Annotated in this window: 45 protein-coding genes and 1 pseudogene (1 of these 46 only partly in view); 22 read left to right on the plus strand and 24 right to left on the minus strand. The window is 70.1% G+C overall.

All coding sequences use genetic code 11. The annotated features are described in order from the left end of the window. Positions 1 to 160: 160 nt before the first annotated feature. The 5 genes from fliG to ACXJKQ_RS10950 all read right to left on the minus strand — a co-directional run bounded on the left by fliG (position 161) and on the right by ACXJKQ_RS10950 (position 5,843). Positions 161 to 1,207, minus strand: a complete 1,047-nt coding sequence (fliG, locus tag ACXJKQ_RS10930) for a flagellar motor switch protein FliG (protein ID WP_457105851.1) — start codon at positions 1,205 to 1,207, stop codon at positions 161 to 163. Between the two features lie 37 nt (positions 1,208 to 1,244). Then, positions 1,245 to 2,876 (minus strand): flagellar basal-body MS-ring/collar protein FliF, encoded by a 1,632-nt coding sequence (fliF, locus tag ACXJKQ_RS10935; protein ID WP_457105775.1) that lies wholly within the window; start codon positions 2,874 to 2,876, stop codon positions 1,245 to 1,247. Between the two features lie 221 nt (positions 2,877 to 3,097). Continuing rightward, positions 3,098 to 3,373, minus strand: a complete 276-nt coding sequence (sciP, locus tag ACXJKQ_RS10940) for a CtrA inhibitor SciP (RefSeq protein WP_007569077.1) — start codon at positions 3,371 to 3,373, stop codon at positions 3,098 to 3,100. Positions 3,374 to 3,464: 91 nt separating this feature from the next. Further along, complete coding sequence (locus tag ACXJKQ_RS10945) at positions 3,465 to 4,148, minus strand: flagellar hook assembly protein FlgD (protein ID WP_457105776.1); 684 nt, start codon at positions 4,146 to 4,148, stop codon at positions 3,465 to 3,467. 192 nt (positions 4,149 to 4,340) lie between these two features. Continuing rightward, positions 4,341 to 5,843, minus strand: coding sequence for a flagellar hook-length control protein FliK (locus ACXJKQ_RS10950; RefSeq protein WP_457105777.1), 1,503 nt, complete (start codon positions 5,841 to 5,843; stop codon positions 4,341 to 4,343). Between the two features lie 345 nt (positions 5,844 to 6,188). Between ACXJKQ_RS10950 and mnmA the strand changes: the two genes are divergently transcribed. The 4 genes from mnmA (at position 6,189) to ACXJKQ_RS10970 (ending at position 10,473) form a co-directional block, all read left to right on the plus strand. Then, on the plus strand, positions 6,189 to 7,343 hold the full coding sequence (gene mnmA / locus ACXJKQ_RS10955) for a tRNA 2-thiouridine(34) synthase MnmA (protein ID WP_457105778.1): 1,155 nt from the start codon (positions 6,189 to 6,191) through the stop codon (positions 7,341 to 7,343). Positions 7,344 to 7,368: 25 nt separating this feature from the next. Beyond that, entirely contained in the window at positions 7,369 to 8,022 is a 654-nt protein-coding gene (locus tag ACXJKQ_RS10960; RefSeq protein ID WP_457105779.1) for a class I SAM-dependent methyltransferase, read from the plus strand. Further along, positions 8,019 to 8,801, plus strand: coding sequence for a TVP38/TMEM64 family protein (locus tag ACXJKQ_RS10965; protein ID WP_457105780.1), 783 nt, complete (start codon positions 8,019 to 8,021; stop codon positions 8,799 to 8,801). Before ACXJKQ_RS10960 ends, ACXJKQ_RS10965 begins: the two co-directional genes overlap by 4 nt. Positions 8,802 to 8,997: 196 nt before the next feature. Continuing rightward, a complete protein-coding gene (locus ACXJKQ_RS10970) occupies positions 8,998 to 10,473 on the plus strand; it encodes an ATP-binding protein (RefSeq protein ID WP_457105781.1) in 1,476 nt (491 codons plus the stop codon). Between the two features lie 4 nt (positions 10,474 to 10,477). Here the strand turns inward: ACXJKQ_RS10970 and bioB are convergent, their stop codons facing one another. Together bioB and ACXJKQ_RS10980 are read right to left on the minus strand one after the other, a co-directional pair. Beyond that, positions 10,478 to 11,479: a biotin synthase BioB gene (gene bioB / locus ACXJKQ_RS10975; RefSeq protein WP_457105782.1), complete on the minus strand. Its 1,002-nt coding sequence runs from the start codon at positions 11,477 to 11,479 to the stop codon at positions 10,478 to 10,480. Positions 11,480 to 11,555: 76 nt separating this feature from the next. Continuing rightward, the gene (locus ACXJKQ_RS10980; protein WP_457105783.1) at positions 11,556 to 12,440 is read right to left on the minus strand and encodes a fumarylacetoacetate hydrolase family protein; all 885 of its coding nucleotides are present in this window, start codon (positions 12,438 to 12,440) and stop codon (positions 11,556 to 11,558) included. Positions 12,441 to 12,853: 413 nt separating this feature from the next. Here ACXJKQ_RS10980 and ACXJKQ_RS10985 point away from each other — a divergent pair, with 413 nt between their 5' ends. After that, positions 12,854 to 14,167, plus strand: a complete 1,314-nt coding sequence (locus ACXJKQ_RS10985; protein ID WP_457105784.1) for an OmpP1/FadL family transporter — start codon at positions 12,854 to 12,856, stop codon at positions 14,165 to 14,167. A 99-nt stretch (positions 14,168 to 14,266) separates the two neighbouring features. Here the strand turns inward: ACXJKQ_RS10985 and ACXJKQ_RS10990 are convergent, their stop codons facing one another. Next, positions 14,267 to 16,024 (minus strand): PHA/PHB synthase family protein, encoded by a 1,758-nt coding sequence (locus tag ACXJKQ_RS10990; protein ID WP_457105852.1) that lies wholly within the window; start codon positions 16,022 to 16,024, stop codon positions 14,267 to 14,269. Between the two features lie 226 nt (positions 16,025 to 16,250). Between ACXJKQ_RS10990 and ACXJKQ_RS10995 the strand changes: the two genes are divergently transcribed. The 4 genes from ACXJKQ_RS10995 (at position 16,251) to ACXJKQ_RS11010 (ending at position 18,908) form a co-directional block, all read left to right on the plus strand. Next, positions 16,251 to 16,652 carry a hypothetical protein gene (locus ACXJKQ_RS10995; RefSeq protein ID WP_457105853.1) on the plus strand — a complete coding sequence of 134 codons (402 nt, stop codon included), beginning with the start codon at positions 16,251 to 16,253 and terminating at the stop codon, positions 16,650 to 16,652. 111 nt (positions 16,653 to 16,763) lie between these two features. Beyond that, positions 16,764 to 17,981 (plus strand): LL-diaminopimelate aminotransferase, encoded by a 1,218-nt coding sequence (locus ACXJKQ_RS11000; RefSeq protein ID WP_457105854.1) that lies wholly within the window; start codon positions 16,764 to 16,766, stop codon positions 17,979 to 17,981. A gap of 238 nt (positions 17,982 to 18,219) precedes the next feature. Beyond that, complete coding sequence (locus tag ACXJKQ_RS11005) at positions 18,220 to 18,432, plus strand: hypothetical protein (protein ID WP_457105785.1); 213 nt, start codon at positions 18,220 to 18,222, stop codon at positions 18,430 to 18,432. A 116-nt stretch (positions 18,433 to 18,548) separates the two neighbouring features. Next, positions 18,549 to 18,908, plus strand: coding sequence for a hypothetical protein (locus ACXJKQ_RS11010; RefSeq protein WP_457105786.1), 360 nt, complete (start codon positions 18,549 to 18,551; stop codon positions 18,906 to 18,908). Positions 18,909 to 18,930: 22 nt separating this feature from the next. On the opposite strand, the gene ACXJKQ_RS11015 is transcribed toward ACXJKQ_RS11010, so the two are convergent. Further along, positions 18,931 to 19,269: a DUF3140 domain-containing protein gene (locus ACXJKQ_RS11015; protein ID WP_457105787.1), complete on the minus strand. Its 339-nt coding sequence runs from the start codon at positions 19,267 to 19,269 to the stop codon at positions 18,931 to 18,933. Between the two features lie 197 nt (positions 19,270 to 19,466). On the opposite strand from ACXJKQ_RS11015, the gene prfB reads away from it, so the two are divergent. Next, positions 19,467 to 20,595, plus strand: a protein-coding gene (prfB, locus tag ACXJKQ_RS11020) for a peptide chain release factor 2 (RefSeq protein WP_457105788.1) whose coding sequence is annotated in 2 segments (ribosomal slippage) — positions 19,467 to 19,535 and positions 19,537 to 20,595 — 1,128 coding nt in all. Because the reading frame shifts where the segments join, the coding sequence is not laid out codon by codon here. A gap of 170 nt (positions 20,596 to 20,765) precedes the next feature. Here the strand turns inward: prfB and ACXJKQ_RS11025 are convergent. From ACXJKQ_RS11025 to ACXJKQ_RS11050, 6 genes are all read right to left on the minus strand, one after another. Beyond that, on the minus strand, positions 20,766 to 22,367 hold the full coding sequence (locus ACXJKQ_RS11025) for a gamma-glutamyltransferase family protein (RefSeq protein ID WP_457105789.1): 1,602 nt from the start codon (positions 22,365 to 22,367) through the stop codon (positions 20,766 to 20,768). A 233-nt stretch (positions 22,368 to 22,600) separates the two neighbouring features. Beyond that, positions 22,601 to 23,524, minus strand: a complete 924-nt coding sequence (locus ACXJKQ_RS11030) for an ABC transporter ATP-binding protein (protein ID WP_457105790.1) — start codon at positions 23,522 to 23,524, stop codon at positions 22,601 to 22,603. Then, positions 23,521 to 24,537, minus strand: a complete 1,017-nt coding sequence (locus ACXJKQ_RS11035; protein WP_457105791.1) for an ABC transporter ATP-binding protein — start codon at positions 24,535 to 24,537, stop codon at positions 23,521 to 23,523. The genes ACXJKQ_RS11030 and ACXJKQ_RS11035 overlap by 4 nt, the downstream gene beginning before the upstream one ends. After that, positions 24,534 to 25,448, minus strand: coding sequence for an ABC transporter permease (locus tag ACXJKQ_RS11040; protein WP_457105792.1), 915 nt, complete (start codon positions 25,446 to 25,448; stop codon positions 24,534 to 24,536). The genes ACXJKQ_RS11035 and ACXJKQ_RS11040 overlap by 4 nt, the downstream gene beginning before the upstream one ends. Before the next feature lie 286 nt (positions 25,449 to 25,734). Further along, positions 25,735 to 26,679, minus strand: a complete 945-nt coding sequence (locus ACXJKQ_RS11045) for an ABC transporter permease (protein ID WP_457105793.1) — start codon at positions 26,677 to 26,679, stop codon at positions 25,735 to 25,737. A 13-nt stretch (positions 26,680 to 26,692) separates the two neighbouring features. Continuing rightward, positions 26,693 to 28,180, minus strand: a complete 1,488-nt coding sequence (locus tag ACXJKQ_RS11050; RefSeq protein WP_457105794.1) for an ABC transporter substrate-binding protein — start codon at positions 28,178 to 28,180, stop codon at positions 26,693 to 26,695. Between the two features lie 501 nt (positions 28,181 to 28,681). Between ACXJKQ_RS11050 and ACXJKQ_RS11055 the strand changes: the two genes are divergently transcribed. The 8 genes and pseudogenes from ACXJKQ_RS11055 (at position 28,682) to tcuC (ending at position 38,663) form a co-directional block, all read left to right on the plus strand. After that, positions 28,682 to 29,053, plus strand: coding sequence for a hypothetical protein (locus tag ACXJKQ_RS11055; protein WP_457105795.1), 372 nt, complete (start codon positions 28,682 to 28,684; stop codon positions 29,051 to 29,053). A gap of 67 nt (positions 29,054 to 29,120) precedes the next feature. After that, the gene (locus ACXJKQ_RS11060; protein ID WP_457105796.1) at positions 29,121 to 29,729 is read left to right on the plus strand and encodes a HupE/UreJ family protein; all 609 of its coding nucleotides are present in this window, start codon (positions 29,121 to 29,123) and stop codon (positions 29,727 to 29,729) included. A 62-nt stretch (positions 29,730 to 29,791) separates the two neighbouring features. Then, positions 29,792 to 30,115: pseudogene (locus ACXJKQ_RS11065) on the plus strand (winged helix-turn-helix domain-containing protein). A 122-nt stretch (positions 30,116 to 30,237) separates the two neighbouring features. Then, complete coding sequence (locus ACXJKQ_RS11070; RefSeq protein ID WP_457105797.1) at positions 30,238 to 30,927, plus strand: metal ABC transporter permease; 690 nt, start codon at positions 30,238 to 30,240, stop codon at positions 30,925 to 30,927. 417 nt (positions 30,928 to 31,344) lie between these two features. After that, a complete protein-coding gene (locus ACXJKQ_RS11075) occupies positions 31,345 to 32,997 on the plus strand; it encodes a porin (RefSeq protein WP_457105798.1) in 1,653 nt (550 codons plus the stop codon). A 1,015-nt stretch (positions 32,998 to 34,012) separates the two neighbouring features. Further along, positions 34,013 to 35,623 carry a porin gene (locus ACXJKQ_RS11080; protein WP_457105799.1) on the plus strand — a complete coding sequence of 537 codons (1,611 nt, stop codon included), beginning with the start codon at positions 34,013 to 34,015 and terminating at the stop codon, positions 35,621 to 35,623. A 325-nt stretch (positions 35,624 to 35,948) separates the two neighbouring features. Next, positions 35,949 to 37,331 (plus strand): 2-hydroxycarboxylate transporter family protein, encoded by a 1,383-nt coding sequence (locus ACXJKQ_RS11085; protein WP_457105800.1) that lies wholly within the window; start codon positions 35,949 to 35,951, stop codon positions 37,329 to 37,331. A 24-nt stretch (positions 37,332 to 37,355) separates the two neighbouring features. After that, positions 37,356 to 38,663 (plus strand): tricarballylate/proton symporter TcuC, encoded by a 1,308-nt coding sequence (gene tcuC, locus ACXJKQ_RS11090; RefSeq protein ID WP_457105801.1) that lies wholly within the window; start codon positions 37,356 to 37,358, stop codon positions 38,661 to 38,663. A gap of 13 nt (positions 38,664 to 38,676) precedes the next feature. On the opposite strand, the gene ACXJKQ_RS11095 is transcribed toward tcuC, so the two are convergent. Further along, positions 38,677 to 39,330, minus strand: a complete 654-nt coding sequence (locus ACXJKQ_RS11095; protein WP_457105802.1) for a GntR family transcriptional regulator — start codon at positions 39,328 to 39,330, stop codon at positions 38,677 to 38,679. A gap of 116 nt (positions 39,331 to 39,446) precedes the next feature. Between ACXJKQ_RS11095 and tcuA the strand changes: the two genes are divergently transcribed. Together tcuA and addB are read left to right on the plus strand one after the other, a co-directional pair. Next, positions 39,447 to 40,943 (plus strand): FAD-dependent tricarballylate dehydrogenase TcuA, encoded by a 1,497-nt coding sequence (gene tcuA / locus ACXJKQ_RS11100; protein ID WP_457105803.1) that lies wholly within the window; start codon positions 39,447 to 39,449, stop codon positions 40,941 to 40,943. 152 nt (positions 40,944 to 41,095) lie between these two features. Next, a complete protein-coding gene (addB, locus tag ACXJKQ_RS11105; protein ID WP_457105804.1) occupies positions 41,096 to 44,260 on the plus strand; it encodes a double-strand break repair protein AddB in 3,165 nt (1,054 codons plus the stop codon). Positions 44,261 to 44,403: 143 nt separating this feature from the next. On the opposite strand, the gene ACXJKQ_RS11110 is transcribed toward addB, so the two are convergent. From ACXJKQ_RS11110 to ACXJKQ_RS11120, 3 genes are all read right to left on the minus strand, one after another. Further along, positions 44,404 to 45,633 carry an acyl-CoA dehydrogenase gene (locus tag ACXJKQ_RS11110; protein ID WP_457105805.1) on the minus strand — a complete coding sequence of 410 codons (1,230 nt, stop codon included), beginning with the start codon at positions 45,631 to 45,633 and terminating at the stop codon, positions 44,404 to 44,406. 110 nt (positions 45,634 to 45,743) lie between these two features. Beyond that, complete coding sequence (locus ACXJKQ_RS11115; RefSeq protein ID WP_457105806.1) at positions 45,744 to 46,673, minus strand: AEC family transporter; 930 nt, start codon at positions 46,671 to 46,673, stop codon at positions 45,744 to 45,746. Positions 46,674 to 46,791: 118 nt separating this feature from the next. Beyond that, entirely contained in the window at positions 46,792 to 47,256 is a 465-nt protein-coding gene (locus ACXJKQ_RS11120) for a hypothetical protein (RefSeq protein WP_457105807.1), read from the minus strand. Positions 47,257 to 47,661: 405 nt separating this feature from the next. Here ACXJKQ_RS11120 and ACXJKQ_RS11125 point away from each other — a divergent pair, with 405 nt between their 5' ends. Then, positions 47,662 to 49,329, plus strand: coding sequence for a methyl-accepting chemotaxis protein (locus tag ACXJKQ_RS11125; protein WP_457105808.1), 1,668 nt, complete (start codon positions 47,662 to 47,664; stop codon positions 49,327 to 49,329). Positions 49,330 to 49,350: 21 nt separating this feature from the next. On the opposite strand, the gene ACXJKQ_RS11130 is transcribed toward ACXJKQ_RS11125, so the two are convergent. Next, positions 49,351 to 50,556: a trans-sulfuration enzyme family protein gene (locus ACXJKQ_RS11130; RefSeq protein ID WP_457105809.1), complete on the minus strand. Its 1,206-nt coding sequence runs from the start codon at positions 50,554 to 50,556 to the stop codon at positions 49,351 to 49,353. Between the two features lie 84 nt (positions 50,557 to 50,640). On the opposite strand from ACXJKQ_RS11130, the gene ACXJKQ_RS11135 reads away from it, so the two are divergent. Then, positions 50,641 to 51,159, plus strand: coding sequence for a TspO/MBR family protein (locus ACXJKQ_RS11135; RefSeq protein WP_457105810.1), 519 nt, complete (start codon positions 50,641 to 50,643; stop codon positions 51,157 to 51,159). 130 nt (positions 51,160 to 51,289) lie between these two features. On the opposite strand, the gene ACXJKQ_RS11140 is transcribed toward ACXJKQ_RS11135, so the two are convergent. The 4 genes from ACXJKQ_RS11140 to ACXJKQ_RS11155 all read right to left on the minus strand — a co-directional run. Next, entirely contained in the window at positions 51,290 to 51,817 is a 528-nt protein-coding gene (locus ACXJKQ_RS11140) for a phosphate-starvation-inducible PsiE family protein (protein WP_457105855.1), read from the minus strand. A 122-nt stretch (positions 51,818 to 51,939) separates the two neighbouring features. Further along, a complete protein-coding gene (locus ACXJKQ_RS11145) occupies positions 51,940 to 52,497 on the minus strand; it encodes a DUF4337 domain-containing protein (RefSeq protein ID WP_457105811.1) in 558 nt (185 codons plus the stop codon). An 84-nt stretch (positions 52,498 to 52,581) separates the two neighbouring features. Beyond that, on the minus strand, positions 52,582 to 55,719 hold the full coding sequence (locus ACXJKQ_RS11150; RefSeq protein WP_457105812.1) for an efflux RND transporter permease subunit: 3,138 nt from the start codon (positions 55,717 to 55,719) through the stop codon (positions 52,582 to 52,584). Positions 55,720 to 55,728: 9 nt separating this feature from the next. Further along, positions 55,729 to 56,979, minus strand: the 3' portion of a protein-coding gene (locus tag ACXJKQ_RS11155) for an efflux RND transporter periplasmic adaptor subunit (protein ID WP_457105813.1). It continues 33 nt past the right edge of the window; only the last 1,251 of its 1,284 coding nucleotides appear in the window; the start codon falls outside the window, past its right edge — the gene reads right to left on this strand; the stop codon is at positions 55,729 to 55,731.

Genomic DNA, 56,979 nt, shown 5'->3' on the forward strand with positions numbered 1-56,979 from the left:
GCCCTCCTGCTGGCCGCGCCCTCCTGCTGGCCGCGGGCATGCGCCTCCGCCTCGGCCCGGGCGGCGGCGTCGGCGGCGCGCTGCGCTTCCGCGCTCGGGCGGGCGCTGCGGAAGTCGGTCTCGAACAGGAACGGCTTGGCGCTCCGGGCGGCCTGGGCGCTCAATAGACCAGCTCCTCCTCGGCGCTATTCTTGGCGATCATGATCTCGCCTTTCTCGGCGAGGTCCTTGGCGATCTCGGTCATCTTCGCCTGCGCCTCGTCGACCTCCTTCAGGCGGACCGGCCCGAGCGAGGCCATCTCGTCCGTGAGGTTCTTGGCGGCGCGGGTCGACATCTGCTTCATGAAGAAGCCGCGGGTCGGCTCGTTGGCGCCCTTCAAGGCCCGGCACAGGGTGTCGCTGTCGATCTTGCGCATCAGGGTCTGGACGCTGCCCGGATCGAGCTTCAGCAGGTCCTCGAAGGTGAACATCAGCTCGCGGATGCGCTTGGCCGAGCCGCGGTTCGCCTGATCGAGTGCGGCGAGGAAGCGGCCTTCGGTCTGCCGGTCGAAGGCGTTGAACACGTCGGCCATCATCTCGTGGGCGTCGCGGCGCTGCGTCTGCGCGATGGTGGAGACGAATTCGACCCGCAGGGTCTCCTCGATGTGGCGCAGGGCCTCCTTCTGGACCGTCTCCATGCGCAGCATCCGGTTGAGGCAGTCGATGGCGAAGTCCTCGGGCAGGATGGTGAGCACCTTGGCGGCGTAGTCGGCCCGCACCCGCGAGAGCACCACCGCAACCGTCTGCGGGTACTCGTTGCGCAGGAACGAGGCGAGGATCTCGGGGTCGACCTGGGCGATCGAGGCCCAGACGCGCTTGCCGGACGCACCCTTGATCTCCGCCATGATCAGCGAGACCTGGTCGCTCGGGAAGATCTTCAGGAGCAGCGCCTCGGTGCGCTCGAAGTTCGACGAGATGCCGCCGCTGTTGCCGAGCTTCGTCACGAACTCGATGATCAGCCTCTCCACGGTCTGCGCCTCCAGCGTGCCGAGCTGGACCATCGCGTGGCTGACCTTCTTGATCTCCTCCTCTTCCAGCATCTGCCAGATCGGCGCGCCTTCCTCCTCGCCGAGCATCAGGAGGAGCGCGGCGGCGCGCTGCGGCCCGGGCATCGACGAGAGGGATTCGCCGCCCGCACCCGCGAGGGTGTTCACCAGTCCTGCCGCCATACCTGCTGCCATCGGCCGATCCTCGACGCCCTACGCTTCACTCTTCCTGGATCCAGGTGCGCAGCACCTCGACCGTCTCGGCAGGGCTCGCCCGAACCATGTCGACCACCCGCTGGACCGTCTCGGCCTGGACCTGGCCGTTGATCTTGGCGAACTCCATCAGCCGCGCGGTCGGGTTGTCGCGGTCCATGACCGAAATCGCCCCGCCCGGCCCGGCAATGATGGCGGCGTCGCCGGGCAGGCCCATCCCGGGGCCGGCCAGCGACGGTGCGTCCGCGACCGGGGCGAGCACCTGCCGCACGAGCGGGCGCACGACCGTCAGCAGGACGATGAGGGTGAGCAGCGCCAGGACGGCGAGTTCGGCCATGCGCAGGACATCGTCCTTGGTGGGCGCGAGCAGTGACTGGAGCAGCGTGGGCTCGGTGAATTGCGGCACGCTCGGCGCTTCGGCGAAACGCAGGTTCACCACCTCGATCTGGTCGCCCCGGGCCTTGTCGAATCCGACCGCCCCGCGGACCAGGGCCGTGATCCGCTCGATCTCGGCGGGCGAGCGCGGGCTGTAGGCTTGCTTGCCGTCGGGCGCGGTGGCGTACACCCCGTCGAGCACCACGGCGACCGACAGGCGCTTGATCCGGCCGCCCTCGGCGACCTCGGTCTTGGTCACCCGGGAGATCTCGTAGTTCGTGGTCTCCTCGTTCTTGTTCGTCGCGTCCTTCGGGGCAGGCGCCTTGTCGGCGCCACTGGCGCCCGGCAGCTCGTTGCCGACGCTGACCTGGCCGTCGGCATTGCCGGTGAGCGCCGATTCGGTGCGGGTCTGGGCGGAGCGCACCACGCGGCTCTCGGGGTCGAAGGTCTCGGAGCGGCTCTCGACCCGGTTGAGGTCGAGTTCGGCGTTGACCTGGACCCGCGCCCGGCCGGGGCCGACGATGCCGGCGACCACGTCCTCGATCTGGCCGCGCAGGCGCCGCTCCAGGGTGATCTGCCGATCCTCGAAACCGGTGGCGATATCGGCGCTGGCATCGCGGGCGCCGTCCGCCAGCAGCCGGCCGCGCTCGTCGACGATAGAAACGCGCTCGGGCTTGAGGCCTTCCACGGCGGAGGCCGCCAGGTGGCGGATCGCCCGAACCTGCCCGGCGTCGAGGTCGCCCATCAGCTTCAGCACGATCGCCGCGCTCGGGCTCTCGCGGTCACGCTCGAACAGCCGGCGCTCCGGTAGGACGAGGTGGACCCGCGCCGCCTGGACCCGGCCGATCGCCCGGATCGAGCGGGCGAGTTCGCCTTCCAGGGCGCGCAGGTGGTTCACGTTCTGGACGAAGTTGGTGGACGAGAACGCATCGCCCTTGTCGAAGATCTCGTAGCCGACGCCGCCCTGGGTCGGCAGGCCCTTGCCGGCGAGGTCCATGCGCAGCTTGGCGAGGTCGGGCCGCGGCGCCAGGATCGTCTGCCCGGCGTCGCCCCGGGTCTCGTAGCGGATACCGCGACTGTCGAGTTCCCGGACCACGGCCGCCGAATCCTGTATCGACATGTCGGAGAACAGCACCCCCATGTCGGGGCGCGAGACGCGCAGGATGATGAAGGCGAAGAAGCCGATGAGCGTCAGCGTCACCGCCGCCATGGCGGCGATTCGGGCCGGTCCGAACTTCGTGACGAGATCGAGGACCGGCTTCACGGGCGGATTCGCTGCACTCTAACGCTGGCGGACCCCGGCGGCCCGCTCGGCAGAAATTGCCCAGGTCGTGGTTAGCGGGGCGTTAATGCCCGGCCGCATCGCGGACCGTGAGCGGGTTCGGAACATCGAAAAGCCGCGCCCGGGCGATTCCGGACGCGGCTTCGGCAGGTTTCGGGATCGGCCGGCGGGGACGGGGAGAGCCCATGCCCGCGGCCGCAGTCTCAGTGCCGGTAGTGCTGAATCCGCGTCGTCCGCAGGCCGGCGAGGCCGTGCTGGTCGATGGAGAACTGCCAGCTCAGGAATTCCTCAGTGGTCAGCGTGTACCGCTTGCACGCCTCCTCAAGGCTGAGGAGGCCGCCGCGCACCGCGGCCACGACCTCGGCCTTGCGCCGGATCACCCAGCGACGGGTGCTCGGGGGCGGAAGGTCCGCGATCGTCAGGGGGCTGCCGTCGGGCCCGATCACGTACTTCACTCTCGGGCGGCTCGGTTCGGTCATGATACGCTCTACACTCGACTGACCTGTCGAGCATTGAAGGTACTTGCGCCCGCTTAAGAGATGTTGAAGCGAGTCACTCGGATGTGATTCGTTAAGTGCCACTTGTGGACAACCCGATGGTCTGCACGCTGGACAGCGGCACTTTCTGCGAGCCGATCATGAGCACCGGCGTCGTTCCGCTGAGATCGACCTCGTCAACGGTGCCGGTCAGGCTCGTATCGACCGAGACGTTGGCGCCCGTGGCGTCGGTCGCCGAGACCTTGATCGTGTAGTTGCCGTTCGCCGCGCTGAGGCCCGCCGAGGTCTTGCCGTTCCACGTGTAGGTCTGGTTGCCGGCTGTCAGCGCGGTGGTCTGCGTCGCGACGACGTTGTTCTTCGAATCCAGGATGGTGATCACCGCCTTCGAGGCGGCCCGGGCCGGTGTGAGCGACCAGGAGGCCGCGCCGTTGGACAGCTGCGAGGCGCTACCGTCCGCCGTCACGGTCTTGCCGATGTAGCTCGTGGCCGATGCCGAACTCGCCGATTGGGACGCGCTCAGGATGCTGTCGAGGCGGTCGTTGGATTTGAGCTGCTGCTCGACGCCCGCGAACTGGACCAGCTGCTGCGTGAACTGGTTGGTGTCCATCGGGTCGAGGGGGTTCTGGTTCTTGAGCTGCGTGGTGAGCAGCGTCAGGAACTGGGTGAAGTTGCCCGCGATCTCGGTCGCGTTGCCGCTGCTGCCCGACGCGCCCGTCTTGGACGTCGTGCTGGTCAGGCTGGATATGCCGCTCGTCATATGGGTCTCTCCCGTGCCGCGTCGGGGCTCAGGGCCTGGACGGGTGATGTCTCGGTGTCGGTCCGCGCCGCTCGTGCCGCGCGCCGCCTAGTCCTTAGACGCAGTCACTTGGTTCCTGCGCATGAGCCCTAGGCCTTTGTTGAGGCATCGGTTTTTCCAAACTTCGCTGACTCCCTCGTTTGGACCGATGCGTTAGATTCTCATGTCGACGCCGCCGTAGCCGCGCAGGAAGCGGGTCGGGGCGACCTCCTGCGAGGCTTCCGCCTGATCCCGGGTCCAACTCGACCCGCTGCGGGGGGCATCACCCTGCTGGCCGTCGCCTCCGCCGCTCCGGGCGTCGCCGTCGCCGCGCAGCGACAGGTTGAGGCCGCCGCCCGAGGTATCCAGGCCGGCCTGGGACAGGGCCTGCTGCAGCTGGCCGGCGTCGCGCTGGAGCAGCGCGAGGGTCTCGGGGCGGTCGACCACGAGGTGGGTCATCACCCGGCCATGCGCCTTGTCGATCTCCAGTTTGACGTCGATGCGCCCGAGTTCGGCCGGATCGAGCCGGATCTGGAATTCGTTGGATCCCCGCAGGGATCGCAGCCCGATGGTCATCGGGACCTGACCGAGGGGAATGGGCGGATCGGCCTGGACGGGGGACGCGGGCTGGGCCGGGGCGGCCGTGCCCTGCGCGGCGTTCGTGGCGCCGGCTGCCGGGCTGGCGGCAGCGGTCGGCGCCGGACCGCCCTGGGCCGCGGGGAGTGTGCCCTGCGGCGGGTTCGCGCCCTGGCCCGCATCGGCCAGGGCGGTGAGGAAGTCCGGTCCAACGGTTCCGGGCGCCGCGGCCGCGGGGTCGCCGGTTCCGGCCGTCAGGCCGTCCGCGGAGGCGCTGCCCTTGATGGCGCTGCCCGTGCCGGTTCCGGCCGGTGAGTCCGCGGCCGCGGACGCACCCGAGGCGATCCCCGCGATGCCCGATACTGCTCTGCCCGAACGGGGACCGGCTGGAGCCACCGTGCCCGGCAGGGTCGTCGCCCCCGCGGCTCCGGGGATCGCGCCGGGAGGGACCGCGGCACCGTCCTTCGCCGCCGCAGCGCCGGCGTCCGCCTCGCTCTTGGGGGCCTCCGCCACAGCGCCGCGCTGGGCCAACGTGGCGATGAGGGCCAGGAGCGAGGCGGCGGGGCCAGCGCCTGTGGCCTGCGCGGCGACCTCGGTGGTCCCGGCGGTCTGCGAGGGCGTCGGCGCGTCGGCGGGCACCGTGTTGGGGCCAGTGGCCGTGGAGACCGCGGCTTCCGCATCCTGAGTGGTCGGGGTCCGCTCGGAGCCCTGCTGTGCATGGGCGGGCGTCCGATCGGTCTCGGAAGCCTTCGCCGTGCCCGATGTCGGGGTCTGCCCGCGCGGAGCTGCCGCGGGGCGGGAGTCGTCCCTCTGCGATGCCGGCGCCGCGGGAGCCGGTGGGCGCGTCTGATCAGCGAGGCCGGCCTTCCGGTCGGCGGCCCGGGCGTCGGCCTGCAACGCGGAGTCCCGTGCGCGGTCGCCGGCCGCACGCACGGTGTCGGCCTGCTCGCGCTGGGACGCCTGACGGGTGCGGACCGAGTCGGCGAGGTCGCGCTGGCCGGCTGTGCGGGCGCGCGCCGTCGCTGCGTCCTCCCGGGACTGCGCGGCGTTCAGGGCGGCGCCGAAGCGGTCCTGCGTGGAGTCGCCGGCTCGGGCGGCCACCCCGGCGGCCTCCCAGCCCGAACGCGGGGCAGCCGCGCTCCGCGTGGAGGGAATCCACGTGGTGACATCCAACCGATCCGCCGCACCGCTCGCCATAACCGGGCTCCTCTTGGCCCCTTCACAGCAAGCCGCGCGCCATCCCGGAATTCGAATAAGGCTTTGAAAGATCGACAGATATCCCTGCGGCTCTGGCGCCGGATCCGGTCGAAGCTGCCGCCCACCCGGCAGGTTCTGCAGGGTGGGCGGCCCCGTCGGGCCGCCTGCCCTGGAAAGGCGGGCGAAGTCCCGCTATAGACGGGCCGTGCAGCCAGGGAGCTTCCGGGCCGGCGGCTGCGGACCCTCGCGATGAACGCCCTCGATCTTCCCAAAGCCCCCCACGAGACGCGCGTCGTCGTCGCCATGTCGGGCGGCGTCGATTCCTCCGTGGTCGCGGGCCTCCTGAAGCGGCAGGGCTTCGACGTGGTCGGCGTCACGCTCCAGCTGTACGACCACGGCGCGGCGAGCCATCGCAAGGGCGCATGCTGCGCCGGCCAGGATATCCACGACGCGCGGGCGGCGGCGGAGCATCTCGGCATTCCGCATTACGTCCTCGATTACGAGGACCGGTTCCGCGATGCGGTCATCGAGAAGTTCGCCGAGAGCTACCTCGCCGGCGAGACGCCGATCCCCTGCGTCGAGTGCAACCGCACCGTAAAGTTCCGCGACCTCCTCGGCCTCGCCCGGGACCTGAACGCCGACGCGCTGGCCACCGGGCACTACGTGGCGAGCCGGGCGCTGCCGGGCGGCGGACGGGCGCTCCACCGCGCCCTCGATCCGGCCCGGGACCAGAGCTACTTCCTCTACGCCACCACGGCCGAGCAGCTCGACTTCCTGCGCTTCCCCCTCGGCGAGATGGCGAAGACCGAGACCCGGGCGCTGGCGAAGGATCTCGGCCTGTCGCTGGCCGAGAAGCCCGACAGCCAGGACATCTGCTTCGTGCCGCAGGGCCGCTACAGCGACGTGATCGCCCGCCTGCGCCCCGATGCGGCGCGGCCCGGCGAGATCGTGGACCTCGCCGGCCGCGTGCTGGGCCGGCACGAGGGCATCGTCCACTACACGGTGGGCCAGCGGAAGGGCCTCGGCCTGTCCGGGCCGGAGCCGCTCTACGTCGTGCGGCTGGAGCCGGATTCCGCCCGGGTGGTGGTCGGACCGCGCACGGCGCTGGCCACGACCCGGATCCGCCTCTCGGACCTGAACTGGCTCGGCGAGGGGCCGGTCGAGACCCTGCGCGACCTGCCCGTTGCGGTCCGCGTGCGCTCGACCCGGCCGCCGCGCCCGGCGACGCTCACGGTCGGGGCCGACGGCGCCGCCGAGATCGTGCTCGCCGAGCCCGAGGACGGGGTTTCCCCAGGGCAGGCCTGCGCGATCTACGCGGATGACGGTCCCCGGGCGCGGGTGCTCGGCGGCGGCACCATCCGGCGCGTCGACGCGTTGTCGGCCCGGCCCCTCGAGGCCGCCTGATCTCAACCTCTGGATACGACGAACGATGCTGAGCGAGCCGCAGATGGCCGGGCCGAGCACGGCCCTGATGCGCAAGGCCTATGCCCGCTGGGCGCCTGTCTACGACGTGTTTTACGACAAGCTCACCGAGCCCGCGGCCCGCGCGGCCGTCGAGGCCGCCGCCGAGCACGGGCCGCGGATCCTGGAGGCCGGCGTCGGCACCGGGCTGGCGCTGGGGTACTACCCGAAGGCCAGCTTCGTCTGCGGCGTCGACCTGTCCGAGGACATGCTCAAGCGCGCCCGCGCCAAGGTGCGGCGCCGGAACCTGTCCCACGTGAAGGGCCTCCAGGTCATGGATGTCTGTCACCTGGGCTACGCCGATGCGAGCTTCGATGCCGTGGTGGCGCAGTTCCTGATCACCCTGGTGCCGGATCCCGAGGCCGCGATGTCGGAGTTCCTGCGGGTGGTGCGCCCGGGCGGCGGCATCGTGCTGGCCAACCATTTCGGCCAGAGCGAGGGTCCGGTCGCCCGGGTCGAGGAGATCGTGGCGCCGCTCTGCACCAAGATCGGCTGGTCGTCGGACTTCAAGGCGACGCGGATCGAGGCTTGGGCGCGGCGCAACGGCGTCGAGGTGCTGGGATTGAAGCCGACCTTCCCGGGGGGGTTCTTCAAGATCCTGCGGATGCGCAAGCCCGGGTGAGCGCGGCCGCGCCCGTCGCCGAGGGACGCGGGAAGCGGCTGCGGCGCTGGCTGCCGCTGGTGCTGCTGCTTTCCGTCTCCGCCATCGTCCTCGTCTCCGGCGCCGCACAGCTCCTGAGCCTCGACCGGCTGCTCGCCTCCCGGACCTGGCTGCGCGGCTTCGTCGAGTCCGGCTACGTCCGCGCACTGGTAGCGGCCTACTGCCTCTATGTGGGGGCCGTGGTCGTGTCGGTGCCGGCCACCCTGATCCTGACCATGATCTGCGGCTTCCTGTTCGGGATCGTGCCGGGGGCGCTGACCGCGGTCTGCGCCGCCACGACGGGGGCCGCGATCGTGTTCGCCATCGGCCGGGGACCCGGCGCCGATTTGCTCCGGCGGATCGGCGGCACGCGCCTGTCCGGGCTCGCCGAGGGCTTCCGGCGGGACGCCTTCGGCTACATCGCGGTCCTTCGGCTCCTGCCACTGTTCCCCTTCTGGGTGACCAACCTCGCCCCGGCCGCCTTCGGGGTGAAGATGCGGGTCTTCGTGCTCGCCACCTTCCTCGGGCTCCTTCCGGGGGCGGTCGTGTACGCGACCACGGGGGCGGGGATCGAGGACGTGGTCGCCGCCCATGAGGCCGCCAGAACCGCCTGCCTGACCGTCGGCGCGGGCGGCTGCGACGACGCCCTGACCCTGCGCGCCCTCGTGACGCCCAAAATGGTGGCGGGCCTCGCGATGCTGGCCGTCTTCGCCCTGGCCAGCATGCTGCTGAGCCGGCGCGCCAGACGGAGCGGCGGCTGAGATCCGCGGCCCGACGCCGGCCGTGTTTTCCGTGTTTCAGGGCACATGCAACCCCATGCGGGTGGATATCGTATAGTGCGCACCGCCGGGAGCCTGTATTCCCGGCTTAGAATCTGTGGCTTGTGAACATGTCTCCCGCGAAGGCCGGATCCGGCTCGAGCACGCTCCATCCTCTCTCCGCCGATCCGCATCCGCGATGCCCGCGCGGAGCGTGACCGGCGTGTCCGTCGAGGCCGACGCGACCGCGGCGACGGAGGTGCCGACGGCTGCCCCGAGCCGCGACCTGCCGGATCGGCGCCCGGCACGCCTCGGCCTGTCCGGCCGGCTGTTCCTCGTCACCGTCGCCTTCGTAGTGGTGGCCGAGGTGCTGACCTACGTGCCGGCGGTGGCCAATTACCGGATCGAGTGGATGTCCGACCGCCTCGCGGCCGCGCAGGTCGCCGCCCTCGTGCTCGACGGGCGAAGCGGGGAACCGGTCTCCGAGGGGCTGGAGAGCCGGCTGCTGGCGGGGGTGAACGCCCGGGCGATCGCGGTCCGTGGCGGCGGCGCGCAGCGCCTCCTCGCCATCGAGCCGATGCCCGAGCAGGTCGCCGACACCGTCGACCTGCGCGACGTCACCGCCGTGTCGGCGATCCGGGGGGCATGGCGCACCCTGGTGGCTCCGGTCCGCGAGCCGATCCGCGTGGTCGGGGAGGGGGGCGTCGGCTTCGACCGGGTCGAGATCCTGCTCGACGAGGCGCCGCTGCGCACCGCCATGATCGACTACGCGTTGCGGCTGCTGGTCTCCTCGCTGATCATCGCGGCGGCCGCGGCGGGTCTCGTCTTCGTGGTGCTGCAGGTTCTGATCGTGCGGCCGGTGCGGCGGCTCGCCACCAGCATCACGGCCTTCGCGGACGATCCGGAGGATGCCGGACGGATCATCGCGCCGTCCCGCCGCAACGACGAGATCGGCCAGGCCGAGCGGGCACTGGGACGGATGCAGCGCAGTCTCGCCGATCAGCTCCGCCAGAAGCGGCGGCTCGCCGAGCTGGGCCTCGCGGTGAGCAAGATCAGCCACGAACTGCGCAACCTGCTCACCGGTGCGCAGCTCCTGGGCGACCGCTTGGAGGGCACCGCGGATCCGACGGTGCAGCGCGTGGCCCCGCGCCTCGTGGGAACGCTGGCCCGGGCGATCCGATTCTGCGAGGCGACCCTCGCCTACGGGCGCGTCGCCGAGCGGGCGCCGCGGCTCGCCAGCACGCCGCTCGCACCGATCTTCGCCGAACTCCCCGATCTCGCCGCGCTGGCGGTCCATCCCGTGGCGGTGGAGGTCGCGGCGGGCGACCTGAGCGTGCAGGCCGATCCAGAGCAGCTCGGCCGGGCGCTCGCCAACCTCGTCCGCAACGCCGTGCAGGCACTGGACGGGGCCAAGGTCGCGGACGCCACCGTGCGGGTCGCGGCCGGCCGCGAGGAGCCCGGCCGGGTGACCATCCTGGTGAGCGACAACGGTCCCGGCCTGCCGGCCCGCGCCCGGGAGAATCTGTTCGCGCCGTTCCAGGGCTCCATGCGGTCCGGCGGCACCGGCCTCGGCCTGCCCATCGCCGCCGAGTTGATCGGGATCAACGGCGGCACCCTCGCCCTCGACGCGTGCGAGTCCGGCGCGCGCTTCCGGATCGTGCTGCCCGAGGGCTGAGCCCCTATTCCGCTGCGGCCAGCACGGGTTCGGCCACCCGGATGCCGAGATCGGCCAGCAGGGCCGCATCCGCATCCGCCTCGTTGTTGGCGGTAGTGAGGAGCCGCTCGCCGTAGAAGATCGAATTCGCTCCGGCGAGGAAGCACAGCGCCTGGGCTTCCCGGCTGAGCGAGCGGCGGCCCGCGCTGAGCCGGACTCGGGCTCGGGGCATCACGATCCGGGCGGTCGCGCACATGCGGACCAGGTCGAAGGGATCCACTGCCTCCGCGGCATCGCCCAGCGGCGTGCCAGCGACCGCCGCCAGCGCGTTGATCGGGACGCTCTCCGGATGCGGCGCGTGGTTGGCCAGGACCTGCAGCATCGCCACGCGGTCGCTCGCCGCCTCGCCCAGGCCGACGATGCCGCCGCAGCAGACGCCGATGCCGGCCGCGCGGACGCGCTCCAGCGTGGTCAGCCGGTCCTCGTAGGTCCGGGTCGACACGATCTTGTCGTAGTAGTCGGGGCCGGTATCGAGATTGTGGTTGTAGGCCGTGAGGCCGGCCTCCGCGAGGCGCTCGGCTTGGTGGGCCGTCAGCATGCCCAGCGTCACGCAGGCCTCCATGCCGAGGCCGCGCACGCCGCGGACCATGGCGAGGACCGCGTCGAAATCCGGCCCGTCCTTCGGGCTGCGCCACGCCGCGCCCATGCAGAACCGGGTGGCGCCCGATGCCTTGGCGGCGGCAGCCTCGGCCAGCACGGTCTCCACCGGCATCAGGCGCTGGCGCGGGAGGCCGGTCTCCTTGTGATGGGCCGATTGCGAGCAGTAGCCGCAATCCTCCGGGCACCCCCCCGTCTTGATCGACAGCAGGCTCGCCCGCTGAACATCCGCCGGGTCGTTGTGCGCCCGGTGCACGAGCGCGGCCCGATGCACGAGATCGAGCAACGGCAGGTCATGGATCGCCTGGATCTCGGCCACGCTCCAGTCGTGGCGGAAGTCGGTCGCGTGCGGGTCGGCAGCTTGGCTCATGGTGCCCTTGAGTGGGATCGGCGACGAAAAATCAAGCGCCTCCGTGCGGCGCAGGCCGCGCGGAGGCCGCATCCCTTCAACCTGTCGGCTCCCGGGCCGAGGCCTTGGCGGTCCAGTCGTCGAAGGCGATGACCTTCTGGCGCTGCTCGCCGAGCCGGTCGATCCGCAGGACCATCTCGTCGCCGGCCTTCAGGTAGCGTGGCGGTTTCATGCCGAGGCCCACGCCCGGCGGGGTGCCGGTGGTGATCACGTCGCCCGGCTCCAGCAGCATGAAGTGCGACGCGTAGGCGACGAGCTGGGGCACGTCGAAGATCATCGTCGCCGTGGAGCCGGTCTGGCGGCGCTCGCCGTTGACGTCGAGGCTCATGGCGAGGTTCTTGAGGTCGGGGATCTCGTCGAGGGTGACGAGCCACGGACCCAGCGGCCCGAAGGTCGGCGCGCTCTTGCCCTTGGTCCAGGTTGGCCCGCGATTCATCTGCCACTCGCGCTCCGAGACGTCGTTGCAGATGCAGGCGCCCGCCACGTAGCTCAGCGCCTCGTTGGCGTGGACGTAGCTGGCGCGCCGGCCGATCACCACGGCCAGTTCCACCTCCCAGTCCGTGCTGGACGAGCCCTTGGGAATGATCACCGTGTCGTTCGGCCCGCACAGGCTGGACGGGGCCTTGTTGAAGATGATCGGCTCCGCGGGGATCGGCGAACCCGTCTCGGCGGCGTGGTCGGCGAAGTTGAGGCCGATCGCCACCACGTTGCGGGTGCCGCCGACGCAGGGGCCGAGGCGCACGTCCGGCGGCAGCTTCGGCAGGGTCTCGGGATCGAGGGCGCGCAGCCGCGCCAGCGAATCGGGGGCGAGCGCCGGCCCGGCGATGTCGCGCACGAGGCCCGAGAGATCGCGCAGCCCCCCGTTCGCATCCACGAGGCCGGGCTTCTCGTCGCCGCTCGGGCCGTGCCGGAAGAGCTTCATCGCCGCACTCCACATCCTTCCCTGAACCGGTCTGCGCCGGACGCCGGGACCATGGCCGGGCGTCGACGCGGGTGCAAGGCCGGCGGCAGGCCGCGTGGGTCTGCCGGGTGTCGCCGACGGGCAACAGGATGGCGGAAAAGTGCAGGGTCGGTGGTCTCAGGATTTATTGTTCAGGTCGATGCTTAGGTGAGGAAGCTCAAATTTCGACTGTTGAAAATGGTATTCCGAGCGGGTTCAGTCGTTGCCGTGGAGTTTGTGCAGATTGATCTACTGATGCTCTTCTCGACATCGAAATTGATGAGCAGCATTGCGGCGCTGCCCCGAAAGCCGGCACCATGCACGACCGGTCGCCGCATAACGGGTCTCGAACAAACGACGGCGCCCGGCAGAATCCAGAGGGCTTGGGGGAACAGATGGGCGGGACAGTGCGCGCTGCGATGCTGGCGGCCACGGCGGTGATCCTCGGCGCCGGTCAGGCGCAGGCGGGGGCTTTCGGGCTCCGGGAGCAGAGCACCGAGGCTCAGGGGCTGGCCTTCGCGGGCGCGGCGTCGGGGTCGGGCGGCGTCTCGTCGATGTTCTGGAACCCCGCGACCATCACGATGAACCCGGGCTTCGTCGCGGAGCAGAACTTCACCTATATCGGCCTCTCGTCCGAGATCCGCCCCGCGCCGGGCACCAATCCGGGCTTCGCGCGGCTGGGCGGCTCGGGCGAACTCGGCCAGGGGGCGGTCGTGCCGGCGGGCGCGACCTCGTACCAGCTCAACGACCGGCTGTGGCTCGGCCTGTCCACCGGCGCTCCCTTCGGGCTGGTCACCAAGCCGAACCAGGTCTGGTCCGGCGAGGTCTACGGGCGCTCGTCGCGGATCTTCTCGCTGGCGATCAACCCGGTCATCGGGTTCAAGGTCAACGAGTGGCTCTCGATCGCGGCCGGCCCGAAAATCGAGTACTTCCGCCTGACCCTGCGCCAGGCGCTGCCGATCCCCGGCATCCTGCCGACCTCCTATCCGAGCTCGTTCCTCAAGGGGGAGTCCTGGGGTGCGGGCTTCACCGCGGGCGCCACGCTGACGCCCCGCGCCGGGACCGTGCTGGGCATCGGCTACCGCTCCTCGGTCCACCACGAGATCGACGGCTCGATCGGCGTGCCGCTGCTCGCCCTGGCGCCGCTGGCCGGTCAGGTCCGCGCGAAGCTGAACACCCCCGACAAGCTGAGCGTCGGCCTCACGCAGGCGGTCTCGCCGGTGGCGCGGGTGAATCTGGGCTTCGAGTGGGACAACTGGTCGAGGCTCGGCACGATCGGCATCGTGTCGAAGACGATCGGGCTACCGGTGAACACCCTGCCGCTCAACTACAAGGACGGGTTCACCTATTCGATCGGCGCCGAGTACGACGCGTCGCCGAACCTGACCCTGCGCACCGGCTTCGGCTACGAGACGTCGCCGATCGACTTCAGGAACCGCTCGGTGCGCCTGCCGGACGGCGATCGCTACAATCTGTCGGTCGGCGCCAGCTACCGCTGGAACGAGCGCCTGACGCTCAACCTCGCCTACTCGCACCTGTTCCTGGACCGGTCGCGGATCCTGGCGGGCCTCGGCCGCGACTACAACGTCGGCAACATCGCCTTCGCCGGCGTCGTCGATTCCAGCGCCGACATCGTCTCCGTGGGCTTCCGCTACGTGTTCGGCGCTCCGGCCGCGCCGGCCCTGGCGCCTCTGGTCCGGAAATACTGAGCGCCCTGCGCGGGATGCCCGGCCTCCGGGCGTCCCGAACCGAACGCCGGCGTCCCGGGTGACCGGGAGGCCCGGCGCGCCTTCGACGGGCTTTGGGCGTCAGGCGCGCATCCGCACATAGGTCCCGGGGGCCGGTCCAAGGGACGGGAGCGCGTCGCCGCCCGGCTTCCGGGCCGGGACCCGGTCAGGGGCCTGCGCCTCGATCCACTGGAACCAGTAGGGCCACCACGAGCCCTTGGTCTCGACGGCAGCGGCGATCCACGCCTCGAGGGTCCCCTTCACCGGGCCACCGGTCCAGTAGCCGTATTTGGGCTTGGCGGGCGGGTTGATCACGCCGGCGATGTGGCCCGAGCCCGCCAGGACGAAGTCGACCTTGCCGCCGAACGCCTTCGAGCCCTCGAACACCGACAGCGCGGGCGCGATGTGGTCCTCCCGGGTGGCGAGGTTGAAGATCGGAACCTGCACCTTCTTGAGGTCGAGGCGGACATTGCCCAGCACCATCCGGCCCTGCGCCAGGGTGTTGTCGAGGTAGCAGTTGCGCAGATAGAAGGAATGGTTCGCCGCCGGCATGCGGGTGGCGTCGGAATTCCAGTACAGTAGGTCGAACGCCGAGGGTGTCTTGCCCTTGATGTAGTTGTTCACGATGTAGGGCCAGATCAGGTCGTTCGGCCGGAGCATGTTGAAGGCATTCGCCATGCGGGCGCCTTCCAGGTAGCCCTGCTCGGCCATACGCGCCTCGACCTGGCGTATCTGGTCTTCATCGGCGAAGACCTTCAGATCCCCCGCATGGGTGAAATCGACCTGGGTGGTGAGCAGCGTCGCGCTCTTGATCCGCCGGTTGCCGGTGGCGGCCTGCATGGCGAGCGTCACGGCGAGGAGCGTGCCGCCGACGCAGTAGCCCGCCGCCGTCACCGCGCTCTCGCCGGTGGCGACGCCGATCGCGTCGATGGCCGCCTCGATCCCCTCCCGCATGTAGGACTCGAAGTCCTTGTCGGCGTGGCGCGAATCCGGGTTCACCCAGGAGATGCAGAAGACCGTCAGCCCCTGGTCGACCATCCACTTGAAGAAGCTCTTCTGGGGATTGAGGTCGAGGATGTAGAACTTGTTGATCCAGGGCGGCACCATCAGGAACGGGCGCCGCAGCACGGTCTCGGTGGTCGGGGCGTACTGGATCAGCTCGATCAGGTCGTTGCGGAACACCACCTCGCCGGGGGTGACCGCCATGTTGCGGCCGACCTCGAAGCCGCTCGGGTCGGTCTGGCGCACGCGCAGCTGGCCGCCGCCGGCCTGCAGATCCTCCTCGTACATTTTCAGGCCGCGGACGAGGTTGGCGCCGTTCTCCTGCAGGGTATGGCGGATCAACTCCGGGTTGGTCGGCAGGAAGTTCGAGGGCGAGAGCATGCTGGTGAATTGGCGCAGATAGAACTGCGCCTTGTGGCGCGTCTGCGTGTCGAGTCCCTCGGCCTCGTCCACGAGGCCCTCGGCCCAGCGGGTCGCCAGCAGGTAGGCCTGCTTGATGAAGTCGAAATACGGGTTGGTCGACCACTCCGCATGGGCGAAGCGCGCGTCCCGGGGTTCCGGGAGCGCCACCGGGTCGGCCGGCTGGCCCTGCAGCCGCAGATAGGTGGAGCCCCAGAGGGACAGGAACGCCTGCGACAGGCGGGCCTGGGCCTCGGCACTGCGGTTCGGATCGGTGAGCCACGCCTCGGCCACCTGCCCGAAGACCTTCGCGGCCTCGCTCATCTCGCTGCCGGGCTTGCCCGCCTGACCCTCCGGCCCGAGAAGGCGGGCGACGTTGCGGCCCATCGCTTCCACGAAGTGCCCGGCGTTGCGGGACAGCGCCTCGAAGTCCGGCATCGGCGGGGTCACCCCGTCCGGCCCCGCGCCGTGTGAGACCGACTTCGGAGTGGCGGTCCGATCCGGCGCCTGCGGGCTCGTCAAGCGTGCCTCCCTGTTGATTGGTCCGTCGACCCGGTCGTACGGGCCTCGTTTCCGACAAAATAAGGAGCGAGCCAAAGGTTTCGCCAGCCCGGCTCCGGACGACGTCGAAACATCCGGCCGATCTTCTCATGGGCCTGTGACGATGGACCGCGCCTTTTTGAACCCTGTCGTCCTGTCGCACCGTGTCGATCCGCTCCTGCGCGCCGTCCGCGCGGGTGGCTTGGGACTGCTCGTCGGGTCACTCGCGGCCTGTTCGGGTGACGTCGTGCGCTCGATGGCCTCCGATGCAGGCTATGGGCCACGGGTCGTCGCGGCGCCGGATTTCGTCGCCGAATCGCGCGGCAAGGAGAAGCCCGACTTCATGGCGGTGGGCGTCGACGCGCCGAAGCGCCCGGTGCGGGCCAAATCCGTCACCGGGCAGAAGGCGCTGGAGGCGGAGCTGGAAAGTGCCCGCGGGCGCAACGAAGCCCGCGGACGGGCCGCCACCAGCGCCGGGCAGGGCGCCGCCGCCGCCATCAAGCCGGCCCCCGCGGCCCCCCGATAGCCCGACCGTTTTGAGGGTCGGCGACGGCTCGCAACTCTGCTAGAGCATGGGGTTCGCGCGACCGGCACAGACGAAAGACGCCAGATTCGGGACGCGCCGATGGACACGCCCATGACCGACTTCCACCGCATCAAGCGACTGCCGCCCTACGTCTTCGAACAGGTCAACCGGATCAAGGCCGCCGCCCGAGCGCAGGGCGCCGACATCATCGATCTCGGCATGGGCAACCCCGATCTCGACGCCCCGAAGCACGTCATCGCCAAGCTATGCGAGACCGCTGGGCGTCCGCGCACCGACCGCTATTCGGCCTCCAAGGGCATCGCCGGCCTGCGCAAGGCCCAGGCCGGGTACTACCAGCGCCGCTTCGGCGTGACCCTGAATCCCGATACGCAGGTGGTGGCGACCCTCGGATCGAAGGAGGGCTTCGCCAACATGGCGCAGGCGATCACCGCGCCTGGCGACGTCGTGCTGGTGCCGAACCCGAGTTACCCGATCCACGCCTTCGGCTTCCTGATGGCCGGCGGCGTGATCCGCTCCGTCCCGGCCGAGCCGACGCCCGCGATGTTCCCGGCCCTGGAACGGGCCATGCTGCATTCGATCCCGAAACCCGTGGCCCTGGTGGTCTGCTACCCGTCGAACCCGACCGCCTACGTGGCGAGCCTCGATTTCTACCGGGACCTCGTGGCCTTCGCGAAGCAGCACGAGCTGATCCTGCTGTCGGACCTTGCCTACGCCGAGGTCTATTTCGACGACAACCCGCCGCCCTCGGTCCTGCAGGTGCCCGGCGCCATCGACTGCACGGTGGAGTTCACCTCCCTGTCGAAGACCTACTCGATGGCCGGTTGGCGCATGGGCTTCGCGGTGGGCAACGAGCGCCTCCTCGCGGCCCTGACGCGGGTGAAGTCCTACCTCGATTACGGCGCCTTCACGCCGATCCAGGTCGCCGCGACTGCGGCCCTCAACGGGCCGGACGACTGCATTAACGAGATGCGCGGCATCTATCGGAAGCGGCGCGACGCCCTGGTGGAATCCTTCGGCAAGGCCGGATGGACCGTCCCATCGCCGGCGGCCTCGATGTTCGCCTGGGTCCCGATCCCGGAGCGCTACCGGGAGATGGGCAGCCTGGAATTCTCCAAGCTGCTCCTGGAAAAATCCGACGTGGCGGTGGCGCCCGGCATCGGCTTCGGCGAGTTCGGCGACGAGTACGTCCGCATCGCGCTGGTGGAGAACGAGCAGCGCATCCGGCAGGCCGCGCGCAACATCCGCCGGTTCTTCGACGGTACCGACAAGACCTTGCACAACGTCGTGCCGATGGCGCGGGCCGGCTAGAGCGCGCGCCGCCGAATCGGCGACCGGTCCGACGTCAGCGCCCGCGTCAGATCAAGGATCGGGCGCCAGTCGCGGCTGCGACGCGGCCGGGAACTCTTCCTGCACGCCGCCCGACCGGATTGTTGCCGCGGGGCGACAGACGCCGCCAAAGGCGCCGACGCCCCGCGCCGGCGCTTGTCACGGCGGACTGCGATGGCCAGGGTCAGGTGCGGGGGTCCTCCCGCGTCCCGAGTGTCGCATGCGCCGCCTGAACCTGATCGCCGCCCTGCTGCTCGCCGCCGCGGCCTCCGCCTGCGCGCCGAACCCGATCATCGCCCGGGATCCGATGCCGGCGCCGGGTCCGACGGACGTCTACGCCTGCGACTCGAAGCCGTTGCCGGTCAACGCCTTCACGACGGATTGCCGCCCCGTTCCGGCGAGCCCGCAGGTGGTTCTGCGCGCCCGCGGGTGATCCGCGCCGGCATTTCGCTAACCGGTCGATTCGGATGGGCCGGACAACGCGCCCGCGATCAGCTAGACTGTAGGCCAGCTGCCGGCCTGGCCGGCCCCCTCCTGACGGAGCATCGCGTGAGCACCAAGACCCTGATCGCCGCCGGACTCCTCGCCCTCCTGGCGGGGCAGGGCGCCTCGGCCGCTGACGCCGCTTATCCGCCCGCGCCGTACCAGCCGCGCGCCTTCGTGTTCACTGCCCCGAATGGTCCGACCGTCCTGCAGGTTGAGGGCTGCTGCCACCCCGTCGTGCCGCCGGGCCGCCCCGATCTCGCCGTGCCGCCGGTGCCGGTGGCCGAGGTCATGAACGGCGGCGGCTTCGGCTACACCGGGTTCGACTACTACAACGATCAGATCACCGAGGGCCGGTTCGGCGCGCGCCGGCGGCCGAAGGAGTACGTGATCGCCCCGTCCTACATCGGGCCGCCGCGCTACTGAGCCGTCCGGACGCGCCAGGGCCTCAATCCTTGTGCGGATCGTGGCCCCAGTTCATCAGTGAGATCCGCCACGGCGAGTCGGGGTCCTTCCGGGCCTCGCCGCCCTGCTTGAGATGGCGGTGAACGTAGCCTACGACCTTGCGCATGGCCGCGTAATCGTCGTCTGTCAGGTCGGCCTTCTTCTTGTCCTTGATCGCCAGGATGCACCGGCCCATCTCGTGGCCGGTCGACTCGCCGCCGCCCTTTTTCTGGCCGACCTCCCGGCTCGCATCGCTGTCGAGATGCTTCTTCAGCGCCGCCGGCGTCATGTTGACGGCCTCGTTGAAATCCTTCCACGTCGCCGCGTGATCGTCGTCCGCCATCCGCGGGCCTCCTCTACCATGTCGCTCGTGCGCGACAACGCGCCTAGCGCGCGCCGGCTCGCCGCCCCTCCTGCGGTCGGGCGCCGCAGAGCCGGCAGCCGACAGGGCGCCGGAGCGTTTACAGGCCGGCCCCCGGCGGGTATCACCCCGACCCGACACGCCCCTATCCTCCCCGCACCCCATTCCCGAAAAACCAGATGCGCGCCGAGATCGAGCAAGCCTCGGATGCCGCCAAGCAGTCTATAGGGCTGCTGAGGAGGCATCTTTGACTGGGATACAGTCGATAAACGCCTCGCGGAGCTGAACGCGGCTTCCGAGGATCCCGACCTCTGGAACGATGCCGAGGCCGCCCAGAAGGTCATGCGCGAGCGCCAGCAGCTCGACGAGGCCGTCACGGCGATCAAGAAGCTCGAGCGCGACCTCGAGGATGGCGCCACGCTGATCGAACTCGGCGAGATGGAGGGTGACGAATCCTCGATCCGCGAGGGCGAGGCCGCGATCCTGGCCATCGAGAAGGAGGCCGCGAGCCGTCAGGTCGAGACCCTGCTGTCCGGCGAGGCCGACGGCTTCGACACCTATCTCGAGGTCCATGCCGGCGCCGGCGGCACGGAGAGCCAGGACTGGGCCAACATGCTCCAGCGCATGTATGCCCGCTGGGCCGAGCGCCGGAAGTACAAGGTCGAGGTCGTCGAGATGACCGACGGCGAAGAGGCCGGGATCAAGGGCGCCACGCTCCTGATCAAGGGCCACAACGCCTATGGCTGGCTCAAGACCGAGTCCGGCGTGCACCGTCTGGTGCGGATCTCCCCCTACGATTCCAGTGCCCGGCGGCACACCAGCTTCGCCAGCGTCTGGGTCTATCCGGTGATCGACGACCGGATCGAGATCGAGATCAAGGAATCCGATTGCCGGATCGACACCTACCGCTCGTCCGGCGCCGGCGGCCAGCACGTCAACACCACCGACTCGGCGGTGCGCATCACCCACAATCCCACCGGGATCGTGGTGGCGTGCCAGCAGGAGCGCTCGCAGCACAAGAACCGGGCCACCGCCTGGAACATGCTGCGTGCCCGCCTCTACGAGGCCGAGCTGAAGAAGCGCGAGGAGAAGGCCAACGCCGAGGCCGCGTCCAAGACCGATATCGGCTGGGGTCACCAGATCCGGTCCTACGTGCTCCAGCCCTATCAGCTGGTGAAGGACCTGCGCACCGGCACCCAGTCCACGGATCCCGACGAGGTGCTCGACGGCGATCTCGACCCGTTCATGGAGGCCTCACTCGCCCAGCGGGTCTTCGGCGGGGACGAGGCGATCGAGGATATCGACTGAGCCGGCGGCGGCGCTGCCCGCCCTCATCACGCGCGCAGCGACGTGACCCGGGCCAGCGCGCCGTCGATCAGCGTAGCGCTGTCTGGATCGCTTCGCTCCGCTCGCGAAGACGGCGGCTCTGATCAAGGTTCGCGGGGGCGGGCAGCGCCCCCACCCCCGTCGCGCTCGCCTCAGTACCCCAGCGCCGCGCCGTCTTTGCGCGGGTCGGAGCCGGCGGCCAGCGTGCCGGCCTTGCGGTCGATCCAGATGACCTGGCCGCCGCCGAGCGGCAGCGGCGCGCGGATCGCCGGGTGGCCGCGCTCCGTCAGCCCCGCCATCACGCTGTCCGGGACCCCGTCCTCCACCTCCAGGCTGCCGCCATAGGCGAAGCTCCGGGGGGCATCGAGGGCCTCCTGCACGTCGAGACCCCGGTCGAGGAGGCCGGAGAGCAGCTCGACATGCCCCATGGCCTGATAGTGGCCGCCCATGACGCCGAAGGGCGCGACCGCCTGCCCGTCCTTCATCAGCATCCCGGGGATGATGGTGTGCATCGGCCGCTTGCCCGGCCCGACGCTGTTCGGGTGGCCGCCCTCCGTGCGGAAGGACAGGCCGCGATTGTGCAGCAGAACGCCGCTCTCGGGCGCCAGGATGCCCGAGCCGAAGCCTTGGAACACCGAGTTGATCAGCGAGAGGGCGTTGCCGTCCCGGTCGACGACGCAGAGATAGACCGTGTCCTTGTGGGCGCGGCCCTCGGCGATCTCCTGCGCGATCTCGGGATAGATCACCGGCTCCCGAGCCCGGCCCATGTCGATCGCCCCATGGGCGGCGGCCTTCCAGGTGTCGGAGAGCAGATGCTCCACCGGAACTCCGGCCAGGGCAGCATCGCCGAATAGGACGTCGCGGTGGTGATAGGCCTGCTTGCAGGTCTCGGCGAACAGGTGGAGCCGGTCGAGGTCCGACAGGGCGCCGACGTCGTAATGCGTGAGCACGTTGAGCATCATCAGCGCGGCGAGGCCCTGGCCGGCGGGGGGGCACTCGTAGACGTCGTAGCCCCGGTAGCGGGTCGAGACCGGCACGACCACGTCGGGCCGGGCAGCGGCGAAATCGTCGAGGGTGTGCAGGCCGCCGAGGGCCTTGAGCCGGCTCACCATGTCCTCCGCGACCGGCCCGGCGTAGAAGCCGCGCGCGCCCTCCTGGGCGATGCGCCGGAGCGTCGCGGCGAGCTTCGGCAGGCGCAGGACGCTGCCGATGGCCGGCACCTGCCCGCCGGGCAGGTAGGTCTCGGCGGCATGGGGATCGCCGGCGACGCGCTCCGCACCCCGCTGCCAGTCCCAGCCGACCCGCTGCTGGATGACGAACCCGTCCTCCGCGTAGCGGATCGCCGGCTGAAGCAGCTCGCCCAGGGAGCGGGTGCCGTGCTCGCGGACCAGCAGGTCCCAGGCCCCGACGGCGCCCGGCACCGTGACGGCGTGCGGCGAGGCCGGGGTGATGGCGACGCCGTGCTCGGCATACCAGTCGGGTGTCGCGGCGGCGGGCGCGCGGCCCGAACCGTCGAGGGCGATGGGCTTGGTCGCACCGGCGGGGGCGTAGAGGGCGAAGCAGTCGCCGCCGATGCCGGTCATCAGCGGATCGACCACGCATTGGACCGCCACGGCCGCGATGCCGGCATCGACGGCGTTGCCGCCGGCGCGCAGCACCTCGATGGCGGCCAGCGTCGAGAGCGGGTGCGAGGTCGCGACGGCGGCGTTGGCGGCGTAGACCGGGGAGCGGCCGGGGGCGGAGAAGTCTCTCACGGGATGTCCTGCTGTACGGGTCGTCTCAACGAGACGAGGAGGTGGCGGGAATGCCGGTTTGGTGCCGTCCGCGGTGGATGGCGTGCCTGAGGCCGTCTTTGCGAGCACAGCGAAGCAACCCAGCTGGCGCTGCGCCTCCCGACGTCGCGCTGCCCTGGATCACGTCGCTTCGCTCGTGATGACGGACAGGCCGGTATGAATCGCAGGTTCCGACCCGAGCTCGTACCAGGCGGTCACGCATGCTGCCCCCTCGGCATCGCCACCCAATGCCCCGGCGCCACCTCGGTGAGCGGCCCGTCCGGCGGCTGGTCGTGGCCGGCGACGTCCCGTGCGGCGAGGCGGGCGCGCTCCTCGGCCGGATGCGGCACCGGCACGGCGGCGAGCAGGCGGCGGGTATAGGGGTGGCGCGGATCCGCGTAGAGGGCGTCGGCCTCGGCCATCTCGACGATCCGCCCGCGCCAGAGCACCGCGACCCGGTGGCAGAGGTAGCGCACCATCCGCAGGTCGTGGGAGATGAACAGGTAGGACAGGCCCATCTCGTCCTGCAGGTCTTGGAGCAGGTTCACCACCTGTGCCTGGATCGAGACGTCCAGCGCCGCGATCGGCTCGTCGGCGACGATGAAGCTGGGTTTGAGGGCGATCGCGCGGGCGATGCAGATCCGCTGGCGCTGGCCGCCCGAGAACTGGTGCGGGTAGCGTCCCATGAACCGCGGATCGAGTCCGACCCGCTCGAACAGGGATGCCACGGCCTCTCGCCGCTCCGGGCCGCGCATGTCCCGGCGGTGCAGCTTGAACGCCTCCGCGACATAGTCCCCGGCGCTCATCCGCGGGTTGAGGGCGGCATAGGGGTCCTGGAACACGGTCTGCATCCGGGCGCGCATCCTCCGCATCGCGCCCGCCGAGAGCTTGGCGAGGTCGGTGCCCTCGAACGCGATGGTGCCCGAGGTCGGCGGGTTGAGCATGGTCACGGCTCGGCCGATGGTCGATTTGCCGGAGCCGGATTCGCCCACGAGCCCCAGGGTCTCGCCGGGGCGGATGTCGAAGCTCACCCCTTCCACCGCGCTGAACACCGAGGCCTTGCCGCCCCACCAGGAGCGCAGGGGATAGTGCTTGGACAGGTCGCGCACCGCGACGAGCGGATGATCCTGCGGGCTCATCGCGCGGCCTCCCGGCTCAGGAGTTGCGGCAGGTCGTACCAAGCGGCGACGAGGTGGCCGGGGGCAGCGCCGGACGCCTGCGCCAGAGGCGGCATCTCGGTCCGGCAGCGGGGCGTCGCGTAGGCGTTGCGCGGCGCGAAGGGATCGCCCGGCGGGAGGTGGCGCATGTCCGGGGGCGCCCCCTCGATCTGGTGCAGGCGACGCCGGCCCGCACGTCCGCCGGAGAGGTCCGGCAGGGAGCGCAGCAGCCCGAGGGTGTAGGCGTTGCGGGGATCGGCGAAGATGTCGTCCACCGGGCCGCGCTCCAGGATCCGGCCGGCATACATCACCTGCACGGTGTCGCTGATGCCCGCCACCACGCCGAGGTCGTGGGTGATCCAGATGATCGCCATGCCGAGTTCGCGCTTCAGCTCCTGCACCAGGGCGACGATCTCGGCCTGGACGGTGACGTCCAGCGCCGTGGTCGCCTCGTCGGCGATCAGCAGCTTCGGGCGGCAGCTGAGGCCGATGGCGATCATCACCCGCTGGCGCTGGCCGCCGGAGAATTCGTGCGGATACTGGTCGAGGCGCGAAGCCGCGTTCGGGATTCGCACGAGGTCGAGCAGCGCCTTGGCCCGGGCGCGGGCGGCACGGGCATCCAAGCCGAGATGGATGCGCAGCGGCTCGACGATCTGCGCCGCCACGGTCATGCCGGGGTTGAGCGAGCTCATCGGGTCCTGGAACACGAAGCCGATCGCGCCGCCGCGGACCTTTCGGAGTTCGCGTTCCTTCAGAGCGAGGAGATCGCGGCCCTCGAACAGCACCTGCCCGCCGGTGATTCGGCCGGGCGGGCGCGGGATCAGGCCCAGCATGGCCAGCACGTGGACGCTCTTGCCGGAACCCGACTCGCYGACGATCCCCAGCGTCTCGCCCTCGTGCAGGGTGTAGGAGACGCCGTTGACCGCGTGGACCGCGCCGCCGTCGGTGTCGAAGGCGACCGCGAGGTCGCGGACGTCGAGGAGAGGCTTCGTCATGTCCGCTGCCTCGGGTCGAGGGCGTCCCGCAGGCCGTCGCCGAACAGGTTGAAGGCGAGCACCGCCAGGAAGATCGACAGGCCAGGCCAGATCGCCATCCACGGCGCCTCGTCCATGAAGTTCTTGGCGGTGTTGAGCATCGCCCCCCAGGACGGCTCGGGCGGCTGCTGGCCGAGGCCGAGGAACGACAGGCTCGCCTCCGCGATGATCGCGGCCGCGATGGTCAGCGTCGCCTGGACGAGGATCGCCGGGACGATGTTGGGCAGGATGTGGACCCGGGCGATCCGCCATGGCGGATTGCCCATGGCGCGCGCCGCCTCGACGAACTCCTCCGCCGCCACGGCGCGGACCTGTGCCCGGGTCAGCCGGATGAAGGTCGAGGTCGCTGAGAGGCCGATGGCGATCATCGCGTTGACGAGGCTCGGGCCCAGGAAGGCGGCGAGCGCGATCGCCAGGATCAGGAACGGGATCGCCAGGAGCGCATCGGTGAGGCGCGAGATCGCCCCGTCGATCCAGCCACCCGCGTAGCCAGCCAGCAGACCGAGCGGCAGGCCGAGGGAGACGGCCAGCGCTACCGAGACGAGGCCGGCGCCGAGCGACGCGCGGGCGCCGTAGATGATCCGCGAGAGCACGTCGCGCCCGACCTCGTCGCCGCCGAACGGGTGGGCGAGGCTTGGCGACCCGCGGACGTTCCCCCAGTCGGTGGCGGTTGGGTCGTAGGGGGCGATCCAGGGCGCGAACACCGCCATCAGGATCAGCAGGCCGACGATGATGAGCCCCGCAACCGCGCTCTTCCGCGCGCGCAGGCGGCGCCAGAAGGCCGCGAGGGTGCCGGGTTCCTGGAGGAGGGCCGGCGTTCCCGCGGGGGCGGCGAGGCCGGTGGCTTCGGCAATGGGGGTGCCGGTGCTCATCGGTGCCTCGGGAGGTTTGCTCCGATGATCACGCTCCGCACACGCTGCAGTCCGGCACAGGCCATGATGGTTGCGGGCCGGCCTGCGCGAGATGTGACGTGCCCCCTCTCCCGTGCGGGAGAGGGCTGGGGTGAGGGGTGCGACCTCTCCGGAACGTTCTCTTCCCTCACCCTGTCCCTCTCCCGCACGGGAGAGGGGACCCGCGCTTCACTTTGTGCCCTCGATGGCAACTTCCGAAGTCGCGACCTTGAGGAATGCGAGAGGGCCTCGCGCTCGAACACCGCCATTATGCCCGCCTCAGCTTCGGGTTCACGGCCGCGGCGAGCAGGTCGGCGGCGAGGTTCAGCGCGATGTAAGTGGCGGCCGTGCAGATCACGACGCCCTGCACGGTGGCGAAATCCCGGTTGAATACCGCATCGACCATCAGCTTGCCGAAGCCCGGCACCGAAAACACCTGCTCGGTGAGCACCGCCCCCGACAGGAGCTGCCCGAATTCCAGCGCGCCCAAAGTGATGATCGGGATCGCCGCGTTGGGCAGCGCGTGCCGCAGGGTCACCCGGAGCGGCGAGACGCCCTTGGCGCGGGCCGTGCGCACGTAGTCCGATCCGAGCACGCCCAGCATCGCCGCGCGGGTGTGGCGCATCATCACCGCCGCGATGGCGTTGCCGAGCACGAAGGCCGGCATCACCATGGCGGCGAGGTTGTCCGACAGGCTCTCGAAGGGCGAGACGTAGCCGGAGGCCGGCAGCCAGCCGAGTTCCACCGAGAACAGCAGGATCAGCAGGATCCCGAGCCAGAAATTCGGCACCGACAGGCCCCACAGGGCGATCCCGTTGGCGATCGTGTCGGCGGCCTGGCCGCGCTTCACGGCCGAGAGCACGCCCATCGGCACGCCGATGGCCAGCGCCACCAGCATGGCAAGGCAGGCGAGTTCCAGCGTCACCGGCAGCTTCTCGACGATCAGCTCGGAGACCGGCTTCTGCAGCCGGATCGACTCGCCGAGATCGCCCCGGAGCACGCCGCCGGCCCAGTAGGCGTAGCGCACCGGCAGGGGCTCATTGAGGTGGTACTTCTCGCGGATGAAGGCGATCACCTGCGGGTCGCGCTCCTCGCCGGTCAGCGCCGTGGCGACGTCCCCCGGCAGCAATTGCTGCAGGGCGAAGATGATCATTGAGGCAAGGATCAGGGTCGGGAGCGCCAGGGCGAGGCGTCGGGCCAGAAATCGAAGCATCAGAACCGCAGCATCAGTTGAGCTTCAGCCCGGTGAAACGCACGAGGCCGTCCGGATAGGGCACGAAACCCGTGATCTTCTGGCTGTAGGCCCAGAGCAACTTGCGGTGCAGGATGTAGATCCCGGGCCGATCCTTCAGGACCTGATCGGCGAGCGCCTTCCATGCGGCCTTGCGTTGGGCCGGGTCGACGGTGCCCCGCTCGGCCTGGAGGGCCGCATCGGCCTCCGGGCTGCAATATTTGGGATAGTTCAGCGCCGCCTTGCAGGCGAGGAAGCTGAAGGTGTTGCCGTCAGGATCGGAGCGGCCGCTCCAGGAATAGAGCTGCGCCTCGTAATTGCCCTTGTCGGCGGCATCCAGCGCGGTGGTGAAGTCCACCGCCTGGATCTTCACGTCGAACCCGGCCTCCTTGGCCATGGCCTGGATCACCTGCCCGGTCCGCGGCGAGTCGCTGTCGGCGTAGACGGTGAGCGTGATCTGCGGGTTCGGCTTGCCGGCCTCGGCCAGCAGCGCCTTGGCTTTGGCCACATCCCGCTTCGGGATCGGGTATTCGGCGACGTAGTTCGGATTCTTCGGGTTGACCCACTGGTTCCCGGCCAGGAACTCACCGTTGTAGACCACTTGGTTGATGGCGTTGCGATCGAGCGCCGCCTCGAGGGCTGCCCGCACCTTTGGATCTGCCACCGGCGAGCCGGCCTTGTTCGGGTTGAGAAGAATTTCCAGGAAGCCGAGCTCGTAGGTCGATTCGATCTTCAGCTTGGCGTCGCGCTTCACCTGCGCCACGTCGGTGGGGGCGAGCCGCTCCAGAAGGTCGAGTTGCCCGGCGCGCAGGTTGGTGAGCCGCACCGTCGCGTCCGGGATCGGCCGGAACTCGATCCGCTGGATGTGGATCGCGTCCTTGTTCCAATAGTCGGGGAAGCGCTCGACCACGATCCGGTCCTGCGGCACCCGCTCGACGAACCTGTAGGGGCCTGCGCAGACCGGAGCGCTGGCGAACTTGTCGCCGAGCCGCTCCGCGGCCTTCGGCGAGATCATCATGCCGGCCCGGTCGGTGAACTGCGCGAGCAGCGGCGCGAACGGCTGCTTCAGGTTGATCCGGAAGGTGAGGTCGTCGACCACATCCACGGAGTCGATCGGCGCGATCTCCGAGCGACGCTGCGAGCCCGGCAGCTTCATGTGCCGCTCGATCGAGAACTTGGCCGCCGCGGCGTCGAGCTTCTCGCCGTCGTGGAACAGCACGCCCTGGCGCAGGTGCATGGTCAGCGCCTTCTCGTCGGGGGAGAGTTCCCAGGAGGTGGCAAGCTGCGGCACAGGCTTCAGGTCCGGCCCGATATCGACGAGCTTGTCGCACAGAGCGGCGAAGACCATCCGGCTCGCGAAGGTGCGGGCGAGCGTCGGATCCAGGGCGTCCGGATCCTCCATCATGCCGTAGCGCAGGGTCTGCGCGGCGGCAGGGCCGGCGAAGGCGAGTCCGGCGAGGAGGCAGGCGGCGAGACGCAACATGGGACCGGTCCGGTGGCGTGCGAAGGTGGCGGGAGGGATCGGCCACGCCGACCCATGGGCGGTCGACACTGTCGCGTACCGCCGTGGCATGCACAATCCCAGGCAGCATCCATGCCAGCTGATCAACACGCATCTTGTATACAGCTGTCTGCCCCGGGCCGGCGCGGGGCCGTGCCGCTCCGCCGCGACCGCGGCGTAGACGCGATTCAATCGGGCTGGGATAAGTTGAATTGTACGGATTTCCGGAACAGGCCGGCAAATTGTTCGACCGCACAAGGTCGGACATGTATTCCTAATGATGACGCAGGTATGATGGTCCGACGGCACATCGTCATGTTGCCGGCGTTGTGCTGGAATCAGCGGCGTCGCGACTTCTACGCTGTGACGGCCGACGTCTCGACGGAGGGAATCCGGTTCCGCTCCTCCTCCCGCCTCGCGGCCGGGGAGGATCTGACCTGCAGCATCCGCCATGTCGGGACGCTGGAAGCGCGCATCGCCCGCGTGGCCGGCCAGGAGTTTATCGTCTCCGTCCGGGGAGGGCGCGCGATCGTCACCGACCTTGTCCGTCAGTTCGTGACACTGGCGCGGGCTCAGGATCTGCGGCAGGAACCGATCCGCGTCGATCGGCGAATCGTACCGAAGCAGAAGATCGTTCAGGTGACGACCGCGTCCGGCGAAGCGTTCAACGGCCATGTGCTGAACGTCTCGGCCTCCGGTGTCGCGTTGCTCGTGGACCACGCGCTGGAGATCGGGGCGACGATCCAGGTGGGACGGAAATCCGCAACGGTGATGCGCCACTTCACGCACGGCGTCGGTGCCGCCTTCTTGGAGCCCTTCGCGCCGGCCGCGGTCCACGAAGCGATGTCGCTCTGAAGCGTCACCCCCTCGCAGAGGTGGCGCGACGGCGCTACATCTTGTCGGGTCCAGCGAAGGATCCCCGATGAAGCGTCTGCTCTCCACCCGAACCGCCGCGCCCCTGACGCTCCTGCCGGCTGCACTCCTGTTTCTTCCCCAGGCGGCGCTCGCCCATCCGGGACACGGTGCCGCGACGGGCGCCGAGGCGGGCTTTCTCCATCCGCTGATGGGCGCCGACCACGTTCTGGCGATGGTGGCGGTCGGCCTCCTCGCGAGCCTGCGCGGCGGACGCGCGCTCTGGGCGCTGCCGCTGTCCTTCCTGGGGCTGATGTGTGCGGGTGCGGGTCTCGGCCTGGCCGGCTTCGCGCTGCCCTATGTCGAGGCCGGGATCGCACTCTCCATCGTGGTCTTCGGCCTCGCCGCCATCGTCGGCCTCCGCGCGCCGGTCGCCCTGCTCGCTACCCTGGTCGGTGCCTTTGCGGTGTTCCACGGCTACGCCCACGGGACCGAGATGCCGGAGACCGGCTCCGGCGTGGCCTTCGGTTTCGGTTTCCTGGCGGCCACCGCGCTCCTGCACGCGGCCGGGATCGGACTCGGAGTTGCGGCGACGCGGGTTGGAGCCATGCGGGCGGCGCCGGTGCTCGGTGCCGCCATCGCCGCGGCCGGCTTCGCCCTCTTGGCGCTGCCGGCCTGAGCGCGGCGGACGACCCGCCCCCCGGGCGCCCGCCCTGCGCCGGCGCGGCGCCGCGCCTGAGCATCCGCATCGATTTCGGACCGGGGCACCGCCTCGGTCCCGGAAAGGTGCGGCTGCTTGAGATGATCGCCGAGCACGGCTCCATTTCAGGCGCCGGCCGCGCGCTGGGGATGTCGTAACGGCGGGCGTGGCTGCTGGTCGAGGCGATGAACACCGGTTTCGGCCGACCGGTGATCCAGGCGCAGACCGGCGGCCGGGCCGGGGGAGGCGCCCGCCTCTCGCCCCTCGGAGCCGAGGTCGTGAGCCGGTACCGGGCCGCGGAGGCGGCCGCCGATGCTGCGGCCGCTCCGTTCTTGAGCCCCCTCGGGCAGGCCGAGGACGCGTAACCGGTTCGGGCGTGGGGACGAACCCGGCTGCGATGTCACAGGCCCCTCGGGGCTGACCTCGCCGCTTTCCGCCCCACGTCCCGCCGGTCGCAACAATCCCGGCGGCAGGAAAAGGACCCACCATGACGAAGTTTGCGACGCTCGCCCTGATGAGCCTGCTCACCGCGGCCACCGGCGCGCAGGCGGCCCAGAAGGTCGAACGCCTGCGCGGAACCGTCGAGGCGGTCGCGGGCGGCGGCTTCACGCTGAAGACCCTCGACGGCGCATCGGAGCCGGTCACGCTCGCTCCGGACGCCAAGGTCTCCTGGGTGGTCCCGTCCAGCCTCGACGCCATCAAGGACGGCGTGTTCATCGGCACCGCCACCAAGGGCGAGCCGCCGGTGGCGCTGGAGGTGGTGCTGTTCCCCGAAGCGATGCGCGGCACCGGCGAGGGCCATTACGACTGGGACATGATTCCCGATCACACGGCCGGCGGCGCGTCGGTGAAGAGCGCCATGACCAACGGCACCGTGAAGGCCGACATCCGGTCCACGGCCCCGGACGCGCCCCGGGTGAAGAGCGCCATGACCAATGGCACCGTGAAGGCGACCGGCGGCGGGGCGGAGCGGACGCTCACGGTGGATTACGGCCAGGGTCAGTCCCTGCAGGTTCTGGTGCCTCCGCAGGCGCCGGTCGTCAGCTTCGAGCCGGCCAGCGCCTCGGCGCTCGCCCCCGGCGCCAAGGTCTTCGTGATTGCGGCGCGGGGTGACGACGGCCGCTTCACGGCCCGGCGCGTCGCGGTCGGCAAGGACGGCCTGACGCCGCCCATGTGAGGGGGCGCTGAGCCGCAATCATCGCGGCGGCCACCCGACGCCCGGGCACGGGCGAATCGCCCGACGCGAGACGAGAGGCTCGGCCCCCGAATGGCGCCGGGCCGCCGGATGCCCCGACAGGCGGCATATCCGCTGCTCAGGACAGCATTCGTGCACATTCGGCAGACCGTTGCCGACTAAATCACCCTGAAAATGTTGCCACGCCGCAACATCGCGCTGGAACTGCCAAGGCGGCCGCGAATCCTCGTTGCTCGCCGAAACCCGTTCGCACATGGTGATCGTGCACGGGGGCATCGCCAAGCGAGAGCCCGCAGGAGCCTGCCACCTAAGACGCAGGCCTAACCTACAAAACGTGCGGCTAGACCCGGACAACCGGGCACGTCCGCATCATTGGGTCTCGAAGCTTTGGAGATGTCTATGAAGCTCTTGAAGAGCTCGTTGCTCGGGTCTGCTGCCGCGTTCGCGGCGGTGGGTGCTGCGCATGCCGCCGACCTGCCGGTCAAGAAGGCGGTTCCGATCGAGTACGTCCGCGTCTGTGGCGCCTACGGCGCCGGGTTCTTCTACATCCCCGGCACCGACACCTGCCTGCGCATCTCGGGCCGCGCCCGGTTCGAGGGCGGCTACATGACCAGCTACTCGCGCCAGTTCGGCAACCCCGGCGACACGTCCGGCTACCAGGGCCGCCTGCGCATCAACATGGATGCCCGCACCCAGACCGCCTACGGCACCCTGCGCGCCTTCGTCCGCCTCGATGCCGGCGCCCGCACCGGCTATTCCGGCGTCGGCACCTCCGGCACCCAGCAGCGCATCGGCCAGGCCTATCCGGGCATCGGCATCGACAGCTTCAGCCGTGACCAGCAGTTCATGAACGTCGACAAGGCGTTCATCCAGTTCGCCGGCATGACCGCCGGTCGCGCCTCCTCGTTCTTCGACTTCTACGCTCACGACTTCGAGTTCGCCGGCGCCACCGCCGGTTCGGACATCGCCTCCACCAACCTGCTCGCCTACACGGCGACCCTCGGCAACGGCCTGTCCGCCACGATCTCGGCCGAAGACCCGGTCTTCCGCCGCAGCCCGATCTACTCGCCGACCAACAACCCGGCCGGCATCACGACCAACGGCGCGATTGCCGTCTTCGGCCAGACGAACTCGCCGGCTCCGGTCTTCATCGGTTACACCAACGGCCTGCCGACCCGGTACAGCCAGGTCGACGTGATCCAGCGCTCGCGGATGCCCGACGTCGTCGGCGCCCTGCGCCTCGATCAGGCCTGGGGCTCGGCCCAGCTCACCGCCGCCGTGCACGAGCTGAACGTCGGCAACGTTCAGAACGGCGCCGGCACCGGCACGGGTTCGAACGTCAGCATCCCGCACACCAGCAACTCGTATGGCTGGGCGGTTCAGGGCGGCCTGAAGATCAACACGCCGTTCATCGCCCCGGGCGATGCCCTGTACCTGCAGGGTGCCTACGGCTCCGGCGCGCAGCTCTACACCGGCTACTCCGCCTTCAGCGGCTCCTACTCGCAGAACGCCGCGACGATCCAGGGTCAGAAGTTCAGCCAGTTCTTCAACGACGCGACGGTCAACCCGTTCACCGGGCAGATGGAGCAGTCGACGAGCTTCACGGTCGTCGCCTCGTACCTGCACTACTGGACGCCGGAATGGCGCTCGGCCTTCTTCGGCTCCTACGGCGAGATGGACTTCCGCAGCGGCGCTCGCGCCGCACAGGGTGCCATCTTCAGTCTGGTCAATCCCGGTGGAACGAACTCCTTCGGCGCCAACGCCGTCGGCACGCCGGGCACGACCTTCTACAACCTCAGCGAGGCGCTCCGCGACACCTACCAGTTCGTGGCGGGCGGCAGCATCATCTGGTCGCCGGTCAAGGACCTGGATATCGGTGTCGAGGGCTACTACACCCAGATCGGCGTGAAGAGCGGCCGCGTCATCGACAAGGACAAGAGCCCGACCGCCTACGCCAACGTCGCCGGCATCAACAACGGCACGTTCGTGCCGCGGACCACGACGTCGGACGGCGTGTCCTCGTTCCGCTTCCGCGTCCAGCGCGACTTCTAAGCCGCTTTACCGGCGCCGAGGCTCCGGCCTCAGCGCCGGTCCCCGTGCTTCAGGGACCTCAAGGCTCGGCTTCGGCCGGGCCTTTTTCATTGTGCGCAGCCGTTCCGACCGCGCGCGACGGCCCGGTCGACCGCGCTGGCTGAACACTCCGCCGCGTTGAGCGCGTCTGGCTGCGACCCGGCGCCGGTTGGACTCGTTCCCGCCACGCGAGACGGCGCGTTCCGTGGAAGCGCGACCGCGCCGCGGCGGCGCGCCGCCCTGCGCGTCCCGATGCGGCGCCGYGCCCGCCCGACACGCGCCCGATCCCACTCCGCGAACTCCGGCATCGCCGCCGAGGGGTCGCTCCCGCGAGACGCGATCCCCGCCCATCCCTGCGCGCGCGGCCGTCGCCGCCATGCCGCGCCGCGAGCGTCCCGGATGCGGCGCGCAGTGCCTTCGTCGGGCCGCGACGACCGCGCACCGCCTGGGCCATCGGTCCCCGCCACCCGACCCCTGAATCGGCCCCCGACTCCGCGATCGCTTCTCCGCAGGCCGAATCGCCGAACCCGTTGACGGCCGTCGCGACGCCGAATCGCCCGCCGGAGGCGGAAAGCCGGCGTTGCGGGCCGGTGAGGCGTCCGCAGCCGTCGTTCGATCGCGCGCCGAGGCGACGGATTCGGCCGATCTTCTTCGCGTCGCTCAACAGTCTCTCCTAACTGAAATGTAATACTCAATATAAGAAGATATCAATTCAAGTTTCCAAGCAATGATCTTATCAAACCAAATATGTAATTTTCGTCGAGGACAATTTTTGTGGCCTAACTGCCACAAAGAACGATCCAGACTGACTTCATCGTGAATCACGATTGCCTAAATCCAAGTCGATGCACAGTGTCGAGATGCAGATGGGCGTCGAGATCGCTGCATCGGGACAAATTTCTCTAGCGAAATGAGCAAATTTTTCCGGATGTAATTGGAAATGACTGAATTGGTCTAGCCTGTTGCGAAGTTTAACATCTGATTTCCGGAGACATCGATGGCATTGCTGAAATCATCGTTGCTCGGGTCTGCTGCCGCGTTCGCGGTGGTGGGCGCTGCGCACGCCGCCGACCTGCCGGTCAAGAAGGCGGTTCCGATCGAGTACGTCCGCGTCTGTGGCGCCTACGGCGCCGGGTTCTTCTACATCCCCGGAACCGACACCTGCCTGCGCATCTCGGGCCGCGCCCGGTTCGAGGGCGGCTACAGGACCGTCTACTCGCGGCAGGCCGGGACGAATAACGGCGACGATTCCGGTTACCAGGCCCGGATGCGCATCAACCTGGATGCGCGCACGCAGACCGCCTACGGGACGCTGCGCGCCTTCGTGCGCCTCGATGCGGGGTCGCGGACCGGCTACGACCGGTCGGGCACCCAGGCGCGGATCGGGCAGGCCTATGACGGCACCGGCGTCGACCAGAACGGCCACGCGCAGCAATACATGAACGTCGACAAGGCGTTCATCCAGTTCGCCGGGCTCACCGCCGGTCGCGCCTCATCGTTCTTCGACTTCTACGCCCACGACTTCGAGATCGCCGGCGCCACGATGGGCTCGGACATCGCGTCGACCAACCTCCTCGCCTACACGGTCGCCGTCGGCGACGGCCTGTCGGCGACGCTCTCGATCGAGGACCCGGTGTTCCGCCGCAGCCCGATCTTCTCGCCGTCGGCGGGGGCCTCCCCGGTCAGCCCCGTCTTCGTGGGCTACGCCAACGCCCTCCCGTCCAGCTACAGCGCCATCGACACCATCCAGCGCGAGCGCCTGCCCGATTTCGTCGGTGTCCTGCGCGTCGATCAAGCCTGGGGCTCCGCCCAGATCTCAGCCGCGGCCCACGAGCTGAACGTCGGCAACCTGACCACGGCCGCGGCGCTGCCGGCGGGAGCCCCCGGCGTCATCACCGGCGTCCCCCACACCAGGAGCGTGGAGGGCTGGGCGGTGCAGGGCGGCCTGAAGATCAACACGCCGTTTATCGCTCCGGGCGACGCCTTGTATCTCCAGGGCGCCTACGCGGAGGGCGCCCAGATGTATACCGGCTACTGCGCGTTCACCGGCTGCTACCAGCAGGTCAACACGCTCATCCAGGGGCAGAAGATCGGGCAGACCTTCGCGGACGCGACGATCAACCCGTTCACCGGCCAGCTGCAGACGTCGACCAGCCTCTCGGCGGTCGCCTCCTACTTGCATTACTGGTCGCCGGACTGGCGCTCGGCCATCTTCGGCGGCTACGGCGAGCAGGATTTCGGCCGCGGCGCCCGCCTGGCGCAGGGGGCGGCGTTCAACTTCGTCAACCCGAACGGCGCCAACAGCTTCGGCACCAACGGCGTCGGCGCCCCTGGCACCCGGTTCTACCAGCTCAGCCAGGCCTTGCGCGACACCTACCAGTTCGTCGCCGGCGGGAGCCTCATCTGGTCGCCCGTGCGCGACCTCGATATCGGCGTGGAGGCGCTGTACATGCAGGTCGGCGTGAAGGGCGGTCGCGCGATCGACCTCGACAAGAGCCCCACGGCCTACGCCAACGTCGCCGGCATCAACAACGGCACGTTCGTCCCGCGCACCATGACGCAGGACTCGGTCTCGCAGGTCCGCCTCCGCGTCCAGCGCGACTTCTGATCGGCGCGGCCGGCGGCGGAGCGCCGCGCGCGCCGCCGGACTCCGTGCACAACGCCGTCGAGGCCCGGCCCCGCGCCGGGCCTCTTTTCGTGCGCATCCGAGCGACCACGCCGAGCTGGCTTTAATCCCCGCTCGCGGAACAGGTCGTGCCCTTTGTCCCCCGGATCGCGTTGCCGCCCTTCATCGGCGCTGTTACGCGGAATGTCACTTTATCTCCGCCGATCCCGCGGGACTCGACGGGCCGGGATTTCCCGTGCGGTCGCGGTCGCGGCGCCCGGGGAACGGTGAAACGGCCCGCAAGCGGTCAGATATCCGGGGGGACGCCATGACCAGCACAGTTTCGTCGAGCCCGATTCCCGCCTCCACGGACAATCGGGCGGCCGAGCGGCGCGCGGACCGGATCTGGCCCGGTCGCTGGTGGCGCCTTGTCGACAGCAAGATCGGCATCATACCGCTGCCGGTCTACCTGATCCTGGCGATTCTCATCGCCGTCCTGGTCCAGGAAGGCGAGATCAAGCCCGACGGGCCGACCATGATCGCCGTGCTGGTGATGGGCGGCTTCACCTGCGCGGAGATCGGCAAGCGGATCCCGATCCTGAAGAACATCGGCGCCGGGGCCATCTTCGCGACCTTCATCCCCTCGGCGCTCGTCTATTACGCGTTGGTGCCGCCGCAGATGGTGAAGGCGATCACCGACTTCACCAAGTTCACCAACTTCCTCTACATCTACATCGCCACGATCATCGTCGGCTCGATCCTCGGCATGGACCGCGAGGTCCTGATCAAGGGCTTCCTCAAGATCTTCGCGCCGCTCGCGATCGGCTCGGTGGCGGCGGCCGTGGTCGGCACGCTGGTCGGCACGCTCCTCGGCCTCGGCCCGTACAAGACGTTCTTCTTCATCGTGGTGCCGATCATGGCCGGTGGCGTCGGCGAGGGTGCGATCCCGCTCTCCATCGGCTACGCGGCGATCCTGGGCCTGCAGCAGGGCGTCGTCTTCGCCCAGGTCCTGCCGCCGGTGATGCTGGGCTCGCTCACGGCCATCATCTTCTCCGGCACGCTCAACGCCGTCGGGAAGCGGTACCCCCACCTCACCGGCGAGGGACGGCTCCAGCCCGATTCGGACGAGATGAAATCGAGCGATGCGCAGGCCAAGTCGGAGGCCGCGCGCGGGCAGATCGACGCCGCCACGATCGGCGCCGCGGGGCTCACCGCCATCACCCTCTATCTGCTCGGCGTCATCGCCCATCACCTGATCGGTTTGCCGGCGCCGGTCGCCATGCTGTTCCTGGCGGTCTTCGCCAAGCTCGCCAGCGCGGTGTCGCCGCACCTCCAGGCCGGCGGCTTCGTGGTCTACAAGTTCGTGCAGGTCTCCATGACCTATCCGCTGCTCTTCGCCATCGGCGTTGCGCTGACGCCCTGGCACGAACTCATGGCGGCCTTCACCCTGGTGAACCTGATCACCATCGTGTCGACCGTGACGACGCTGATGACCGTGGGCTTCTTCGTCGGCCGCTGGCTCGGGATGTATCCGATCGAGACCGCCATCGTGAATGCCTGCCACAGCGGCCAGGGCGGCACCGGCGACGTGGCGATCCTCACGGCGGCCAACCGCATGGCACTGATGCCCTTCGCGCAGATCGCCACCCGCATCGGCGGCGCGCTGACCGTCACGGGCACGATCATCGCCATGAAGTGGATCGGTGCCTGACCGGCACCCGGAAAGGACGTCAACATGGCCGGTGATGCCGGGGCCGTCGGAGCCACGCTCCAGTCGAGGATCGGCGCGATCCTCCGCTCGACGAGCGGCAACTTCCTGGAGATGTTCGACTTCTTCCTGTTCGGGTTCTACGCCACGTATATCGCGCGGGCGTTCTTCCCCTCGGGCAACGAGACGACCGAGCTGCTCCTGACCTTCGGCACGTTCTGGCTCGGGGCGCTGATGCGGCCCCTCGGGGCGATCGTGCTCGGCGCCTATATCGACCGGATCGGGCGCCGGAAGGGCCTGATCATCACCCTGGCGATCATGGCGAGCGGCACGGTGCTCATCGCCTTCTGCCCGAGCTACGCCACCATCGGCGTCGCGGCCCCGCTGATCGTGCTCGCCGGCCGGCTGCTGCAGGGCTTCTCGGCGGGCGTCGAGATCGGCGGCGTCTCGATCTACCTGTTCGAGATCGCCACCCCCGGGCGGCGCGGCCTCTACACCTCGTTCCAGTCGGCGAGCCAGCAGGTCGCGATCATGTTCGCCGCCCTGATCGGCTACGGGCTGAACGCCTTCCTCACCAAGCAGCAGATCGGCGATTTCGGCTGGCGCATCCCGTTCCTGATCGGCTGCCTGATCGTGCCGTTCATCTTCCTCATCCGCCGCTCGCTGCAGGAGACGCAGGAATTCGCCAAGCGGACCCGCCATCCCAGCACCCGCGAGATCCTGACCACGGTGGCCGCCAACTGGCGGATCGTGCTGCTCGGCATGATGCTGACCACGATGACGACGGTGACCTTCTACATGATCACCGTCTACACCCCGACCTTCGGCAAGAACGTCCTCAAGCTCACCGAGACCGACAGCCTCATCGTCACGCTCTGCGTCGCCATCACCAACTTCATCTGGCTGCCGGTGGGCGGGGCTCTGTCGGACGCGATCGGGCGCAAACCGGTGCTGCTGACGATCTCGACCCTGTCGCTGCTGACGACCTACCCGGCGCTGCACTGGCTCGTGGCAGACCCGACCTTCGGCAAGATGCTCGCCGTGGAGTTGTGGTTCTCGTTCTTCTTCGGCGTCTACAACGGCGCCATGGTGGTCTCGCTCTCCGAGGTCGTCCCCGCCCATGTTCGGGCGAGCGGCTTCTCGCTGGCCTACAGCCTCGCCACCGCCCTGTTCGGCACGGCCACGCCGATGGTCTCGACCTACCTGATCGAGAGGACCGGCGACCGGGCGGCACCGAGCTACTGGCTGATGGCGGCGGCGGCCTGCGGCATCGTCGCGACGCTCGCCCTGTTCCGGGGGCGCCCCGGGCTGGAACGGGTTCCCGCTCACGCCTGAGGGCCGAGGCCGCTCAGGTCTCCTGCCAGATCCGGATCCGGGCCTTGAAGGCGGCCCGGATATGCGCCCGGGCCGCGGCCTCGGCGCCGTCGCCGTCATGGGCGCGGATCGCCGCCACGATGGCGGCGTGCTCGGCGAGGGAGTCGGCCGCGCGTTCGGGGGCCGCGAGGGTGGTGGCGCCCGGCAGCAGCACCAGCGAAAGGCGCATCGTCTCCAGGGTGCCCTGCAGGAAGCGGTTGCGCGCGGCGCCGTGGATCTGACGGTGGAACAGACGGTTGGTCCGCGCCAGCGCGGCTGCGTCGCCCGTGAGCGTCCGGTCCCGGGCGACCATCTCCTCAAGGATCTCGGTCTCGACCGCGCTGGCATGGATCGCCGCGAGGCGCGCCGCCGTCCCCTCGAGCACCTCGCGCAGGTCGTAGAGTTCGCTCACCTGCCCGTAATCGAGCTGCGCCACGCTGGCGCCCCGGTGCGGCTCATGGGCGACGAGGCCCTGCGCCTCCAGCCGCCCGAGCGCCTCGCGGACCGGCGTGCGGCTGATCTGGAACCGCTCGGCGAGGTCCGCCTCGCGCAGCCGGCTGCCGGGGGCGAGCTCGCCCTCCTCGATCGCCCGCAGCAGGCGTTCATAGGCGCCGGCGCCGCTCGGGCGCTCTGCGTCGCTGGCCTTCATCTCCGGCTCTCCTCGCCTCGGCCATAGCCTGAAACCGGGCGCTCCGGAACGCTTGTGCTGAATTGCATGCAGACGTATACAATGCTGCTAGGGCAATCGATCGTGAGGAGGCGGGCATGCAGCGACCGGGCGATGCGCAGTGGGATGTGGTGGTCGTCGGGTCAGGCAACGCCGCCATGAGCGCCGGCCTCGCCGCCCTGGAGCGCGGCGCCTCGGTGCTGATGATCGAGAAGGCCGAACGGGATCTCGCCGGCGGCAACACCGCCTACACGGCCGGCGCCATGCGCGTCGTCTACGCGGGCAACGGCGACCTGATCCCGCTTCTGGCCGATCCCGCTGATCCGCGCCTGCGCCGCACCGATTTCGGTGCCTACACAGCCGAAATGTTCGAGGCGGACCTCCTCGGCTTCAACGACGGCCGGCCGCTCTCGCGGGAGCAGCGAATCCTGATCGACGAGAGCGGCGCGGCTCTGCGCTGGCTCGCGACCCAGGGGGTGAAGTTCGAGCCGATCTATTCCCGGCAATCCTTCGAGAAGGACGGGCGCTTCGTGTTCTGGGGCGGCCTGACGCTCGCGACCCATGACGAGGGCTTCGGCCTCGCCCGGGCCGAGCTAGAGGCCTTCACCGAGGCCGGCGGCGAGATCCGCTACGGTTGTCCGGCCACCGGGCTGATCGTCGAGGACGGGCGCGTCGCCGGCGTGGACACGCCGCAGGGCGCGTTCCGCGCCCGGGCCGTGGTGCTCGCCTGCGGGGGCTTCGAGTCGAACGCCGCCCTGCGGACGCGCTATATCGGCGAAGGCTGGGACAAGGCGCGGGTCCGCGGCACGCCGCACAATCAGGGCGACGGGCTGCGGATGGCGCTGGACCTCGGCGCGAAGGCCCACGGCTTCTACGGCGGATGCCATGCGACGCCGATGGATCTGCACACCCCCGATTACGGCAACCTCGACCTGCCCCACGGCGAGCGCAAGCACTACCGGAAGATCTGCTACTTCCTGGGGCTCATGCTCAATGCTGACGGCGCGCGGTTCGTCGACGAGGGCAAGGATTTCCGCAACTATACCTACGCGCAATTCGGCCGCGCGATCATGGAGCAGCCGGGCCACGTGGCGTGGCAGATCTTCGACGCCAAGGTCGATCACCTGCTCTACAGCGAGTACCGGTTCCACGACGCGCATTTCGTCGAGGCCGAGACCCTGGACGGCCTCCTCGACAAGCTCGAAGRCATCGACCGCGTCGCGGCGCGGCGCACCATCGCGGCGTTCAACGCCGCCGTGGACCAGTCCGTGCCGTTCGACCCGACCGTCAAGGACGGGCGCGGCACCCGGGGGCTCGCCCTGCCGAAGTCGAACTGGGCGCAGGCGATCGAGACCGGACCGTTCAAGGCGTATCCGGTCACGGGGGGGATCACCTTCACGTATGGCGGCGTCGAGGTCGGCGACGACGGCGGGGTGAAGCGGGAGGACGGCAGCGCCATCCCCGGCCTCCACGCCTGCGGCGAGATGGTGGGCGGCGTGTTCTTCAACGGCTATCCGGGCGGCTCGGGCCTGACTTCCGGCGTGGTGTTCGGCCGGCGCGCCGGCTACGGCGCCGCGGCGAATGCGCGGGGCTGAGGACCCACGCTCCATCCTGTGCCCGTGCTGCCAGATCGGGGTGTGAATCCGCGACCCCGCAAAAGGCGCTGGGCACGTCGGGGACCCGCTCGATCCCCGCATCGGCCGCTCGCCCCCTGTCCGGGCTGCCGCGACGGGCGTAGAAGCCCGTCATGCCCCCCCGACAGGCCGTCTTCACAATCACCCGCGGCGTCCCGTTCCTGCCGACGCTCGCCGAGGCGCTGCTCTCGGGCCGCCTCGTCGGGCCGGTGGCGGACGACCCGTTAGCTCTCGCCGCCGTCACCCTCTACCTGCCGACACGCCGCGCGGCCCGGGCACTCTCGGCGATCCTCGCCGACAGGCTAGGCCGCGACGCCCCGGGTCAGGCAACCCTGCTGCCCCGGATGATCCCCCTGGGGGAGGCCGACGAGGCCGAACTCGACCTCGCCGCCGAGCCGCTGCTGGAGGAGAACGCCGATCCGCTCAGCGTTCCGATGCCGCCCCTGGAGCGGCGGCTGATCCTCGCCCGCCTCGTCCAGGCCTGGGCCAGGACCGTGGACCGGACCCTGCTGCCCCTCGACGCCGAGGTGCCGTTCCTCGTGCCGTCTTCCCCCGCCGACGCGATCGGTCTCGCCGGCGACCTCGAACGGCTGATGGATGCGCTCACCGTCGAGGGCCTGCCCTGGTCGGAGATCGGCGCCGCCGTCGAGGCGGAGTATTCCCGCTATTTCGGCCTGACCCTCGACTTCGTGAAGATCGCCGCCGAGAACTGGCCGAAGCTCCTGGCCGAGCGGGGCCTGGCCGATCCCGTCGCCCGCGCCCGCGGCCTCGTGCTCGCCGAGGAGCGGCGCCTGTCGCGCAGCCCGACCCCCGATCCCGTGATCGTCGCCGGCTCCCTCGGCTCGGTTCCCGCCACCGCACGGCTCATCGCGGCCGTGGCGAAGCTGCCCCGGGGTGCCGTGGTTCTGCCCGGCCTCGACCTCGACCTCGATGCCTCCGGCTGGGACGGCATCGACACCGGCGAGGGCTTCTCCCGCGTGATCGCCCATGGCCACCCGCAGGCGGTGCTGCACCGGCTGCTCGGTGCGGAGAACCTCGACCTCGACCGCGCGGAGGTCGTCGCCCTGGGCGAGCCCGAGGCCGGCCAGAGCGCCCGGGCCGCGCTCCTGTCGCAGGCCCTCCGACCGGCCGACACCACCGACGCCTGGGCCGACCTCGATCCGGAGGCCCGCGACACCGTCGCGCGCCATGGCCTCGACGGGCTGGCGCTTGCCGAGGCAGCCGATGAGCGCGAGGAGGCGCTGGTCGTCGCCGTGGCCCTCCGCGAGGCGCTTGAGAGGCCCGGCGCCACCGCGGCCCTCATCACTCCCGACCGGGGGCTCGCCGGCCGGGTCGCCGTGGAGCTGCTGCGCTGGGGGATCGTGGCGGAGGATTCGGCGGGGCTGGCGCTGGCCGGCAGCCCCGCCGGCCGACTCGCCCGGCTCGCGGCCGAGCTCGCGGCGGATCTCGCTCGCGCTCAGGCGGACGCGATCCCGGCCCGGCTGATCGCGCTGCTTTCCCACCCGATGGTCCGCCTCGGCCTGCCGCGCGCCGACGTGGTGCGCGGCGCGGCGGCCCTGGAGATCGGCCTGCTGCGCGGTCCGGTCCCGGCGCCGGGCTTCGCCGGCCTGCGCAACGCCCTCGCGGCCGAGCGCGCCGGGCCGCCGGAGCACAGGCCCCGGGCGAAGCGGCGGTTGACGGATCTCGACTGGGACCTCGCGGCGGACCTCCTCGACCGGCTCGATCTGGTATTCGGGGCGTTTCCGGGGCTGGACGGGGCCGGGGCATGCGACCTCGTCGAAACGGCCACGGGCCACCGGGAAGCTTGCGACCGGCTGATCGCCGGGCCGGAGGATGAGCCCGAGGCGGAGACGGATGGCTCCCTGTCCTGCCTCGACGCGCTGTTGGACGACCTTGAGATGGCCGAGCCCGGCCTGATGCCTGGGCGGTTCGACGATTACGCCACTTTCTTCACCGCCCTAGCCCGGGAGCGCACCGTCGCGTGTTCCGGCGAGGCGCCGCATCCGCGGCTGCGCATCCTCGGTCTGCTGGAGTCGCGTCTGCTGTCCGTGGACCGGGTCGTGCTCGGCGGCCTCGACGAGGGCGTCTGGCCGGTGCGCACGCTGACGGATTCCTTCCTCAACCGACCGATGCGCGAGCGGGTCGGCCTCAACCCGCCCGAGCGGCGGATCGGCCAGATGGCCCACGACTTCGTGCAGGCGCTCGGTTGCCGGGACGCGCTGATCACCCGGGCGCTGAAGCGCGAGGGTGCGCCGACCGTCCCGTCGCGGCTGATCCAGCGCCTGCGCGCGCTCGCGGGGGATGCGCGTTGGGATGCCGTCCTGGAGGCGGGCCGCCGCTTCACCGACCTCGCGGCGCGGCTGGACACTGCCCCCGCGGAGCCCCGGCTGAAGCGTCCCGCGCCGAAGCCGGACCCGGCCCTGTTCCCGCGCTCGCTCAGCGTCACCGAGATCGAGACGCTGGTGCGCGATCCCTACAGCATCTTCGCCCGGCACGTGCTCGGGCTCGATCCCCTCGACCCGCTGGCGGCGGCCCCGGGCGTCGCCACCCGCGGCTCCCTGGTGCACGACGTCTTCGCAGCGTTCGCGAGCCGTCATCCGCAGGACCTGCCCCCGGATGCGGCAGTGCGACTGCTCAACCTCGCGGTGAACGCCTTCGCCGACATCGAGGCGGAGTACCCGAACCTCTACGCCGAGTGGTGGCCGCGCTACGAACGCATGGCCTCGGCCTATCTCGCGTGGGAGGCGCAGCGCCGGCCAGGCCTGACCCGGGTCCACCCGGAGGTCTCCGGACGCTGGGTGATCCCGATGGGACGCGAGACCTTCACACTGCGTGCCCGGGCCGACCGGATCGAGCTGTGCCCGGACGGGACCGCCTGCATCGTCGACTATAAGACCGGCACGCCGCCCTCTGCCAAGCAGATCTTCTCCGGGTTCTCGCCGCAGCTCACCCTGGAGGCCGCGATGCTCATGCACGGCGCCTTCGTGGATCTGCCGGCCGTGAAGCTGACGCCGGACCTGCTCTATGTCCACGCCTCGGGCGGGCGTAAGCCCTTCGTGCCGGTGCCGGTGAAGCCGCCGAGAGGCGAGGAGCGCGCCGTCGCGGCGATCGTGGCCGAGCACGCCGAGCGGCTGCGGGGGCTGGTCGCCCGGTTCATGACCGGCGAGGCCGCCTACACGGCCCGGCCCTATCCGCAATACGCCAGCAAGTACGGCGCCTACGACCACCTCGCCCGCGTCTTGGAATGGTCGCTGGCCGGGGATGAGGGCGGGGAGTGAGGCGCGCGGTCCTGCTCCGCTTCATCCCATCCAAGCCCTTATCCTGAGGTGCCCGCGACAGCGGGCCTCGACGGAGCCCTCCTTCGAGGCGGCTTCGCCGCACCTCAGGATGAGGTGTCTGGTGGGAGGCGCGACCCAGAGCCTCAGAAGAACGCCTGCAGCCCCGTCTGCGCCCGCCCCAGGATCAGTGCGTGGACGTCGTGGGTCCCCTCGTAGGTGTTCACCGTCTCGAGGTTCTGGGCGTGGCGCATCACGTGGTACTCGCCCATGATGCCGTTGCCGCCGTGCATGTCCCGGGCCGTGCGGGCGATGTCCAGCGCCTTGCCGCAATTGTTGCGCTTGACCAGCGAGATCATCTCGGGCGCCATCCTGCCCTCGTCCATCAGCCGCCCGACCCGCAGCGAGGCCTGGAGGCCGAGGGCGATCTCGGTCTGCATGTCGGCGAGCTTCTTCTGGACGAGCTGCGTCTGCGCCAGCGGCCGGCCGAACTGCTTGCGCTCCAGCGTGTAATTGCGCGCGCGGTGCCAGCAATCCTCGGCGGCGCCCAACGCCCCCCAGGAGATGCCGTAGCGCGCCCGGTTGAGGCAGCCGAACGGTCCCTTGAGACCGGAGACGTTCGGCAGCAGCGCGTCCTCGCCGACCTCGACCCCCTCCATGACGATCTCGCCGGTGGTGGAGGCGCGCAAGGAGAGCTTGCCCTTGAGGGTCGGCGCCGAGAGGCCCTTCATGCCCTTCTCGAGGACGAAGCCGCGGATCGCGCCCTCGTGGGCCTCGGACTTCGCCCAGACCACGAACACGTCCGCGAAGGGCGCGTTCGAGATCCACATCTTGGCGCCGGTGATCCGGTAGCCGCCGTCGATCTTCTCGGCCTTGGTCTTCATGCCGGCCGGGTCCGAGCCGGCATCCGGCTCGGTGAGGCCGAAGCAGCCGATCCATTCGCCCGAGGCGAGCTTCGGCAGGAATTTCCTCCGCTGCTCCTCGGAACCGTAGGCGTGGATCGGGTACATCACGAGGGAGGATTGCACACTCATCATCGAGCGGTAGCCGGAATCCACCGCCTCGACGGCGCGCGCCACGAGCCCGTAGGCGACGTAGGAGGCGCCCGCGCAGCCGTATTCCTCAGGGAGCGTCACGCCGAGGAGGCCGAGAGCGCCCATCTTCCGGAACAGGCCAGGATCGGACTTCTCGGTGGCGTAGGCCTCGACGATGCCGGGCAGCAGCTGCTCCTGCGCGAAGCTCTGGGCGACGTCGCGGATCGCCCGCTCGTCCTCGGTCAGCTGATCCTCCAGCAGGAACGGATCCTCCCAGACGAAGCGGGCGGAGGCGGTGGCCGACGGAGAGGCGCTGCCCGGAGGGCGCATCGGAGCGTTCATGGGTCTTCCTCGCGTGGGGTTGCGCCCGGCCTCCGGAGCCGGCGCTTGTCGCTACCCTAGACCCGCCGAAGCCGCCGTCCAACGCGCCCGGTGACGCCTGGCCTCCGCCGTCACGCCCGGCCGAGCAGCATGAGCCAGGCAACCGTCGTCAGCGGCGCCAGCAGGGTCGAGACCAGCACTGAGGCCGCCACCATCCCGGTCTCGGTCTTGTAGCGCGCCGCCAGAAGGTAGGCGTTGATCCCCACCGGCATGGCGGCGAACAGGGTCGCGACCCCGGCATAGGCCGGCGGCATCGCGAAGACGTGGAAGGCCAGGATCCAGACCGCCAGCGGGTGCAGGATGTTCTTCAGGCCGGCAATCACCAGGGCGCCCCTGAGGTCGAACAGTACCCGGTAGCGCTTCAGGCCGGCGCCCAGAGCCACCAGCGCGCAGGTCGAGGCGGTGCCCGCGAAGGCGTCGATCACGGACCGGGCGATCCCGGCGGGCGCAAGCCCGAGGCCCTTCATCGCCATCCCGATCAGGAGCGCCACGAAGATCGGGTTGCGCAGCAGCACCAGGACCAGCCCCCGGACCCGTGCCGAGAACGGCAGGCCGGACTCGGATTCGATCAGGAAGGTCGCGCTGCCCATCATCAGCGGCAGGTGCACGGCGAGCAGCATGAACAGCGGGAAGGCCCCCTCCTCGCCGTAGGCCTGAAGGATCATCGGGACGCCGACGAACACCGTGTTCGACTGGCTCGCCGCGAAGCCGTGGAGGATCGCGCCCCGCCGCTCGATCCCGGCGCGTCGCCGGGCGATCAGCGTGCCCGCGAACCACGAGAGGCCGGCGCCGCCGAAATACGCCACCCAGTAGGACCACGCCACCGTGCCGCTCATGCCGGGCTTCGTCAGCGTGGCGATGATCAGCGCCGGGACGGCCACCGCGAACACGTATTCCGACAGGCCGTCGCTGACCTTGTCGGAGAGTAGACCCGTGAGCGCCGCCGCCCATCCGATCAGAACGATCCCGAAGATCGGGGCGATGATGGCGAGGGCGTTCACAGGTCCGGGTGACGTGCTGGGAGAGGGATCGGCCGCCCATAGCACGCCGCCGCCGTCTCAAGCGCCGGCGGCGCGTGAATGGGACGCCGGCGCGTGCCGAGGGTCCGAGGCGCCCGGCCTACTTGTTCTCCAGCACCTTCATCGGGTCCGTGCGCTGGCTCGCGGGCGGCTCCCGGGTGAGTTTGGCGCCGCCCTCCTGCTGCACCTTGACGTCCCGCGGCGAGCCGGGACCGCCCACCGCACGACCGCCGTCGTTGCTCTGCGTCGGCACGGTGCCGGAGGCCAGTTCGAGGCACGTCACCATCTCGACGTAAGAGGGATAGCCCCCGGCCTTGAACTGGTCCTCGCACTGCCGCTTCGCGGCCGGGGTGTAGTCGCCCCAATGCCGCTCGGCCTCCGTCCTGGCGTCGCGCTCGGAGCGGAGGCAGCCGTCGTAGTTGGCCTTGTCGCTGATCGACGTGTTGGTCACCTGTGCCGACCGGCAGGTCTTCTCGACGTCAAGGTTCGGCACCGCGTCGGCCCAGGCCGGGCCGGCGAGACCGCCGAGCAGGATCGCCGCGACGGCGGTTGAGATCGGTTTCATGACGTTCGAATCTCACGGTTGACTGCGCCCGCAGGAGGCTTCGCCGTCAGAACGCGCCAGCGCCCGTTTGGTACCGGGTCGCCCGTGCCATCCAGAGCCTTTTCGTCCCGCGCCATGGCGGATCACCGGGGCGCGGGCCGGCTTCGGATCGCGAGGGACGGTTCAGGAGAATACAGGATTTCACCGCGCCCGTGACCTTATAACTCGGATACGAATAGATATGATATGATATAAATTGGGTTATTTTCATGTCTTTACGCAGAAGTGTGAGGATATTTCCGTAAAACTACATCGATATAACCAAGCATCGATCTTTGAAACTTTCAAACAACGATCTAATGATACGTCTCGTCGGCGTTGATGCTCGCGAAGGGCGTGTAATTCGCGCGCTAGGTGGTTATGATCATGATCAATACAATCAAGGGTCGGCTCTTCGTCCTGCTCGGCCTGCTGGGCGCTCTTCTGCTGGCCTCCGCACTCGTCGGCCAGTTCGCGCTCACGCGGAGCAACGACAATCTCCGGACCGCCTATGAGAATCGGGTCGTGCCCCTGAGCCAGTTCATCGCCATGCGCGAGGCCTACGATCGGATCGTCGACGCCTCGCGGGAGGTGCGCGAGAACGTGGCGGATCCGCTCCACGCGGCGACCCGGGTCGCGATGGGGCTCGCCACGGTCGACCAGCACTGGTCCGCCTATCGCGCGACCGCCCGCACGCCCGAGGAGATGCTGCTCGTGGCCGACATGCAGAAGCAGGTCGATCGGAACGCTTCGATCACGCAGGGTGTGCTGGACCGACTGCGCGGGCGCCAACTCGACGGCTACAGCGCCGCCCATCTCGCGCTCAACCAGATGATGATACCGACCGTCGCGGTCCTGTCGAAGCTGACGGCGCTGCAGCTCCGGGAGACCCGCGCCGAGTTCGAGCGCGCCCAGGCGACCGCGGCCTATTCCAGGCTCCTGCTGATCGGCCTCCTGGCGGCGGCGTCCGTGGCGATCCTCTTCGGCCTCCGCACGGTGCTGGCCCGGGTGACCCGCCCGCTCGATCAGGCGACCCGCCTCATGGGCCGGCTGGCCTCCGGCGACCTGGACGCGCCCGTCACGGGCGCCGAGCGGCGGGACGAGATCGGGGCGATGATCCGGGCCGTGCAGGTCTTCAAGGACGCGATGATCGCCAAGCGGACGGCCGACGCGGCGGCCGCGATCGAGGCCGAGGCCAAGGCGCGTCGGGCCACGGTGCTCGGTGACCTCACCGCGCGCTTCGAAGCGGATATCTCGGCGCTGACCGGGAGCCTGGCCGGTGCCGCCTCCGAGATGGAGACCACGGCCCAAGCCATGACGCGCGTGGCGAGCCAAGCCACGCAGCAGGCCGCGACGGTGGCCGGGGCCGCCGCGGAGACGTCCGGGAACGTCCAGACCGTGGCGGCTGCGACCGAGGAGATGGCCGCATCCGTGGACGAGATCGTGGCGCAGGTGACGCGATCGGCGCAGATCGCCGATCGCGCGGTGGAGAGTGCCACACGCAGCGGAGCCACGGTCCGGCATCTGGCCGCCACGGCTGAGCGCATCGCCGCCTTCGTGGACGTGATCGCCCGTATCGCGCGTCAGACCAACCTGCTGGCCCTGAACGCCACGATCGAAGCCGCGCGTGCGGGCGAGGCGGGCCGCGGCTTCGCGGTGGTCGCCGGTGAGGTGAAGGAACTGGCGGAGCAGACCGCGAAGGCCACCGGCGAGATTGGCGAGCGGATCGGCGAGATCCAGTCCGCCACCGGCGAGGCTGTCGGCGACATCGAGGCGATCAGCCGGATCATCGGCGAGATGTCGGGCGCCGCGACGGCGATCGCCGCCGCGATGGACCAGCAGGGCGCCGCGAGCCGGGAGATCGCCCGCAACGTGCAGCAGGCGGCCCGGGGGACCGAGCAGGTGACGCAGACCATCGCCGGCGTCCGCGACGGGGCGAGCCAGACGGGGGCCGCAGCCGCGCAGGTCCTGCACGCCGCAGAGACGCTGTCCCGTCACTCCGAGGGCCTGACGCGGGAGGTCGGCGCGTTCCTCGGCAGCGTCAAGGCCGCCTGAGCGACCGGGCGGATCGCCCGCTCAGGCGGCCCCGTGCGCCGAATTCAGGGCTCGGTCCAGATCGCCGTAGAGGTCGTCGGTGTCCTCGATGCCCGTGGACAGGCGCAGCAAATCCGGCGGACAGGGGCTGCCCGGACCCTCCACCGAGGCCCGGTGCTCGATCAGGCTCTCGACGCCGCCGAGGGAGGTCGCCCGTTTCCACAGCCGCACCCGCGCCGCCGTGGCGATGGCGCCGGCCTCGCCGCCGGCCACCCGGATCGACAGCATGAAGCCGAACCCGTCGCGCATCTGCCGGCGGGCGACCGCATGCCCGGGGTCGCCGGGCAGGCCCGGATACAGCACGTGGGACACCTGCGGGTGCCCAACGAGGCGTTCGGCCAGGCGCTGGGCGCCCGCCGCCTGCGCGGCCGCCCGCAGGTGCAGGGTGCGGAGCGAGCGCATCAGCAGATAGGCCTCGAAGGGTCCGAGGATGCCGCCGCTTCCGGCGCGGATGGCCTGGATCCGCTCCCAGAAGGCGTCGGCCCGGGCGGCGGCCAGCACGCCCGCCACCACGTCGGAATGGCCGTTCAGGATCTTCGTGGCCGAATGCATCACGAGGTCGGCGCCGCGTTCCAGGGGGCGCGTATGGACCGGGGAGGCGGCGGTGGAATCCACCGCGAGGCGCGCCCCCGCCGCGTGGGCGATCCCGGCCGCCGCGGCGATGTCGGTGACGGTCCACAGGGGATTGCCGGGGGTCTCGATCCAGACGAGCTTGGTCCGGCCCGGCTCGACCGCGGCGCGCAGGGCGTCCAGGTCGTCGGTCTCCACGAAAGTCACGGTGAGGCCGCGCCGGGGCGCCTCCGCGCGCAGCCAGCGCTTCAGCGCCCAATACATCACGGTGCCGGCGACCACGTGGTCGCCGGGCTCCAGGGCGCCGAACACCGCGGTCGCCGCCGCCATCCCTGAGCCGAACAGCAGGGCACCGGCCCCGGCCCCCTCCAGCATCGCCAGGACCGATTCCGCCTCGCGCACCGTGGCGTTGTCGGGCCGGGCGTAGCTGTAGCCCGAGCTGTAACCGTTATCGGGATCGCGGATGAACGTCGTCGAGACGTGCAGCGGCATCACCACGGCCCGGGTCTCGGGTTCGATCCGGCCCATCGCCTGGGCCGCGAGGCTCCGGTGGGTGAAATCCGGGCCTGCGTCGGCGCGGGTATCCGCCGGCCCCTGCGGCGCGTTAGGCTGTGGCATCTGACGATTTCTCGGCGGGTGGAGACGGGCGCGTGCCACGGCGCGCAGGCCCCGGCAAGCCGCGCCGCGTGGAGACGAACGACCATGACCGCCGCAACACATGTGCCCGACGGCGCCGCCCTGCCGCGCTGGCTCCGGCTGGCCGCCGCGATCCTGCCGATCGCGGCGACCGCGGCGATCGGCTCGACGGCGACGCAGGCCGAGATCCCGGGCTGGTACGCCGGCCTGAACAAGCCGGTCTTCAACCCTCCGAACTGGGTCTTTCCGGTCGCCTGGACGATCCTCTACGCGATGATCGCCGTCTCGCTCTGGCGGCTGCTCGGCGCCCTGCCGCGCGTCGGCCCGAGCCGTGAGGGCTGGTGGCTCGCCCTCGCGGCCTTCCTGGTGCAGATCGCGCTCAACGCCGCCTGGACGCCGGTCTTCTTTTCCGCCCACGCGATCGGGGCTGGGCTCGTCGTCGTCGCGATGCTGCTGGTCATGGTGCTCTGGACCATCCGGCTGACCTGGCGGTTCGACAGGATCGCGGCGTGGCTCCTCGTGCCCTACGCCGCCTGGGTGGCCTTCGCGACGCTGCTCAACGCGGCGATCCTGCGGTTGAACTGAGCGCGCGTTCGGTCGGCTTGGACGCGCTCCGGCCTCGCCAACGCAGCGAGGCGATCCCGTGCAGCGGGAGTTCGGCCGGTGCTGCGCCCTTGGATCGCGCCGCGCGCCGACGGCCACGGTCTCCGGATCGTCAGGCCTCGCCGGCCGGCTGCTCCTCGCCTGCGGGTTTCCCGTCGTCGCGGGCGCGGTGGAGCAGGAAGATCGCGAAGACCATCGTGAGGATCAGACCCGCCAGCACCCCGAGCTCGATCATCGACGCCTGGAACAGCGCCTGCTTCTCGGGCGACCAATCCTTGGCGTGCATGATCTCCGAGGATTGCAGCGTGATCACCAGCACCCGCCGGATCGAGGCGATCAGCCCGACGATCAGGAACGGCTCGCAGGTCAGCGTGCCGGACCGCATCGAGACCCGCACCGTGTGCAGGATCTCGATCAGCATGAGCAGGAACAGCAGCCGGTCGATGACCTCCAGGATCTGCTGGGCGCCCCCGAGCGCCCGCATGGCCTCCCAGGTCAGCCCGGCGGCATCGACCAGCGCGACGAGCGCGGTGAGGGCGAGCAGCAGGCCGAGCGCCGCGTAGATCGCGTGCTCGGTGTGCAGGAAGATCGCGCTGGCGAGCCGTGTCAGGCGACCCTGTTCGTCCGAGTGTTCCGGCATCATTCCCCCCTGGAATGTGCCGACAAGACAAGCTTCCTGTGCGCGCGTCCAGCCCGGCAGCACGCCGCTCCGATCCCGAAGCGGGCGAGAGTGGCGTTACGCCGCCCCCCGCCGGATGCCGCTCAGTGGAAGAACGGCAGCGCGTGCGGTGCGAGATAGCCGAAGCCCAGGAGCGCCGCCCCGGCGAGTCCGAGGAAGCCGCCGGCGAACACCAGTATCGTGATGCCGGTGATCACCTCGGCCGACGCCAGCACGATGCCGATCTGGAAGGCCGCCGAGGCCAACTCGTAATGGTGGTAGCGCAGCAGCGTCAGGTCGCGCCGCTCCTCGGAGGCCCGCGCCTTCGCGGTCAGCTCCTTGCGGCCCTCGCCGGTGGCGGGCTCGGATTCCCAGCGCGCCAGGGTCTTGGCCCACTCGGCGCGCTTGGCCGCGATCGCGTCCTGGTTGGCGCCTGGGGGGACCAGGGCCAGGGCCTCGTCGGCGGTCTTGAGCACCGTCGAGCGGATGGTGCGGGCCTGGAAATAGGCCCACTGGTTCGCGGCCTCGACGTTGGCGCCGATCGACTCCGTCTGGGCCGCCTTGCCCAGGGTCTCGCTGAAGGCGAGGAACAGTGCCAGCACCGAGATCAACAGCGCCACGCGCTTGTTGGACCCCTCGATCGCCCCGTGACCACCCGACATCGCTTCGCCCGTCTCCGTTGATTCGACGGGGTCGAGTCACAGCCCATCCCGGGGCGGGGCGCAATGCATGCGGCCGATCCGCGTCTACTCGGCGGCGATCCGTGGCGGTGCCGGACGGCCGTCATTGGCCGGATGGGCCCGATCGAAGGTCAGCGCATCCTCCGGGTCGTCGCGCTCGCCCACGAAGCGGCCGAACAGCCGCTTCAGCAGGCGCGACAGGTCGTCCATCAGCACGAAGATCGCCGGCACGAACACCAGCGACAGCACCGTGGAGACGATCAGGCCGCCGATCACCGCCACCGCCATGGGGGCGCGGAACTCGCCGCCGATCCCGTAGGCCATCGCGGAGGGCACCATGCCGGCCGCCATGGCGATCGTGGTCATCACGATCGGCCGCGCCCGCTTGCGGCCGGCGTCGACGATGGCGACGTTCCGGTCGACGCCCGCGTGGATCTGCTCGACGGCGAAATCCACCAGCATGATCGCGTTCTTGGTGACCACGCCCATCAGCATCAGGATGCCGATCACCACCGGCATCGAGATCGGCATGTGACAGATCAGGAGCGCCAGGATCGCGCCGCCGATGGAGAGTGGCAGCGAGAACAGGATGGTCAGCGGCTGCAGGAAGTTGCCGAACAGCAGGATCAGCACGCCGAACACCATCATCAGGCCGGCGCCCATGGCCAGCGCGAAGCCCTCGAAGACCTCGCCCATCACCTCGGCGTCTCCGGTCTGGCTGATCGTGACCCCCGGCGGCAGATTTTTCGCGGTCGGCAGGTTCATGACCTGGGAGATCAGCTCGGCCAGCGCGTCGGTACCCTGCATGTCGCCTTCGAGGGCGACGCGCACGGCGCGGTCATAGCGGTCGATGCCGGTCGGCCCCTGGCCGAGGCTGATGTCGGCCACCGTGGCCAGCGGCACGGCGGCCCCGCCCTTCACCGGCACCTTCAGGGTCTCAAGATCGGAGAGCCGGCCGCGCAGGCTCTCGGGCAGCTGCACCCGGATCGGCACCTGCCGGTCGGTGGCGTTGAACTTGGCGAGGTTCATGCCGATGTCGCCGATCGTGCCGACCCGCACGGTCTCGGCGATGGTGTCGGTGGTGACGCCGAGATCGGCCGCCACGCCGGGCTTTGGCCGGATGCGGACCTCGGTCCGGTCGAGCGGCGCCGTCGACATCACGTTGACGAGGTGCGGGACCTGCTGGGCCTCGCGCTGGAGCTTTGCGGCGACCTCCGCCACCACCGCCTTGTCGGGGCCGGCGATGATCAGCGCGAGGTCGCGCTGGCCGCCCTCGCGCAGTGCCCAGAAGCGCAGGTCCGGTTCCTCCCGCAGGATCGCCGCCACCTCCGCGTCGACCTGCTTCTGCGTCTTGTGGCGGGTGTTCTTCGGGGTGAGGTTGATGGTGAGACTCGCGAGCCGGACCTCCTTCTTGGCCGGGAGCTGGCGCCCGCCGTCCACGAACACGCTCTTCACCTCGGGCAGCGCGCGGATCCTGTCGACGATCCGGTCCGCCACGCGGACGGTGTCGGGCAGGCGGGCGCCCGGCGGCAGCTCGACCACGAACAGCGTGCGGGCTTGATCCTCGGCCGGGAGGAAGCCCGCCGGCAGGAGGCCCGTGGAGGCGATGGAGGCGGCGAAGCACGCGATGCCGAGCACCAGCGTGATGAACTTGTGCCGCACCGACCACGCCACGAGGCGGGTGTAGCCGCGCATCACGAACCCGTCGCGCTCGTGGTCCGGCCCGTGGTCGCGCAGGAAGTAGGCGGCGAGAAGCGGCGTGATCAGCCGCGCCACGAGCAGCGACATGAACACCGCCGCCGCGATGGTCAGGCCGAACTGCTTGAAATACTGGCCGGCGATGCCGCCCATGAACGACACGGGCGAGAAGATCGCCATGATCGTCGCCGTGATGGCGATGACCGCGAGTCCGATCTCGTCCGCCGCCTCCAGGGCGGCGCGGTAGGGCGACTTCCCCATCCGCATGTGGCGGACGATGTTCTCGATCTCCACGATCGCGTCGTCCACCAGGATGCCGGTGACCAGCGTGATCGCCAGCAGGCTCACGGCGTTGAGCGAGAAGCCCAGTGCGCTCATCACCCAGAAGGTGGGTAGCACCGATAGCGGCAGCGCCACGGCGGCGATCAGGGTCGCCCGCCAGTCGCGCAGGAACAGCAGCACCACCACGACCGCGAGGGCCGCGCCCTCGATCAGCCCCATCATGGCCGAATGGTAGTTGCCGATCGTGTTGACGACGCTGGTGTCGATCAGGTCGAAGCGTACGTCGGGGTTGGCCGCGTGGAGCGCCGCGATCTTCTTGGCCACCCCGACCGAGACGTCGGCGTCGCTCGCGCCGCTGGCGCGGGAGATCGCGAAGGCGACCACCGGCTCGCCGTTGAAGCGCGCGAAGGTGCGGGGCTCCTCGGCGGTGTCTGACAGCGTCGCCAGCTCGTCGAGGCGGACCTTGCGGTTGCCCGGCACGACGATGGAAGTCTTGGCCAGAGTCTCCAGGCTCGCCGAGGCGGCGAGCGCCCGGATCGACTGCTCTTGGCCGCCGACCTCGGCGCGGCCGCCGGCCATGTCGGCGGAGGTCAGGCGCAACTGCCTGTTCACGTCCGCGGCGGTGATGCCCAGCGCCAGCAGCCGGTCGGGCTTGAGGGTGACGCGGATCTCGCGGGCGACGCCGCCGAGGCGCTCGACGCCGCCGACGCCCTTCACGCTCTGCAGACCGCGGGCCACCACGTCGTCCACGAACCACGACAGGTCCTCGGGCGTCATGGCCGGCGCCGAGGCGCCGTAGACCATGATCGGCAGGCCGGCGATCTCTACGCGGGAGACGATCGGCTCGTCGATGGTGCGCGGCAGGTTCTGCCGGATCTTGGCGATCGCATCTTTGACGTCGTTGGTCGCCCGGTCCTGATTGACCTCCAGGCGGAACTCGATCGTCGTCGTCGAGGTACCCTCGGTGATCGTCGAGAGGATGTGCTTGACGCCCTTCACGCCGGCGACCGAATCCTCGACCCACTTGGTGACCTGGGTCTGAAGCTCCGCGGGCGCGGCGCCCGACTGGGTGATCGTCACCGAGACGATCGGAATGTCGATGTTGGGAAACCGCGTGATCGGCAGGGCGCGGAAGCTCACCAGGCCCAGGATCATCAGGACCAGGAACAGCACCACCGAGGGCAGGGGCTTGCGGATCGCCCAGGCGGAGACGTTGAGACGCATGGCTCGGTCCTACCGCGGGGCCGCGTCGGCCATGGGGGTGCTCGCGGGCGAGGGCACCGCCCGCACCCGGTCGCCGTCGCGCAGGAAGCTGCCGGCGCGGGCCACCACGTTCTCGCCGGCGGCGACGCCGGAGCGCAGTTCCGTGACGCCCTCCGCGGAGAGGCCCGTCGTCACGGGCCGGGCCTCGACGCGCCCGTCCTTCACCACGAGGACGCTGGCGCGGCCGTCGGCCGCGTAGAGCAGGCTGGAAACCGGCACCGCGATGCCCGTGCGGCGCGCGACCTCGACGTTGCCGCGGGCGAAGGCGCCGATCCGCAGGGCCGGATCGTCGCCGAGCCGGATGCGGACCTTGCCGAGCCGTGTCGCCCGGTCCACCTCCGGATAGACCCGGCGGACCTTCCCGCCGATGCGCCGTCCGTCATCGAGGTCGAGGCTCGCCGGGTTGCCGACCTGGATGCGGGCGAGGGACGTCTCGGGCACCTCGCCCTCCAGTTCGATCTCACCCCGGGCGATCAGCCGGAACAGCGGCTCGCCCGCCGCGGTGGCGGTGGCGCCGATCCGGGCGGTCCGCCGGTTGACGATGCCGGCTTCGGGCGCCCGGATGTCGGTACGGGCGCGCCGGAGGGCGATCTCGGAGCCCGCGGCGCGCGCCGTGGCGAGGTCGGCCTGGGCGGATTGCAGGCCGCCCCTGGCGGCGGCGAGCCGACCTTCCGCGCCCTGCGCCGCAGAAACCCGTTGCTCCAGCACGGCCGCGGTGGCGTTGCCGGTCTTGGCCAGCGCCTGGGCGCGTTCCAGGGACTGCTTGGCCTCGACGTTGGCGGCTTCCGCCTGGACGATCTGGCTCCGGGCCTGGACGATCGCGGCTTCGGCGCGGGCGACCGCCGCGGCGTTCGACGCCTCCTGCGTGGCGATCATCTCCAGCGACAGCTTCGCCAGCACCTGACCCTTGGCGACGCGGTCGCCCTCCTCGACGAACAGGTCGGTGATGCGCAGGCCCTCGACCTCGGGGGAGACCAGGATCTCGTCCCGCGGGACCAGCGTGCCGGTGACGACGGCCCGCTCGACGATCTCGCGACTCTCGGCCGGCACGACGGTGACCGCCGGCGCGATGGCAGCGGCGTCGGGAACGGCTGCGGTTTCGACGGCCCGGGCCGGCGCCGCGGCGAGGATTGCGAGCCCGCACAGGAGACTGAGGCGGGACGCGCGCCAACGGAGGGAGTTCACGGGAGAGGCCTCGCAGTCGGCGCTGGATTGGTATCG

The organism is Methylobacterium sp. P5_C11, from assembly GCF_054049775.1.

What these genes read in the sequence shown, in the direction of transcription:
- ACXJKQ_RS10970 (WP_457105781.1), top strand. Translation starts at nt 8,998, where the DNA reads ATGCCCGCGCGGAGCGTGACCGGCGTGTCCGTCGAGGCCGACGCGACC.
- fliG (WP_457105851.1), bottom strand. Translation starts at nt 1,207, where the DNA reads ATGGCGGCAGGACTGGTGAACACCCTCGCGGGTGCGGGCGGCGAATCC.
- ACXJKQ_RS11000 (WP_457105854.1), top strand. Translation starts at nt 16,764, where the DNA reads ATGACCGACTTCCACCGCATCAAGCGACTGCCGCCCTACGTCTTCGAA.
- ACXJKQ_RS11110 (WP_457105805.1), bottom strand. Translation starts at nt 45,633, where the DNA reads ATGAACGCTCCGATGCGCCCTCCGGGCAGCGCCTCTCCGTCGGCCACC.
- ACXJKQ_RS11060 (WP_457105796.1), top strand. Translation starts at nt 29,121, where the DNA reads ATGAAGCGTCTGCTCTCCACCCGAACCGCCGCGCCCCTGACGCTCCTG.
- ACXJKQ_RS11050 (WP_457105794.1), bottom strand. Translation starts at nt 28,180, where the DNA reads ATGTTGCGTCTCGCCGCCTGCCTCCTCGCCGGACTCGCCTTCGCCGGC.
- ACXJKQ_RS11015 (WP_457105787.1), bottom strand. Translation starts at nt 19,269, where the DNA reads ATGGCGGACGACGATCACGCGGCGACGTGGAAGGATTTCAACGAGGCC.
- addB (WP_457105804.1), top strand. Translation starts at nt 41,096, where the DNA reads ATGCCCCCCCGACAGGCCGTCTTCACAATCACCCGCGGCGTCCCGTTC.
- ACXJKQ_RS11045 (WP_457105793.1), bottom strand. Translation starts at nt 26,679, where the DNA reads ATGCTTCGATTTCTGGCCCGACGCCTCGCCCTGGCGCTCCCGACCCTG.
- ACXJKQ_RS11130 (WP_457105809.1), bottom strand. Translation starts at nt 50,556, where the DNA reads ATGCCACAGCCTAACGCGCCGCAGGGGCCGGCGGATACCCGCGCCGAC.
- ACXJKQ_RS10985 (WP_457105784.1), top strand. Translation starts at nt 12,854, where the DNA reads ATGGGCGGGACAGTGCGCGCTGCGATGCTGGCGGCCACGGCGGTGATC.
- ACXJKQ_RS10945 (WP_457105776.1), bottom strand. Translation starts at nt 4,148, where the DNA reads ATGACGAGCGGCATATCCAGCCTGACCAGCACGACGTCCAAGACGGGC.
- bioB (WP_457105782.1), bottom strand. Translation starts at nt 11,479, where the DNA reads ATGAGCCAAGCTGCCGACCCGCACGCGACCGACTTCCGCCACGACTGG.
- ACXJKQ_RS11070 (WP_457105797.1), top strand. Translation starts at nt 30,238, where the DNA reads ATGACGAAGTTTGCGACGCTCGCCCTGATGAGCCTGCTCACCGCGGCC.
- ACXJKQ_RS10990 (WP_457105852.1), bottom strand. Translation starts at nt 16,024, where the DNA reads ATGCCGGACTTCGAGGCGCTGTCCCGCAACGCCGGGCACTTCGTGGAA.
- ACXJKQ_RS11080 (WP_457105799.1), top strand. Translation starts at nt 34,013, where the DNA reads ATGGCATTGCTGAAATCATCGTTGCTCGGGTCTGCTGCCGCGTTCGCG.
- ACXJKQ_RS11150 (WP_457105812.1), bottom strand. Translation starts at nt 55,719, where the DNA reads ATGCGTCTCAACGTCTCCGCCTGGGCGATCCGCAAGCCCCTGCCCTCG.
- ACXJKQ_RS11005 (WP_457105785.1), top strand. Translation starts at nt 18,220, where the DNA reads ATGCGCCGCCTGAACCTGATCGCCGCCCTGCTGCTCGCCGCCGCGGCC.
- ACXJKQ_RS11030 (WP_457105790.1), bottom strand. Translation starts at nt 23,524, where the DNA reads ATGAGCCCGCAGGATCATCCGCTCGTCGCGGTGCGCGACCTGTCCAAG.
- ACXJKQ_RS11040 (WP_457105792.1), bottom strand. Translation starts at nt 25,448, where the DNA reads ATGAGCACCGGCACCCCCATTGCCGAAGCCACCGGCCTCGCCGCCCCC.
- ACXJKQ_RS10960 (WP_457105779.1), top strand. Translation starts at nt 7,369, where the DNA reads ATGCTGAGCGAGCCGCAGATGGCCGGGCCGAGCACGGCCCTGATGCGC.
- ACXJKQ_RS11085 (WP_457105800.1), top strand. Translation starts at nt 35,949, where the DNA reads ATGACCAGCACAGTTTCGTCGAGCCCGATTCCCGCCTCCACGGACAAT.
- ACXJKQ_RS10980 (WP_457105783.1), bottom strand. Translation starts at nt 12,440, where the DNA reads ATGAAGCTCTTCCGGCACGGCCCGAGCGGCGACGAGAAGCCCGGCCTC.
- ACXJKQ_RS11145 (WP_457105811.1), bottom strand. Translation starts at nt 52,497, where the DNA reads ATGTCGGGTGGTCACGGGGCGATCGAGGGGTCCAACAAGCGCGTGGCG.
- ACXJKQ_RS11095 (WP_457105802.1), bottom strand. Translation starts at nt 39,330, where the DNA reads ATGAAGGCCAGCGACGCAGAGCGCCCGAGCGGCGCCGGCGCCTATGAA.
- ACXJKQ_RS11120 (WP_457105807.1), bottom strand. Translation starts at nt 47,256, where the DNA reads ATGAAACCGATCTCAACCGCCGTCGCGGCGATCCTGCTCGGCGGTCTC.
- ACXJKQ_RS11125 (WP_457105808.1), top strand. Translation starts at nt 47,662, where the DNA reads ATGATCAATACAATCAAGGGTCGGCTCTTCGTCCTGCTCGGCCTGCTG.
- ACXJKQ_RS11075 (WP_457105798.1), top strand. Translation starts at nt 31,345, where the DNA reads ATGAAGCTCTTGAAGAGCTCGTTGCTCGGGTCTGCTGCCGCGTTCGCG.
- tcuC (WP_457105801.1), top strand. Translation starts at nt 37,356, where the DNA reads ATGGCCGGTGATGCCGGGGCCGTCGGAGCCACGCTCCAGTCGAGGATC.
- ACXJKQ_RS11140 (WP_457105855.1), bottom strand. Translation starts at nt 51,817, where the DNA reads ATGCCGGAACACTCGGACGAACAGGGTCGCCTGACACGGCTCGCCAGC.
- mnmA (WP_457105778.1), top strand. Translation starts at nt 6,189, where the DNA reads ATGAACGCCCTCGATCTTCCCAAAGCCCCCCACGAGACGCGCGTCGTC.
- ACXJKQ_RS10995 (WP_457105853.1), top strand. Translation starts at nt 16,251, where the DNA reads ATGGACCGCGCCTTTTTGAACCCTGTCGTCCTGTCGCACCGTGTCGAT.
- ACXJKQ_RS11135 (WP_457105810.1), top strand. Translation starts at nt 50,641, where the DNA reads ATGACCGCCGCAACACATGTGCCCGACGGCGCCGCCCTGCCGCGCTGG.
- sciP (WP_007569077.1), bottom strand. Translation starts at nt 3,373, where the DNA reads ATGACCGAACCGAGCCGCCCGAGAGTGAAGTACGTGATCGGGCCCGAC.